The following is a 57671-nucleotide window of genomic DNA, read 5'->3' as shown; positions in this document are numbered from 1 at the left end:
CTTCCTCCGGCACTTCGATCTCGGTATGAACGCGCTCTTCAGGATGCAGACGGTACATCTCCAGAAAAGCTTCGGTCCTCTCACGGTCTTCCACTGACTGCAGAAGCTTGTCCATATCGAGCCTTGTACCGACTGAAAGCTGGAAAACGGGACTCACCACGCTGTTGAGATCAATCACAACATTCTGCTCGTCCAGCACAATAATACCGACAGACAGTGTATCGGCAACATCTTTTTGAGCGATATTCACGATATCGAACATACGGTGCTTTTGAATGGAGAATACAAAATAAATATCCGCAATTACAATTCCGAGCGACGTCAAGCCCGGGATGACGGGAAGCCATTTTGCAAGCACAACATTAAGCAATAGATCTAGCAGGGTAAAGCAGACAAAAACGCCAATACCGGTCAGGGCATTTGCAATCTGCGCACGGTCCGATGGCGGCGCGTCCGATTGGTAAGCACGGGTCAATAGCTTCATCGAGTACATAAAATAGGAAATCAGCATAACGATCATCAACCAGAATATCAAGCCGTACTGCCGGTCGTCATAACGTCCGTCAACGGCAGCAATGAACCAGTCATTTGGATTCCAGATAATCCCGACCACTACAAATACAGACGGAATCAGCATCATCAGAAGCACGTAGGGTCTGGGCGCGAATCCGTGATTCGTCAAATATTTGGTGAAGAGCAGCCATCCAAAGCCTAGCATGGACAAGCCGACAAACGAGACATTGATGCATATGAGCTGAAGATGAGGGTTGTCTGTCGTGTGGACTGCGATTTGGCCAAGCGGCCAAATCATCATGGAGAAGTGGAAAAACAAATATACTCTATGCAGTTGAGTGATAACGTTGTTGGCGATTACATAGACAAATAAGATGAAAAGCACGACAAAAAAAACAAAATCAAGCCATGTCATCAGTCCCACTATTATTCACCCAATCATAAGATTATTATGAAAAATGGCCCGGGACCTGCCACGCTCTCCCATTCTACCATAATCTACATTTATACGACAATAAATTAGTGCCCCAGTACGATGAGAGTCTATTTATGTCTCCAGCTCCTTATGAATCCGGGGCAATAGCGCCCTCTCCAGGTAGGGTGACAGCTGGAGCATGTCCCGGAATGTTTCATATTCGCGCCACTTCTTCGCAGAATCCGATTTGGGACCTGCAGCGGCACGAATTAACATGTTTTTGGGCGTATGCTCCGGATCAATGAATTCCAGCATCTGCACCTTGTATCCCAGAACCTCCAAAAGCTGGGCACGAACGGCATCTGTGGCAAGTGCTGTGAACCGTTCCTTCAGCAAGCCATGGGACAACAAGGGGGCCAGGGCATCATTCTTCACCTGTTTGAACAGCTCATGCTGGCAGCATGGGACGCTGAGAATAACCGAGGCTCCCCATTCCACGGCCTTGACAAGCGCCGCATCGGTAGCCGTATCGCAGGCATGCAGGGTAACCACCATATCAACCGCCGTCTGGTCGTTATACTCCGCGATATCGCCAACCTGAAAATGCAGCCGGTCATACCCGAGCTTGTGCGCAAGCCCGGAGCAGAAGGCGATTACATCCTCCTTCAAATCGAGCCCCACCACCGAAATCCGGCGCTGCTGCCGGATCGCCAGCAAGTGGTAGAGGGCGAACGTCAAATAGGATTTGCCGCAGCCAAAATCAACGATTTTGATCTCCCTATCCGCGGGCAAAGACGGCAAAACATCGCTCACCATCTCCAAAAACCGGTTGATTTGACGGAACTTGTCCTGCTTCTTCGGAATAACCTGCCCATCCCGGGTCATGATGCCCAGCTCCACGAGGAAAGGCGCGGCATCTCCCTCCCGGACAACCCGCTGCTTGGTCCGGTTATGGTCCATCCGTTCCTGACCGGCCTTGGCCGTCGGGGGCTTGACCAGCTTCGCCGCTTTCCCCTTCTTGTTGAACAGCACTTGAACATCGGCTCCGGCGGTCTTGAACAGCGCCTGGCGGTAATGCTGCTCCAGCCACTCGCCCATCCGCTTCGCAGCTTCCTCCCGGGGCACATTATCATGCGTGACCTTGGAAGGAAAGTGATATTCAAACTGATAAAAAAGCGCGCCTTTCAGTTCAATGGGACGCACTGTCGTCTTCTGCGGGGCAGTCCCGTCCTTGCGGCGCAGCTGGCTGTATGAAGCCTGTAGCAGCTCTCCGTTTTCTACCCATTTGACCAGATCTTCCTGCCAATTATCCATGACTTTCTATTCAGCTCCTAAACCAACTTCTCGATTCATGACCGATCTTTGTCCATCCTGTACCTCGTCACGCGGCAATCCGCCTGCCTCCAGCAGCTCATCCGGAAGCAGCAGCAGTCTTTGATAGAAAGACAAAGCTTCCTCCGCAGACAAAGCGCCATCCTCCAGCAGCTCATACATCATGTTCTCCGCCTGATCATATCGTTTGTCCGCATCATGCCACTCATATATCAGCGCTTTCGTTTCCTCCGGCAATTCGTAGGCGTCAAGCTTGGGAAGAAGCTCCAACGCTTCTTCAGAAGGCGTCCGCGGCATCGGAGGCGAGTCCAGCAGCGACAGGCGCATAAAGAGCTGCAGCGCTTTAAGCCTTACGGGATAGCTCTTCTCCGGAAGCCCCTGTTCGTCGTATATATCCGCTTCTTCCTTCATCAATAGAGCAATAGCATGCAGGTTCGCCGTCTCTACAACCCCGTTGGTCGTCATGATGCGGAGCAGATCCGAATCCGATAAGGATCGGATCAGCCTGCCGTTGAGCCGAAACTGCTTGTCGAGCATATCGTCGATGATCAGCAGCGCTTCCTCCGGCTTGCCTTCTCTGCGCAGACCCATCACCTGCCTGGCGACATCCGTCATTTGTTCAATCATCCGCATAAAAAAATCCCTTTGAAACATGGCTGGCCACTCTCCTCTATATTAAGGCTTACAGCGTAGATACAAAGCGGATAAAAGCGGAGATGCGGTCTCCCATCATATTCGGCTCTTCGATCATTCCCATATGACCGGAATTGCTCAGCAGAACCTGGGAGACACTCGGCCCTTCAGCCGTAAAAGTATTTTCAGTCGGAATGACGCCGTCTTCGGAGCCTGCGATCAGCAAACAGGGGATCGTCATCTGATCCAGCAATTCGCGTTTGTCTTCACGCACCTTCATCCCTCTTGCCGCAGCCGCAGCGCCTGCAGCGGAAGTCGCAGCGCCCACTTCAATCATCTGCAAAATACGGTCGGCCATGGATTCACGATGCTTCGGCGCAAACAGTTTGGGGACGAGTCCCTCAGCAAACGCTCTGATGCCCTCAGTCTGAATGGTTTGCACTGCCTTGTCACGGTTTTGCCTTGCAGCTTCTCCATCCGCCATGGCGGTAGAATGAACCAGGCTGAAGGATTGAAGCATCTCGGCGTGCCGCTCCGCAAAAGCCAAGGATATATAACCGCCCAGAGAGTGTCCGAACAGGCAGATCCGCTTGACCTCCAGTTGTTCCAGGAGCGAGTGCAGATCCCCGGCGAAGTCGTCCATCAGGTAGATGTCCCCGACCGGAGCCGGGCTTTTTCCGTGGCCCCGAAGATCAGGCGCGATAATCCGCCCAAGTCCCGCAAGCTTCGGAATGATAGGCTCCCAGTAGGCCGAGCTGCCGCAAAATCCGTGCAGCAATACGATAGCTGTATCCGCAGGCAGGAGATTCCCCGCTTCTCCTGTATCGTAATAGCCCAGCTTCACGTCTCCCGGCAGGTCAGCGGAATGATTTGCTAATGACAAAGACGCCATGGTAATCCATCCTCTCCGTTATATAGTTGAATGATTTATCTTCATCTGAAAAACTCAGACATAATCTGTCAAAACTGCAGTACCCGCCGATTCCCCGCTCCAGGCGGCATGGATGGCTTCCGCGACAGCGCGGGCCATTCCCATAACCTCGAAAAGCGAGGCCTGCTGAAGGCTCGAATACGGTTTTATACTCATCGGCGCCACAATGCAGCCCAGGCTGTAATCCCCAATGGGAGGCAGGCTTCTTCCGGCTGCCCTGCCGGGCAGCAGAGGACCGCGGGCGATCAAATAATGGCATCGCGGATCCATTGTCCCTAGACACGCATCGATTGCGACAACCGTCCGATGGCTGGGAATATCCGCTACAGCCGCCTCGTAGTGATTGGCGTCGCAGGGATTTTCCAGTGTTCCAATGACAAAAGGCCAGCCTTGTTCGCTCAGCATCGTGCCCACCCATGGACCAAAGGAGTCGCCTGTTGAGCGGTCTGTTCCAATACAGACAAAAACCATCTGGCTGCGAACGGGATGCCGCTTTGCGATGTCCGCAAAAAACTCGGCTGCTCCCCGAATGTCGACCTTGTCCCTGTGCGGCTGTTCCTCATTGAAAGTCTTACGTAATTTGGCACGCTTGACCACGAAAGCCACACCTTACCTTTCCTTGCTTTACCCGGTTTTTCCTGATTATGATCTGCCGCCAAGCTTGTCGAATACCGCGGCAGATACCGGTTCTCTAATTGTACCTAAATCCGGGCGATGCATCAAACGCCCTGTAGCGGTCATTCTGATCTCATGATACAATACGTACAGCCATTATGGTCTTCCGGGAGGAGAGTAGCAATGAGAAACTTGAACGAACCGACGCAAGAAAATGTTGAGTATATGATAGAAACGGTAAAAACGAAGCTGCGGATGGCGTCCGGAGCCGCTATGCAGGCATCCCATTTCAAAATAGACTACTATGAGGATATCAAGGACATTTATGATGTAGTTGCCAGCAAAGACAAGTTCAGCATCAGCGAAGTCGAGGCCCTTGTCTCGGAACTTGGCAGGCTGCGGGGTAAATAACGCAAAATAGAACCATAAAATTACAATTGTCGACATAGTTTTCCAAAAAATAAACCAAAGCCCCTACCTGGCTTCGGTTTATTTTTTATCTTTATTCCCCTCTGTCGAGCGTTTCCTCGTCCGGATGCCGGGAATCATTATCGGCTCTTGATGCTGCTTTTATCGATAAGCTGACCGTAATTTCCTTGTTCTCGCCCTTCAGAAAATGAGCCAGCCTCTCCAGCTTGTCGGCAAGCTCAGGACCGCTCAAGGTCACATTCAGCTCATACCCGAACTGATCCGCCGGCGCGGTTCTATCGATCACCGTATAGACGGGAGGGGCGTACATGTCAGACGGGGTACGCGAGTTCAGCATCTGCTCCGGTGAAAATTTGTCTGATTTGTTAACCACGCGCTCATAAATCCGCAGCTTCTTGAGAAGCATGTAATATTGAGCGGAATGCTTGAAGCCCCAGGCATCTCTGATATCCTTCAAGTTATAATCCAGCTTCCACTGCTTTAATTTCTCTACTTGCTCGTCTGTCGTCAAAGCTAAAAAGTCATCCAATGGCATTATGGATAAAGGCATAAAAAATTTCCCCCTTGTTCAGATAGATGTGCAACTAAATATATTTTCGCCATAAATATTAATTTTCCTTTAAAAATTATAAAAAAATACCATATATTTTTTTATTCTCGAACCTGATAAATATCATCGGTTTCCGGATGTCTCATATAACGAAGAATAACCCGCAAGCCTCAGTTTAGGGGGCTTGCGGGTTACTTTCGAATTTTCTTACCTGCAGGAGGCCGTTTTACCGGGCGGTCAATCCAAGCGACAGCAAAAATGCAGCGAATGCGCGCTGCCCATGATCCGTCCGTTTAAACACGCCCGCGTCAATCAGCACATCCTTGAATTTGCGTCCAACCTCATCGTGCAGGAGGCTCACTGCCTGATCATGGGTCAAGCTGGTGCCATGCTCAGCGATCAGCGCATCGACCCAATGGCTGTGCTTGTCGAGCGAGCCTGTTTCGACTGCAGCTTTATCGTATGAAACACTGCCAGTGAGCAGGCCTGTTATTTCTTCCAGCTCGGATTTGAGCCGGCCTGGAAGGATGGCGAGCCCCATAACCTCAATCAAGCCAATGTTTTCTTTCTTGATATGATGCAATTCCTGATGCGGGTGGAAAATCCCGTCGGGATACGCCTCGCTCGTTCTGTTGTTGCGCAGTACCAGATCCAGCTCATACTGGCCATTATCACGCAATCGCGCAATCGGGGTAATCGTGTTGTGCGGAATCTTCTCTCCGTTGATGTCCGAGAAAGCCAGCACATCCGCGTCCGGATCGCTGTACATTTTCCACGCATCCAATACTCGGCCGGCGGCCTGAAGAACATCCTTCTTGCTGCCGCCATGAATGCGCAGCACCGACATCGGCCAATTCACAATCCCGAAGCTCAGCCCCTCAGCCGAAGGGTCCGCAAACTCGGTCTCCACCTTCGCTGTCTCCATAGGGAATACATGCCTGCCCGCCTGAAAATGATCATGGTTCAAAATGGATCCTCCGACGATCGGCAGGTCGGCATTGGAGCCAATGAAGTAATGGGGAAACGAGTCAACAAAATCCAGCAGCCTTGCGAAGGTTTCACGCGTTATCCGCATCGGTACATGCTTGCTGTTGAAAACGATGCTGTGCTCATTGTAATAGACATATGGGGAATATTGAAAATACCATTCTTCTCCCGTGAGCTCAAGCGGGATAACCCGCAGATTCTGCCGTGCGGGATGGTCGGCGCGCCCGGCATAGCCGATATTCTCCGCGCAAAGCAGGCACTTCGGATATTTGCTTGGCGCTATGGCCTTGAGCATAGCAATTTCCTTCGGATCCTTCTCGGGCTTGGAGAGGTTGACCGTGATCTCGAGCTCGCCATATTCCGTAGTCTGCTTCCAGTATTGATTTTTGCGAATGCGGTCCATCCGGATGTAATTGGAATCGATATTCAACTGATAGAACGTATCGGTAGCCTTGAAGATGCCCTCGCTTTCCGCCTGCCGGCCGAAACGGCCAGCGGTCTCCGCCGGTCTCGACATCAGCAGTCCCATAATTCGCGCATCAAGAAGATCGCGGAATGTGGTCGTGTTATCCGCAATCAGGCCAATTGAAGCCCCGTAGCTGAGCAGCGGCTCCAGCAGCTCGAGCGCACTCTCCAGCTGTTCTTCAGGCACCTCTCCTTCATAGGCTTCGGAGAAGCCAAACAATTCAAGCAGGGCATTGCGTGAATAATAAACATCCAGAGGCTCAATAAGACCGCGCTGCCGGGCAAACTGCACCAATCGTTCAATAAGGAGAAGCGCTTCGCCGCCATCCGGCGTTTGATCATATTCTGTCATTGATAATGCTCCTTTAATCTCGGTATTTTCCAGTGTAAGAAGAAACGGCACCCGCCGTAATCCGGCGCTTGCAGATTACTTTCTTCCGAATCGGTAAGCAAAATATAGAAAAAAACGTTGGCATGCTTATAGTTGGAAATAAAGCACGCCCGTCGAAGGCGGGCTCCATTCCCATTTCTTCTTAATCCTGATAGCCATGCGGATTGGCCTTGTGCCAGGCCCACGCGCTGCCGATAATATCTTCAAGCTTATTGCGGGTCGGATTCCAGCCAAGCTCCCTGCGTGCGCGGTCGGACGAAGCGACAAGCACAGCGGGGTCGCCCGCACGACGCGCTTCCACTACGGCCGGTATTTCCTTGCCGGTCACCTGCCTGGCAATATCGATCACCTGTTTGACAGAGAAGCCCGTGCCATTGCCCAGGTTGTATACTGCGCTGTCTCCACCCTTGCGAAGCTTCTCCACTGCCAATACGTGGGCGTCCGCAAGATCGCTGACATGGATGTAATCCCGTACGCAGGTGCCGTCTTCTGTTGCATAGTCTTCGCCAAAAACAGAGATATGAGGACGCTGGCCCAGCGCAACCTGGAGCACAACAGGAATCAAATGCGTCTCGGGATCATGATCCTCGCCGATTTTGCCGCTGGCATGCGCGCCGGCCGCGTTGAAATAACGGAGCGAGACGAATTTGAGCCCATGGGCGATATCGAACCATTTCATCATTTTCTCCATCGCAAGCTTCGTCTCGCCGTATGCATTGGTGGGAAGCGTACGGTCATGCTCGTCAATCGGTACGTTCTCGGGCTCCCCGTAAGTGGCTGCTGTCGACGAGAAGACAATTTTCCTGACGCCGTATTGATTCATCTTCTCCAGCAGACACAAGGTGCCGTAGACATTATTATGATAGTATTTGCCCGGGTCCTTCATGCTTTCGCCGACAAGAGAATTGGCCGCAAAATGAATGACTGCATCGATCTGATTTTCCTTGAATACCGTATCCATAAAATCCGCATCGCGCAGGTCGCCTGCGTACAGCTTGCCGCCGAGCAAAGACTCCTTATGTCCCTGCTGCAGATTGTCCACAATTACAATTTCCTCGCCGCGTTCCTGCAGTGCCGCCACCGCATGGGAGCCGATGTAACCCGCTCCTCCTGTAACTAAAACTGCCATGATGTGCCCTCCTCTAAAAAATTTTGTGACGAAGGAGCTGGACTGCGCTTCTTCGCAAACATGCCTTTTGCTATGGGAAGGCCATGGGGGATCAGCTCAACTGCTCCACGCCATTGCCGATTTTGCACACATAGAAGTCCGCTTCCAGCCCGGTCGCAGCCGTATATTGGCGGCTAACCTCCGCCTTGAACCGCTCGATGCTGTCCTCGTGCACCAGGGAGACGGTGCAGCCTCCGAAGCCAGCGCCAGTCATCCGCGAGCCAAGAACGCCAGGAACAGTGCGCGCGGCAGCCACCATGGCGTCCAGTTCTTCGCCTGTCACTTCATACAGATCGCGAAGCGAATCATGCGATTGATTCATCAGCTGACCGAATGCTGCAAGGTCATTATTCTTCAGAACGGTAATGGAGCTGATAACGCGGTCGATCTCCTCCACGACATGCTGGGCCCTGCGCCGTACCGTGTCGTCCTCAATCAGATGCTTGGTGCGGTTGAAATCCTCAAGCGAAATTTGGCCGAGAAGCGTAAGTTCCGGAAAAGCGGTCCGTAAGTCCTGCACCGCCTGCTCGCACTGGCTGCGGCGCTCATTATATTTGGAATCGACCAGTCCCCGGCGTTTGTTCGTGTTGCCGATAACGAGCCGGTAGCTTCCGGAATCGAAAGGAACCAGATCATATTCAAGGGTGTCGCACATCAGCAGGATCGCATGATCCTTCTTCCCGTTGGCGACGGCGAACTGATCCATAATTCCGCATTGGACACCATTGAATTCATTTTCGGATTTTTGCGCCAGAAGGGCGATTTTCACCGTATCGACCGGGTAGCCTCCCATAGTCAACAGCGCAAACGCCGTCACGACTTCGATCGAGGCTGATGAGGACAAGCCTGCACCGTTCGGGATTTCACCATGGAACAGCAGGTCAAAGCCTGTCTCGAACGTCCTGCCCTGCTGCTGCAGCTCATGGACGATCCCCTTGGGATAATTCATCCAGTCGTCCGCCTCGTCATAGACAATCGGCTCGATCGGCAGATGCTTGTGGTCGGGAAAATTCGTTGTCGCAAGGCCGAGCAGCTTGTCGCTGCGCTTGCGGATCAGCAGCGTTGTGCCGAAGGTCAGCGCCGCCGGAAACACGTAGCCTCCATTATAGTCGGTATGCTCGCCAATCAGGTTAACCCGTCCCGGCGCATGAAAAATGTGAATGCTCTCAGCCGATTCCTTGTATAATTCCAGAAATCGTTGTGTCAGCTCTTGAAGGTCAGCCATTATCACACCACTTTCCTTTGCATGTTTGTTTTTAGGATTTGTATAGGAACAGTATAACGGAATGTGCCGTTGAACAAAATGGCTTGATGTGAAGTAAGCATGGAGAAATGTGACTTTGTTGCGGAATTGCCAAACACGGTATGTATTCCGGCGGTATCGGCGCCGGGCTTGACGAACCCTGCCTTTGTCACTCGAATCGCCTATCGCCTTCTATATTTATTCTCCCCCATCTATATTCCCTCTGCTGCCGCCAATCCCTTCGGAAATTGGTGCGTTAACGAATATTTTACTTGTCTTTGGGGGATTTTCGGTAAGGACCGTCGAATTAATCATCACCGCAATTATCGGTTGGAAGAAACACCGCTGAAGATATTCGCATTTTTAGCTTAATTATATCTGCTACAATCGGGAGGTTGCCATAAATGGCGCGACAAGTGAGTTACACCGTTGTCTCCAATCCGGTGCCAAGCGAGCAAAGTGAATTGTATGTGCTGTTTGCCGGGGAAAGCCAGACCAAGTCCGCTCACCGCATCGGGCCGAAGGTGTACAGCTTTTATCTTATGCATCATGTATTGTCAGGGTCGGGTACCTTTCATTGCGCAGGCGGCATATTTGAAATCAGGCAGGGACAAACCTTCCTCATTCCCCCGGAGCAGCTCATCAGCTATGAGGCAAGCGAGCAGGATCCATGGCGGTACCGGTGGATTGCCTTTAATGGCGGGCAGGCGGCGGAGCTTGCGGAGTCGGCAGGGCTGACCATTGCCCGGCCGGTTATCGATACGGGGGCAAACAAGCGCATTGGCGTACTGTTCCACAGCATGGACCGGACCTTCCGCCAGGGCGGGGGTGCGGCTCATTTGCGTTCTATCGGCTACCTGCATCTGTTATTCGCGGAATTCAGCACTGCCGCAGATCTGCTCCACGACCGGCAGGCAGGCTCCGCTCATGAGAGCGAATCGATTACCCAGCAGCTGATCCGTTATTTATCCGCACAATACGCCGAGCCGGTCTCGATCCAGCGGATGGCCGAGACGATGGGGTATAATCGGGCTTATCTGTCACGCGTATTCAAACAGCATACCGGCATGACCCCCGTTACGTTCCTGCTCAAGCTTCGGCTGGATAAAGCGCGCCAGCTGCTGCGAGAGCGGCAGGAGCTGACGACCCAGCAGATCGCCGCTTCCGTCGGCCTTCAGGACCCGCTTTATTTCTCCAAGCAGTTCCGCCGCTTCTACGGGCTCTCGCCCAGCGCATACCGCGAGGAGATGCGCCGGATTTAGGGCTGCCCGGACAATAATCAGGATTCAAGGAGCGGACCGGTTCTTGATCAGGAACTACCTCCGATATCCGGAGTCGGATTTGACTTTCATTGTGGAAGCAGCGGAGTTAACAGAGCCGGAGTTTATTTCCAGCAAGGAGAGACGACTGAGGGGAACAAGCCGGGAATCGGGTAAATTATTCCCTCTGCTACTCTACCAGCTCCTCGACTTTTTCCGCAAAAAACAGCCGGTAGACGCGCACCACAATGATTTTCACCACCATATACAGCGGGATAGCGAGAATGGCGCCAAGTATGCCTGATATTTCCACCGCCACGAGCAGGATCACAATGGTCGTTAACGGATGCATATCCAGCCTTCTTCCGTAAATATGCGGAGACAGGAGATTCCCTTCGACCTGCTGCGCGATCAGAACGACAATCAGCACCCAGACGACCATCATCGGCGAATCGGTTAGCGCAACCATCACGCAGGGGACAAGCCCGAGTATCGGTCCGATGTAGGGGATGATATTGAGAATGGTGGCGATGATCGCGATCAGCAGGGAATAGGGCAGCCCGATGAGCAGAAAGCCGATATACATCATAATGCCCAGCAGGAAGGTTATAATCATCCGTCCCACGATGAATCCGCTTAGTGCGGCATCTATTTCGTCAAGCACTTCTCTTCCGTCGCGGCTGTACCGTCCCGGCACCAGATGAAGAACCGATCGGGGTATCGCTTCGCTCTCCTTGAGCATGTAATACAAAATAATCGGAGCGGTCGCAACGACAACAACGAAATTGGTAATAAACGCGATGATGTCGGTCACATAGTTGGACGCCGTCGTAATCGCTTCGTTCAGATAATCCGAAATCCGGGTCGACATGTCGGTCTGGCTGTTCGAGCTGACCAGCAAGACGATGCGGTTCTGCTGCCACCGGGAGATCTGCTCCTTCAGCCCCTCGATGAGCCTGGGCGTACTCTCGATGAAAGTGTTGATCTGAAGCACGAGCGTCGGCCAAACGACCAGCCATACCAGGACCAGAACCACTGTCAACCCCAAGTAAACAAGCAAAATCGCCAGGATTTTACTCATCCGCCGATCCGCCAAATAATGAACGATTGGCCGGAGTATATAATAGAAGAAGCCGGCAAGCATGAAAGGGACTATCAGAATATTGACCATTTTAATCAAGGGTATGAAAATAAAGCTGTCCACCGCGATCAAATAAATGATGATCAGCAGCGCAATCGTACCCAAACAAAATCGAAAAAACCGGCTTTGCAGCATGCCGTCGCTTCCCCCCGTGTTCTTATTATGTATGAAAAAGTAGACCGTTCTCCTTGCGAACGGTCTACTGCAATTTGTATATCTCAAAAGCTATGAAGCTTGAAGTCAGATCAAGAGCGGCGGAAAATAAACGATATTGGGATCGTAATCATTATCGTCGTACTGGTTGCCGCCCCATGCGATAACCACAATCCGGTCGTTGTCCATCTCCTCTTCCAGCCGTTCCGCTTCTTCTTTGCTGATTCCCATAGACCGCAGCTTGGCCCGAAGCTCCGCTCCGCGCGAGCGAAAAATATTGGCAAAGGCTGTATCCAGCCCTTCCTCTGCAACGCCGATCTCGTCCGCATCGGTAGATGCCGCAATCCGTTTGTTCCGCTCCTTGTCATGAGTCAGCACGTAGAGATGATCCTTGTCGTAACCACGCGTTTTGTAGCGCTCCAATTGTTCCCTCGCCTGCTGGATATTGTCGACTGTATGAACGTTAGTCACTTGAATCTCCATCGTTCATTCCTCCTTTTTCAAAAATGACAAGTATTATACGGTTAAGCTCTTCTTCTTCCGAAAATAAGCGATACAACAAACAAAATCAGAAATACGATGAAAAGGACTTTAGCGATACTCGCAGCAGCTGCTGCCAGTGTAAAGAATCCAAGTATACCTGCGACAACAGCGATAATGAAGCAAAGAACTGCCCATCCTAACATTGACACTCACCCTTTCTATTCAAAGTGGAATTTGTTATCCCGTCTTCCTATCATGCTTATAAACCAATCCTTTCGGGCATGAAACTTGGCAAGAATATCCACACTGCCCCGAATAGACCGGGCAAATCCTGCTGCGGAATCATCGCTTTATGCATCTTCCCGGATCCCTTTAATGAAACTTCAGGCGCAGACTTGACTCCCGGTGTCCAATCAACTGACCTGCGTCATTATACAAATCTGCCGAAAAATGCTGGTTTATCCGCTCCGACAAATCCGCTCCCACATGGAGCTTCTCCAAAACAGAACAGATGATTCCAGGCTGCGAGGCCTCCCCTCCATCCGCCAGCTTCAGTGCTACCGCGATTCCTTGCTGGCGCATGCCGAATACGAATAAGCCCTGGGCACCGCTTTTGGCAATAACCGTCCCGTCGGCGAGCATAATGCTGGCAAGCCGCCCCTCTCCTTCAACCAGGTCGGGCCAGGCATTCATGGCAATCGTAATCCGGTCCGCCGCTGATTTGGTTTCATCGTCCGCCCCGTCCGGGGACAGGGCAGCGAGCCGTGTATACATAAGTGCAAGGCGCCATAGAGGCATAGCGAAGACGGGCAGGCCGCAGCCGTCAACTGCGCGTCCGATCTCTGCAGCCGGCAGATCGGCCATCGCTGCAATGGTCTGCAGCAGCTCCTGCTGCAGCGGATGCTCCGGATCCGTATAGGTTTCCATTGGCCAGCCCCGCAGCTTGCACAAGGCAAGCAGGCCGATATGCTTGCCGGCGCATACATGATACAGCTTCCGGGGCAGGCCGCCCTTCCTCGCCCATTCATCTCGGATTCGGGGATCTGCGGGTTTGGCTTCGTCAAATACCAGATCAGCTTCCTTGATCCCGGTAAGCTTCAGCATTTGTTCCAGGACGGCTATATGTTCGGGAGAACCGCGATGGGACGACGTCATCAGAGCAAGCGCTCTTGTGTCAAAGCCGAATTTCTCCATGACACCCGCCCGTACGGAAGGAATCGCCTGTATAGGCTTGGCGGTGGAGCGGATAAAGGTCCATATATCCGGATCCCCGGCATGCGCCATGATTTTGCCGTCCATGGATACGACAACGACATGTCCGCTGTAAATATCCTCTGCCCGGTCCCCCCGTATGGTTACCTCCAGCGGTTCGCCCAAACCCTGAATAGCCATCTGTTCCGTATTCGGTTTATCTGACATTCAATCTCGCACCATCCTTTTTTGCGGCTGTTTTTCATGATCTATAAGAACGTTCAGACGGTTGGATACAATGAAGCACATGCTGTCTATAGATACGTTCCCTTATTTTTGGAAAATTATTCATCATCAGGGCAATCGTTTCAAACATCAATCCGTGGTTTATAAGTAGACAAGAAGATAATGGGTGTTACTCACATCTATTAATTTATGTAAAACGAAGGAGTTGACTTCAAATGGAAAACACGGTTACGAAACAAACGGGTGGAAGTTTGGTCAAGGGCATACTCATCGGCGGTGCCGTTGGTGCCGCAGCTGCTGTGTTATTAACGCCTAAAACAGGTAAAGATATGCGTGAGACAATCCGCCGCAAGTCATCCGAGATTTCGGGCGCTGCCCGGGATCATGCAGTCAATATTGCCGGAGCTACCCGCGACACTGCAGTCAGTCTGGCAGAAGCTGCGCGTGACCGGGCAGCCGCCCTGGCAGACCAGGCGAAGGATAAGGCAACTGATGTGACCATGCGTGTGAATGAGCTTGGCAAAACCACTGCCGATAAAGTGGCGAATGCCGCCGAATCAACGGCTAATGTGTTTCAATCCATGAAAAAAGAAGAAGAGGGAGCGAAACCAAATGGAACATCAACCGGACCAAACGGAGCTGCCCAAGACCGGAGCCAGCCCTGACTCACCCCTTTCCGCCGGTCAGGCGGGCCGCAAATCGGAACCGATCGAGAATGCCCATAACGGGTCGATGGTTCAGGATGAGCAGGATATGAAGCGTCTGGGCAATGACATGAAGGGGATGAAGACGAACAGCCAGCTTGAAGAAGAGGGCCTCGTCCCCGATCCCATACAGGAATAGTCAAGAAGAAACGGCTGCCGCTGTCCTTTTGGCGGCGCAGCAAGTTTCTTCAGGAGGAGGGGATTCCCCTCCTTTTTTGCTGCGGACATCCGCTTCTCACCGTGCTCAATCTATGATACATGAACCCGAATTTGGACATAATAGACCTCAGGAGGAATGTGGATGAAAGACTTGTACAATGGCCGGCTTTATTGGCTTGAAACGATGAACGATATTCGCCGCTATCCGTCTCTGACGGCTAACAAACGCACCTCAGTCGCGATTGTTGGAGGCGGTATGTCTGGCAGTATTTGCGGCTATCTCCTAGCCCAAAGCGGAATTGACGTCTGCATCGTGGAGCGGGGAGAGATTGCCGGGGGCAGCACGGCAGCCAATACCGGCATACTGCAGTTCTGCAATGATGTGATGCTTTCGGAGCTCATCGGGCAGATCGGCCGGCAGGATGCCGTATTGTTCTACAAGGCTTGCCGCGATGCTGTTGTACATATCGGAGAAATCGCCGCCAAGCTTGGAAAGGAAGTGGGCTTTATTCCCCGCAGCAGTCTCTATTATGCCAGCACCGAGCAGGATGTTCCCAAGCTGCGCAAGGAATTTGAGGCGCTGCAAGGCAGCGGCTTCGATGTGGAATTCTGGACGGGCGAGGAAATCAGCACCCGTTACCCATTCCATAAACCCGCTGCGATCATCACCCGTGGCGATGCCGAAATCAACCCTTGCGGGTTCGTTCACGCCCTGGCCGACGCTGCCGCAGCCGCGGGGGCATCTATTCATGAACATACCGATATTGTGGATCATGCCACTGTCGGGGAAGGCATTCAGCGTCTGACAACCTCAACCGGCATTGTACTGGAGGCGGAGCATGTTATCTATGCGGTCGGCTATGAGCCCGAGGAACTGCGCGGCCAGCTTGTCAAAGCAGATGTTAACCGCACCTACGCTCTGGCAACGGAGCCTCAGCCCGACCTCTCGGCCTGGAAGGATAATATCTTGATCTGGGAAACAGCCCGCCCTTATTTCTATATGCGAACAACCGCCGACGGAAGAGTTATCGCCGGAGGCCAAGACGAGGATAACCCAAAACCGCTCAACAGCGAGAGCGAACGCCGCAAGCGCACGGACAAACTGTACGATCGGATCAAGGAGCATTTTCCGTTGTTTACAGGCAGACTGGAATATGACTGGACGGCTGTTTTTGGCGAATCAAGAGACAATCTGCCCTTTATCGGCGAGGATCCCAAATGGCCCGGGGTTTATTATTGTCTTGGCTATGGCGGCAACGGAACGGTCTACAGCATGATTGCCGCGAATCTGCTGCTGAATCTGATTCGTGGAGAAGAACATCCGATCAGCCATATTGTTCGTCTGGACCGCCCTTCGCTGGAAAGTGTCTGAGCACAACGTTTCTTTGCAAAAGCCGTTATGCTCAACCCCGCGGGGCTTGATCGGACGGCCTTTTCTTATAACAGCGGGGATAACATACGGGCTACCACCTCACTGCCCTTGCGCCACATGGAGCGCTGCTGGAAGTTTGAGAGATGGATCTCTTCGCTGTCTTTCATATCCGTCATATAATCCGATTCCAGACGTTTAATGATTTTCTCGTCAAACAGCAGGCCATTCAATTCAAAATTGCTGAAGAAGCTGCGCATGTCCATATTGGCCGATCCGACAGAAGCCATAAAGTCGTCTACAATCAGCACTTTGGCATGAATGAAGCCTTTCTTGTAGCGGTAAATCCGTACTCCGGCCGCCAGCATCTCGGACACATACGAGAGGGAAGCGAAGAGAACCAGCTTGGAATCACTGACACCCGGAATGATGATTCGCACGTCGACACCGCTGAGCGCCGCCGTCCGCAGTCCCATCAGCACGCTGTGATCCGGTATGAAATAGGGGGTCGTAATGTAAATCCGCGTCTTCGCTACCGATACGGCGGCAAAGACACATTCCAGAATAGCGTCTTCACTGCTGTCCGGACCGCTGGAGACGATCTGCACCTGCTCCGTCCCCTTGCAGTTATGCTCCGGCAAATAAGCGGAATCAGCCAGACGCTGCCTTGAAGTGAACCACCAATCCCGCATGAATACATCCTGAAGAAAATATACGGCATCGCCTCTGATCTGCATATGCGTATCGCGCCAAAATCCGAGCTTCAGATTGCCGCCCAAATATTCGTCCCCGATATTGATCCCGCCGAAGAAACCCGTAAGCCCGTCGACCACTACAATTTTGCGGTGATTGCGGTAATTCATCCGTTTCTCGAAGAACGCCAGCCGCGGTGTGAGAAAACAGCGGGTCTCTACCCCCGCCTGCTCAAGCTCCTGCAAATACCGCCCCCCGAGCTCAAGACTCCCCACGCCGTCATAGATGATCCTTACCTCTACGCCCTGCCTCGCCTTGCGGATCAGAATTTCCTTCAGGCGCCGGCCAATGCCATCATCGCGAATCGTATAAAATTCCACATGTATATGGTGACTGGCCTGCTCGATGGTTGCCATAATCGCTTCATAAGCAGCATCCGCATTCGTCAGAACCTGCGTTTCATTACAGCTTGTAATCGGGGACAAGCTCATGCTCTGCAGCAATCGGAACAGTCGCTCCTGATGCATGAACTCCTTATTCTGCATATCCCCGGGACGATGTACGATTTGGCAGCGCATTAATGCCTGCAGTCTTATTTCCTCCGCAATAACGCCTCTCTTGCGCACGGTCCGCCGCCGCTGATATTCTTTGGCTACAAAATAATACATAACAAACCCGATGATAGGCAAAATAAATAATATGAGCAGCCAGGCTATTGTTTTGGAAGGCCGGCGAAATTCCACGATCAGAATAGTCGCAATCTGGAAAATGAAAATAAGAAGTGCAACTACAACCCAAATCATAACTTTCCCCCTGATTTTCTGCTCTTGGCAGATATAGCTTTAGCTTACGCCGCTGGCTGTATACGTTCTTTACAGGCATGTTTTCATGCTTCCGGGAATAAATAAGCTATAGGAACGTTCTAGAAAGCATCATGAATCGACGCCATACTAGACGAAACCCCAGGCAAACGTTCAAATCAGCTGCATGGGGTGAGGGAGGATGGACCGACCATGTTTAAGGAAAACAAAAAGACGACCGCTACCGATACCCTGATCGGACAAGGAACCTTGATCGAAGGAACCTTGGCCAGCGAGGCCAGCATTCGCATCGAAGGCGAATACCGGGGTGACATCGAGTGCAAGGCCGACATCATTATCGGGGAATGCGGCGTAGCCAGATCGAATATCTCGGCAAAGGATGTTGTTGTAGCCGGCAAGGTGATAGGAGATGTCACAGCAGGAGGCCGGCTGACCATCACCTCTTCCGGTTCGGTGCAGGGAAGCATCCAAGCCTATGCGCTCCTTATCCAGGACGGCGGCATCTTCAGCGGAACCTGCCGCATGGAGCCGGAAAAGGAACGGTCAACACCGAACCAGGCGCTCCGTTCAGCTGAAGCTGATGCGGCCGCGGCCATCAAAGAACAAGCCAAGGAGAAGTCCCGTCAAGCCGGCTGACCTCTCCTGCAGGCGGCAAGAAGCCCCGCTTCCGGCAAGACGGACAGCGGGGCTTCTTATTAATGTTTTTGCCTCAATAGATCGGCTATAGGAGGCCTGTTTATGCAGCTACATCTCTTTTGTTGAATGTCAGCCAGGTGAGCGCCATAAACACGATATAGTAGATGGCCAGAACGCCCAGCGAGAAGCCCAGCGACATACCCTCGGCGTTGGGTCCGCTGTTGATATACTGCGTCAGATTCATATGCTGGAACAAAATATAATCGACCCATTTATAATCCAGCATACCCAGCAGCGCACTGATCGAAGCGCCTCCGAGAAGCACGAACAAGGAAAGGCCGATCGCAAGGCCCCCGCTGCGAAATACGGTGGAAATCATAAACGACAATGTGACGGTAATGATCAGTGATCCAAATTTGGCCACATAATACAACAGCATGTAAGCAAACGGTGAAATATCCCTGTTGATCCCGAAAAGCGCCTCAGAGGACTGCGAGGTGTCGTTGCCGAATAACAGAAGATTCAACACTAGCGACAGCACGAACAGGAAAACCGCCATAAACAAACCGAACAGCAGCAGGCTGATATACTTGGAGAGCAAAATTTTGGAACGGCTCCAGGGACGGATCAGCAGCAGCTTGATCGTACCGCTCGTAAATTCCCCCGCGACGCTATCCGCAGAAACAACGACCGTGAACAGTGTAACGAACATGAAAAGCACATCGGATTCAATCAGAGTCATCGACCAGTTGCCGGGATCACCGTCGCCAACGAATTTTGCGATCACCGATATGGCAATCAGCACGACCGCAATGATGCCGAACATGATCCATGTCCGCGTCCGGCGGTAAATTTTCATATTCTCGTTGCTGACCAGCTGTAAGAAGTTAAACAACGCTTTCGCCTCCTGTCATTTCGAGGAATTGCTCTTCCAGCGACTTGTTCAGGACACGAATTCCGTACACATTATGCCCCGCCGATACCAAAGCGGCATTGATCCGGGCAATGGATTCCCTGTCGGCATTTACAAGCACGGCACCCTGTTCAAGCATCGCACCGTTATCCGCAAGCAGTTTGACCGCCTCATCGGGGCGGTCCACGTCGAACAATACTCGATTCAAGTCGCTGGCCAGCGGCACCCCTTGGCGGATGCTTCGTACATCGATCAGCTTGCCCGCTTGAATAATGGCGACACGGTCGCACATCAATTCCATCTCGCTGAGCAGATGACTGGAGACGAATACCGTAATGCCCTCATCTTTGGCCAGCTTGCGCAAATAATCGCGAAGCTCGCGGATACCCGCAGGATCCAGACCGTTAGTAGGCTCGTCCAGAATCAGCAGGGACGGCTTATGCATAATCGCCTGGGCAACGCCCAGACGCTGGCGCATCCCAAGAGAGTAGGTTTTCACCTTATCGTTAATACGGGCTGTAAGGCCGACCAATTCTACAACCTCATCGATGCGCTGCCGGGTAATACCGGGAACCATGCGTGAATAATGCAGCAGGTTCTGGTAACCTGTCAAATATTTATACATCTCCGGGTTCTCTACAATGGCGCCGACATGGCGGATGGCCTTCTCGAAATCGGTCCGAACGCTATGACCGCGAATGATCACATCGCCGTCCGTCATCGCCATGAGTCCAACCATCATGCGGATGGTTGTTGTTTTACCGGAGCCGTTGGGCCCCAGAAAGCCAAAGACCTCCGCCGGAGGCAGATCAAGCGTCACATGATCGATTATGGTTCTGCGTCCAATGATCTTGGTTACATTCTTGAGTTGAACGACGGGATCGTTCGGTGTTGGGTTTACCATCTTTTTCCTCCTGTTCACATGAAGCACGAGCTGAAGATGCTTCACATCCATCTCATTATACTGAACGAAGGAAACGATTGGAAGTTAAGATTAAAGGAAAAAAATAAATGCCTTCCCCGTCAGCGGTTGCCCGCGCCCAGGAAAAGGCATGAAAGCTGCATTGAAATTATAAGGAGACCGCCCAGGAAAAAGGAACTTCCGGCGAGCCGACCGGCTTTTGAAACTCCGGTACATGCGCGTGAACGGGGATATGCAGGATAGAGGCAACCTCTTCTCCATGAATACAATGGGGGATTTCCACAAGTGCTGCTGCGTTTGAACTCTCTTCTTCCTTATAACAGGCTTTACAGCAGCCCAATGGATGCACATTCCGAAAGAATCCTGTCCGAAAGATCATATGTGCTTCTTCGCACGAGTACATAACCTCACAGCTTACACAACAAAATGTGTTCCTTGTTTGCATAAATCCATCTCCTTTTCAGACCCCTATATTATACTTTATGTAGCAAAAATCATTTCTATGTTACATAACGTATCTAATTTTTAGTTCAGATTATGACAAATTCTTCTTTTTGTCAATATTAGCAGCGTTTACTCTGACGGATATTGTCGTGTATGCGTTTTCAAAAAGAGAGAATCATGCCTGTCCAAATCGAGCCCAAAAGGGGAACGAAAAGCCATATGGCTTCCCGTTCCCTTCAGTCTAGCTTTTAAGATCTACCATTAAGCCCAGCTGCTCCTTATCCTCGCTCAAGCGGGTATACATTTCATATATCCGGCTTCCATGGGGATTGTGGTCGTTCAATTTCCAGGAAATCGCACGAATCAGCGCGCGGCGCATTTTGGGATCAGGCTGAAAGAAAGAACCATACATGTACTGATTCTCTTCCCGTCCTCTCCATACTACATTTCCATATATATTAAACTCCCATTCATTCAGCTTGATATTGAAACGGATCGTGTAGTCCCCGCTGACTGGAAAGCGAAGATGCGTTTGAAAACGCAGACCTGTAGGGCTGATATCCTTCAACATCACCGGGATGCCTCTTGATTCGAGCTTGTTTCCCTGTACGCCAGCAATGAATACGCTTACCTGAATCCCTTCACGAATCCGCATCCGCATATGCTGCCTATTCCGGGCAGCCGGTTTATTAACTGTTATCATCCTTTTCACCTTCCTGTTCGGGGGGATGGCGTTCTTATGATTACGATACATTATGTATCTAGGAAGTTAAAAATATGGGCTCTCTTTCCGGCAATTTGGATCGCTGGCGTTCCCTCTTTCCAATTGCCAAAAACAAAGCCCTCCCCCATAATTTATGATACATTAAGTATCAAGTCAATAGCTAATGTGAATTATTTGTGTCCATATCCTTCCGATACGACCACAACAAGGTCCATTGCCCCGAATGATAGGCGGCATAAGTCGGCTGAACGATTTGGAAATTGCCATAGGGACTGTGAAAAACCTCGGTAACGTCAATCTCGTATACCTCGGCAATTGGCTCCGCATCCTCGCTCATTCTCCAGTCTGTTATATGCGTCGGAGTGCCGGTATGAAACTCAAAGGTTTTCACGCCAAAATCCTGCAAAATGATATGCGCCCGTTTCTGGATGTACTCCGATTTGGCAAAGCGCTGCTGCATGAAAGGATGGAACAGCTCCCAAGCGCTCCCGAAGTCGCCTACCTGCTCATATTTATAGAACTGCTCCACCGCAGCAAGCGCTTTGCTCTCTTCGCTTGGCGAGAACATCCGGGCGCTGTTGATCCAGGTCATCCATGCCACGATAATGATCAAGCCGCCCAGCACCAGCTTGAATGCCAGTGGGCCGGTCTTGCGCTTTCCTCGCATTCTTCCATAACCCCCTGTCCCATAAAGCTTATACACTTTATGAGACAAGGACCGCTTTTATACATCATTTGGCCGCTGTCAGCGGAGCTGAAGCGGAACCCGCCTGCAGATGATCCTTGATGACCTGATGAATCCGGTTCTTCTCCGCATCCGAGATGATGTAATACCAGATGCCATCGATCGTTTCGCCCTTGCCCTTGATCTCGACAGAATCGATTTTATCAATATTGGGACGGTAATCCGTTATAAATGTTTTCATTTCCTCGAAGGTTATATTGCTCTTCACGCTGTCGCCCACTTCATTCAGCAAACCCTGCACCTTGACGATATTGGACAGGCTGAGCGAGCTTTTCATACCTTCGGTCAATATCTCCCGCTGCCTTGCATTCCTGCCCAGGTCGCCTTTGGGGTCATCATACCGCATCCTGGAGTAGAGCAGCGCTTCCTTGCCGTTCAGTGACAGCTGGCCTTTGGCAAACTCATGCCCCTGCATGTTGAAGGAATAGGGATTATTGACCGTTACTCCCCCCACCTGGTCAATCAATCTCTCGAACCCTTCCATATTCACCTTCATATAGTAATCGATCGGATAATCAAGAAAATTTTCCACCGTTTGAATGGCCATATCCACACCTCCGAAGGCGTAGGCATGATTGATCTTATCTACCGTCCCGTGTCCGACAATCTCCGTTCTCGTATCGCGGGGAATGTTGAACATGAGGATCGAGTGCTTCGACGGATTGACCGTAAGTACAATCATCGCATCTGAACGGCCCCTGTCATTCTCCCGCTGGTCGACACCCATTACGAGGACATTGAAAGCATCGAGATTTTCAAATACAGGCACGATATCGTTCTTGATGTCAGGATCCTTGCTGACATAGACCGGTTTGTTCGGTTTTTCATAGATCTTGTCAGCAACCTGATGAACGGAGTGATAGAGATACCAGACGAACCCCCCTCCAATTAACAAAATAGCAAGCACCGAGCTCCCGGTCCAAATCAACATTTTCCTGGTTCGACGTTTCATAGATACACCGCATTTCTCATGGATAAATGAATTCCCCTTGAAACCATAGTTCAAATGACTTAGAGGACTGTTCATCCTTATGTATTATGATACGAATTGTATCACATATGTTTCGCATTGTAAAAATCCTTTTTTAGTACCGGCATGGAACTTCAGGTCCGGGTCTTCTCTCTACTAAATGTATATTTTTACCATATAGACCTTGCATAAACAGCGGGATTACGTTACATTTAAACTATTAAGTATACAAATTGTATCATGAACAAAACCTTAATTATTCATTGTTGGAATTTCCGGCATAATCAGGAGGAATTAACGAGATGGAACCAAAAAGCAATCATATTACCTGGCATAATTCCAACCTGAACAGACAGGACCGCTACACCCGAAACGGGCATAAGAGCTGCGCATTATGGTTCACAGGCTTGTCGGGATCGGGCAAGTCCACATTGGCTTTCGCCCTGGAAAAGGCCTTGTTCACAGAAAATGTCAATTCCTATGTTCTGGACGGCGACAATATCCGACATGGCATTAACCGGGATCTGGGGTTCTCCCAGGAGGACCGCAAAGAGAATATCCGCAGAGTTGGCGAGGTGTCCAAGCTGTTCGTGGATGCCGGCATGTTCATCATAGCCGCATTTATTTCACCAAGCGAGAAGGACAGGCAGATGGTTCGGGAGATGTTTGAGCCGGAGGCTTTTCTGGAGATATATGTGAAGTGCTCCCTGGAGGAATGTGAGCGCAGGGATCCCAAAGGATTGTACCGAAAAGCAAGAGACGGCCAGATCCCCAACTTCACGGGTATAAGCGCCGCATATGATATTCCGGAAAACCCGCATATCGTTATTGACACCGAGCACTTAACGATCGAGGAATCGACCCGGCAGCTGGTGGAGCATCTCCGCGACAGAAACTACTTTACAACCGGGCAAGCAACGAACTCCCCGCAATAATTGCGGGGAGTTCTTGTTTTTTGCAGCTTTTGGCGCAGGCGCACTCCGGAAGCCCTGCGACTAACCGGCAAAGAACCGGACTTTATTGCCGGCTTTGTGATTTCCCTAAACTACTGGCCCGACGTCTGGTACGCCAGCAATCTGCCAAATGTGCCCTTCGTTTCATTCGACAGCTGCTGATAGGCTCCCTGCTGGATGATCCCGCCTTGCTCCAGTACAATCACCTGATCCGCGTTGCGGATGGTCGACAGCCGGTGCGCGATGACAATGATGGTCATGTTCCCCTTCAGCCGGTCCAATGCGCCCTGAATCTTCGCCTCGTTCTCATTGTCCAGTGCGCTTGTCGCTTCATCCAGCACCAGGATGGCCGGTCTGCGCAGTATGGCCCTTGCCAGGACAATACGCTGCCTCTCGCCGCCGGAGAGACGAATGCCGCGGTCGCCGATAACCGTATCCAGTCCCTGGGGCAGCCGGCTTACGAACTCGTCCGATGCCGAGAATCTCAAGGCATCCCAGATCCGCTCCTCGCTCGCATCAGGCTCCACCATGATCAAGTTCTCCCGGATGCTGGCATTGAACAGGAAAGGGTCCTGCGATACATAGCTTACCGAGCTTCTGTAAGAGAAGAGATTATCTGCCGTCAGCGGCACGCCGTCAATCACGACCTGACCCTTCTCCGGTTGAAACAGGCCGATCAAAATATCGATCAATGTGCTTTTTCCCGCACCGGATTTGCCTACAATGGCGGTTGTGCTGTTGGCTGGAATATGCAAATTAATATTTTCAAGCGCATAGTCCGAATGACTGGAATCGTACCGGAAATATACCTGACGGCAGCTTATTCCCTCTTTGATGGAAAATGGGCGTATCTGCGCGTCGCGTTCCGCAAGCGCCATCTCCTGGAACTCCCTGCATTCGCGCTGCAGATCCGTCAAGCCCTTGAAGGCCGGAAGGGTCGATACGATTTGCTCCAGATTCGCCTGGATTGTCGTGAACCTTGGCCATAAGCGGGAAAAAATCAGAATGATCAGCATCAGCTGCTCCGCTCTGACATGCAGAACTTCAAAGGAAAGAAAAATAAACAATACGATTAATACTGCCGATGACGCTCTATAGAGCAGCTGGCTGTTGGATTGCATCCGGACAAACTGCACAATATTTTGCTCCATCCGCTCGCATAACGCGCGAAACCAGTTCAAATTGGTTTTCTCCAGCATATTGCTCTTGATGTCCTTGATCCCGTTAAAATGATCGGCAACGCCGGCGAAGTAGCTTTGCGATAATTCCGATGTCCGGTCCCCCAGCACCTTCGCGCCTTTGACGAATCTCCGGGAAAACAGCACAAAGCCGATGCCGCAGATCATAACCAGAGCGGTCAGCTTCGCGGAGAGCCAGAAGGCAAAGGCAATTTGGATCACTGTAAAAATCAGCGAAGTCAGCAGCATCATCGTTTGTACCGTGCCCTGACTGACTCGCGCAAGCTCCGAGGTGAGCACATGGTTGAAGTCAGATCTTCTTTTCTTCACAAAAAAGCTCCATCTGGATTCAAGCAGGGCCTGATAAATATCCAGTCTCAGGAGACGAATGAAGCCCTGCTGAATCTCGCTGCTCCGAATGGATTGATATTTCTGCATAACAGCCTGGCCGATGATCAGCACCGCATAAACCGACAAAATAACAAGCAAATTCCACTTCTCCGGAATCCAGCGGATAAAGTCAAAAAAACCGGAAATAAACGGAATACTGCCGGTGCCGCCGCTAAATACGCCGATCAGGCTGAGCATGGGAATCAATAGATAGATGCCAACGCCTTCCAGGCAGCTGATAATGACCGAACTGATCAAATTGATGTACAGTTTTTTCCCGGCATAATCGCGAAGCCTTTTGACATAAAAAAGGAGCTCCTTCATTTAATCACCACCACTCCATATACGGCTTTGGCTATGCTCTGATTGCTGAAACTGTTTTCCAAATATAGCCACAACAGTATACTTCTTGATTTCATCCGCGCCTGTCAGATAAATCGCGCCGCTTCTGAGCCAGGCATGGGCGATCATTTTTCCGGAAGCATCCCTTGCTGTTCCCATGTAGAGCGTACTTTCAATCTGCCGCCGCCCCAGCATTTTCATCCCCGCTATAGCCATGACCAGGCATTTGCTCTCCCAGAAGGTGTGACGGCTGACCATATGGATCGCCCGGGCCACATCAGCCAGCAGCGGTTCGTTGGATCGTATGCGGGTGTAGGTTGTCTCCTCCATCTGCTTGCCGAGGGAGGGGGCAATTCTGGAAAAGGGCAGCGCCTTCAGAATGCGTGCCCAACCTAAATAAAAGAAAGCCTCCAGCAGCAGCATCCTCAGCTCCGGACGCATGGAAAGAAACTTCTTCGCTATTCTCCACAAGGTTGATGATCCTCTCCCATCAGATTTTGGCGCCAGACTCTTCCTCGACGCGAATCAAATCCTCTCCGCGCAGCTGCTCCAGAAAGGCAAGCACCTGTCTTTGACATTCCGATTCTTCAATATCGTATTCAGCCGTCAATATCGCAATGATGTCCGTACCTGCGGTCGGAGTCCCGATAATGTCCCAAATCCTTCCGCCTACTTGACCCAGATTATAATATTTGCCGGTTTTGACGCTCATCATCACTTTCTCTCCGTCCATATCGCTGGCCAGATTGCCTTCCACCTGGGAATAACGCTTATTCAAGATTGCGGTTGATTGATCCATGCTCATCTGCTCCTTTTTTCAATCATATTTGTAATGGAGGAAACCAGTTCCTGTGCGCTGAATCCGGCCGATGGCGATGCAGAGCGGTGCAGCCTGTACATCTCGGCCTGCCTGATGATGCCGCACGATACATCAAAATGCCACGGCATCAAGCCCAGCAAGGGAACAAGAAAATTCCGGTATGTATGCAAATTGAGAATGGCGTACCGTTCGAGCTTCACGACAGGCTGGATCGATGACCGCCCCTCGTCCACCGGCAGCAGTTCGAACACACCTGCAAGCGGAATGGAATCGGCACAAAACCGGGAAGAAACGGGAACGGCATATTTATCTGCTTCATAATGAAGCGAAGTGTATTTCCTGGCTTCCATGCCGAGGTTCTCGATGCTTTCCTGCCACAGCTTCTGCTGGGGATAGGAAGGAATGACTGAAGAAGTGCCCGTATCCTCCGATATGGATACCGCGATCACATCATCGCTCAGCAGCTCATACCCTTGGCTGACAAATGCCGCTGCCAGCGTCGATTTGCCCGCTCCCGATTCCCCTATAAAAGCATAGGCCTTCCCCTCGATAACGACGGCGCTGCCATGAAGCGGCAGAATATGACGCTGCATCAGCAGCGCCCCCATGCAGGTGCCGAGCAGATAAAGACGAATCATGTTAAAGGGCGCATCAGGAAAAGGGGATACAATAATCCGCTTTCCTTCCTGAACGGCAAAAATAACGGTATGGGGAATATGAAACAACACCTGTTTGTCCACAACGGCATAATAGCTGGTATGAGGTCCTGCCTGCTCCCAGTCCTTCGACAGATCCCCGATCACAATTTCAATCTCCGGCTGCTCCTGTCCGCTCAACGGTATTAATTCCGGCAGCGGAATTTCACTGGATATCGTCAGACCAAAAGCTTTGTAGACGGTTCTCTTCTCCGTAGTCGAAATCATTTAGCCTCACCTTTACTGGAAGATTCCTGATAATCAGAACTAATTGCTACTATACGTATCCATTATACACAAACAGATACATATTGTAACTAGATATTTTGTTCATCATGGTTTTCCTGATTTTCCCAAACTAAAAGAGACTCTCCTTGTACAGGAAAGTCTCTCCGAAATAAGCCGGGTGGAATAATCATTATTTTTTGTCGGCTTTAATAAATATATTGTCGATAAATTTGTTTTTATTAAATTCAAGATTATTTTTCAGCTGCAAGCCTCCCGGCATCAGCAGCGTTCCCTCATCAACCGTGTTTCCCTGAATCTGATGTCCGCTTCCCACCATAATGTAGATCCCCGCTGTGTTCGCTCCTTTACGGGAATTGGCAGCCACATTATTAATGATTTTGATATTATTGCTGATTGCCCGGCCATTCTCGCCCGGATCCCCGGCACGAATCGTAATATTGTATTGATTGTTGAATACGGTATTGCCTTCAATGGTCGTGGATTCCGATCCATTTTTGATATCAATTCCATAATAAAAGCCGGAAACATTATTATTTTTTATCAGACTGTTTTTTTCTTTTTCCAACGTAATCCCCTGCTGATTAAGAACATTTGGTCTGTCTTCTATGACGGTTGAGTTCATGACGGTATTATGGCTTCCCCCGCCAAACAAAGATAAATCCCCGTCGCCTGAATTTCTGATGTTGCAGGAATCGATCAAGGTATAATCGGAAGCGAGATTGATGATGCCCGAACCTCTGTTGAATTCTGTAGTGACATTATTTACTAAACTGTATTCAGATTTATACAAGTTAATACCCTGTGAGAAGTTTGTCAACGACATGTCCTCGATGGAGCAATGATCGCACCCTTGGGCCAATACGCCAACTCTGGATGTCAATATACCGTCAGTAGGCAGTGTATCCCCTTTTAGGATTCCGCCTTTCAGAGCAACATTTGCAGTGTTGTATATCCAGAAAACGCCGTACTCGCCTTTGGTGTTAGTCTGGAAAGTTGCGCCCTCCATAATAATCGTTACAGGCTTGGTTATTTTAAAAGCGGAGTAGCTTGTTCCATAATCGGTTACCGCTTTATTGGCGGCATTCTTGCTGATCTTGTAAATCCCCGGAGGAACGACGATGGTATCCCCATTATTGGCGCCGTCTATCGCGGACTGGATAGCATGGGTATCGTCTTGAATCCCGTCGCCTTTGGCATTATAATCGCTTTTGACATTCCATGTAACAGCATCATTTTGAAGGGTCTGATTGGCCGGATTCGACAGATACATGTAAACAGCAAGACTTAGCGTACTGATTATAATTAATGCTATGAACAGGCGCATTGACATTCCCTGCGGCTTATCACCCAAGACATCACCACCTCTTCCTCTGAACACAAGGCGTCTCTTAAACGTAAACTCCATTATCATAACCCCCAGTTAGTAGAATCTTGTTGTTTTTATAATCGACATGTTTCGCCTTATTTTTTACAGCGAAAATGAAAAAAACATGAAAATAATCAAAATAATGATTATCAGCATGTTTCATGCAGCCAATTATCGGTTAATATCGGGGTTATGATAAGGAGAAGGGGCTGTCTCCCACAAAGAGACATCCCCTTCTTGAACACCGGTAAAAAGTCCGGGCATGCATTCTGCCCGCTCTTCCAGCATATTATTTCAAATAAAAATGACCTCACGTTCCATTTCTATTCCAAGCTGACTCGCTACAGTATCTTTCATGATTGAAATCAAGTCCTTCACATCCCGTGATTTGGCATCGCCGAGATTGATGATCCAGTTTCCATGGACGGGGCTGATTTCAACATTACCAATCCGGTATCCCTTCAAACCTACTGCTTCGATGCATTTTCCGGGATGAGGGCCGTTTGCCGGGCTCTTGAACGTGCTTCCGACGGTCGCAACATTCATCGGGAATTTCTTTTTTCGCACATTGGCAATTTCTCTGGTGGCCAGCATCAAATTATTTTTATCCGCTTCGTATTCGACATTGAAGGTGGCGCTCAGGATAATGGCATCCGTTCCTGTGAAACCGCTGGAGCGAAACGACAAATTGCATTCCTCTGCCGTCTTGGTCACGCAGCTGCCCTCTTCGTCCAGGTAGGTGACCGACTGCAGTACATCCGACAGTTCCCTGCCCGAGCTGCCGGCATTCATCATGACGGCTCCGCCCACAGTGCCAGGGATACTGACCATGAACTCAAAACCCTTGACACCCTCCTTCGCCATCGTAAACGCCAGATTCGGGAGCGTAACGCCCGCCTCCGCATAGAGACGGTCCTGCTCCAGCCGCAGATTCCCCAGACGTTTGCCGATATGAAGGACAACTCCGTCGAACCCTTCGTCATCCACAATAATATTGGAGCCGTTGCCCATTACCAATAAGCGCATGCCGCGGTCCTTGCTTATCCTTGCAACGGTTTGAAGATCTTCAATGCTTTGGGGAACCACATAGTATTTGCAGGAACCGCCTACAGCCATCGTCGTAATTGCTTTCATGGAGAAATTCTCTTCCACTCTGCACTCCAGTTTTTCGAACATCATCTCATCCCCTTGCTCAAATTTAGTGATTGGACTCGCTTAACCGCATATTTCTTCGGGCTACTGCATAATTGATCATTTTAACCGGTATCAGCGCAAGCAGGCCGTATTTAAGTTTTAATCGTCCGCTTGCTTTGCTGCTGGCTATTTTCCTGAACGTTTGAGCGCGCTTGCCAAGCAGGATGAAGGTTTCCATTTCGGAAATGTCCTGGGCCTGCAGCACAATGTTTTGCTCGGCTTCATTCAAACTCCGGATATGCTTGGATATGACATCTCTGGTGCTGTAAAGCATCTTCAGGCTTCTTCCCCCGCTGATGTTCTGTGTCCCGTAATATCGTTTGACCAGAATAGGCGACTCGCAGAAGGAGGCGTCATAGAGATCTGCGATCCTCAGCCAATAATCATAATCTTCGGCAAGCCGCAGCTCCTGATTGAACAAGCCCACGCGGTCCAGAACTTCCCTTCTGATCATAACCGTCGAGGTTCCCATGAAATTGCACAAAAGCAGATCCTTCTTTATATCGCCTTTATAGAACTGCTTGATTACCGGGTATTCGGCATATTGATCCTTGTTTTTAAAAACCCGGTTAATAAACTGTCCGTATACGATGCCAACCCTGCTATCCAGCTCAAACTCCTTGACCTGCTTCTTCAGCTTATCTTCCAGCCACAGATCGTCTGCATCCAGAAACGCGATAAGATCCCCTGTCGCGCGAAGCATTCCCGCATTTCTGGCGGCCGAAGGGCCGCTGTTTTCCTGTTTTATATAGATAAGATTATCGGAATCCATAGTGGTCTGATAGGCTTGAATGACTTGTCCCGTGCGATCCTTGGAGCCGTCATCAACCACAATCACTTCATGCAGCTGATAACAGGAATCAGGGGTTTGATTATAAATACTCCGGATCGCTTCAACAATCAAATCCTCGCAATTATAGGCGGGTATTACTACTGAAACCTTCATGTTACACCTGCTTTGCTATGGTTTTCCTTAAAAAAACTTATTTGCTACAAATGGTATCTCGAATTCATTATATGTTACAATTAGTATCACGTCAATCTAGGACAATCTAGGTAAATAGATGTGATTTTACCGGACTTGTTCATTTATAAAGTACGGACGATTTACAAATAATGATACATATTGTATCGTTATCTGTGAGTTGTTATCTTTTCATACCGATTTAATTAAAAGGGGTTGATCCGGAAGAAGAGCATTGACGTCCATTTTATGGAGAAATCAATATATCACTTATGTAATGGACAAGACATTTAAATCATTGGAGGTTATGAAATTTGAAGAGAAATCGCTTCGCTACCGGTATATATCCGCTCTTTTTGTTTCCTGCGGCTGTCTCGGACAAGCTCTCTTATTCCATTTTGCCGAACAGTAAGCTGGCAGTAACAAAAACCAAAATAAATAGATTTTATTTTTATATTATTGCGATTCTATGCCTGCCTATTGCTTTTTTCTTAACCGGCCTCAACCAGAACTTCCCTCCATTACATCCAGATAATTTCAATTTCTCTTCTAACAGTAGATTGGCAGCAGCTCCTGCTCCCGCCATCAGGGATGATACTCCTGCTATTCAAAAAATGATCGATCAAGCGCCAAGCGGAGGCAAAATCGTCATCCCCCCGGGAGTTTACAATATTAATAAAAATCCGAAGAATATCGTTTATACGGATTATGGGAAAAGCTATTCCGCTTTAAAGATCGATAAGCCTATTACCATTGTTATGGACAACGTCACATTTGCAACCTCAACGGCATATGAATACGGGGTATTCTGGATATATAATACATCGAACGTGCATTTAAAAGGTGGAAATTTAATAGGCAACGCGATGCCAAAGGATGGTCATTACATGTCCAGAGTTGCCGTCCTCGTCCAGAAAAGCAAAGATTGTTTGATTGAGGATATGGCGATGAAGAATTTCTCGCAAGGCGTTAATTTATACAAGTCGGATAAGTGCACAGTCAAGCATATCGTTACAGAAAGCAACAGTGGCTCCGGTATTATCAGCATGCAATCCAAGAACTCCATCATCGATTCCAATATCATCCGCAATTCCGGCGACGGACATCTTTCACTGTATGGTGGAGGAGAATACAATACGGTTTCCAATAACACGGTTTCCGAGAATCGCGTAAACAAAAGCGATCAGCAGGGGATAACGGTGGAAGCGGAAAAGAACAGCTTGATAAAAGGCAACACGGTAACAGGCTTCTACTATGGCATCGATATTAAAAATGGTTCCAGGTATTGCAATATCACACAGAACACGGCCACAAATAACAGATATAACATCGCTCTGCGGACGGGTGATCCCAACAGTAAACTAGAGCCGAGTCACGGTATTATCATTTTCAAGAACAACGCGATCAATCCACGCAAAGGTAAACCGAACGCCGGCATCTACGTTTCCTATGCGGGAGGCGGACATATTATACAAGGCAATACAACCAACGAAGGGAAGCTTATTTATGGCAGTACAGTCGTAGAAGAAGATATGAGAAACAAATTTGTTAATTTTATAGCCAATATCCTGAAATAAGAATGAACAGCTGCACCGTCTCAGGGAAGCTGAAGCAGCTTTCCGCCCGCGAATAAAAAGCACAATAAAGAAGGCGCCCGATCAACAATCCGGCGCTCTTTTATTTGCGTACAGGCAAATAAGCATGAAAAAATGCCCCTATACACAATGGTATAGGGGACTTGGACTTGCAGTTAAGTACGAATTAAGAGACCGGAGGCGTATCGGTAATATCAAGGTCACTTGGAGATACGGAGTCGATGTACTTCGAACCTTTACCCTCGAGCGTTCTGCTCACTTGCAATGTTTCCAGGGTTGGTTGTTCCCAGACATTCTTCACTTGTTGTTCCATGTTATCACCTCCTTTCATTAGCGATTTATCCGTTTGCATGCGGCTGATGGTCGCTCTCTAATTGGGATGTGATTCTATAAGTGAAATCAGACTTTCCTCCACTCTTGGCTGGAGCGGCTTCTTGATAGGCCTTAATAAAGCCTGATTGATCTTCGAATGCTGCAATTCCAATTCAGGTTGGGTGAGCAGAGCAAGCCTCGCTTCTTATGGCGACGTCTGCTGTCTCATCCTTCGCCAGCACCACAGGAACGGCCGCAAGGGGAAGTAGAGCAGATGCAGCTGTTTGGGCAAAGGCAAGGTTTCAAGATCCCGATTGTTGGGATACATCAAACTGACAATCAAATACCATTTTTGCGGCATGGATCTTAAGGAGAACAAGTATTTCCGGTAATAAATATCCAGGTCTTTGGGGACCGGGGACAATGTAATCATATCCTTCATAAAAACAATCGCTCCCTGTGCGAGCCTGCTTGAATGCAGACCAGCCGTGAGGGGCTTCATCTCCATCGTAATCGGCGTGTGAAACAGCTCTGCAGCTAATAGAAGAGCCTGTCCTCCCACTTGTATGGAATCATGTCTCATCATAATACGGAGGACACTGGACCAATCCAGCTCTTGTCGGACCATATGATCGATGTCTGCCAGCCAGCGCAGTCGGAACCAGCCGTGACGCGCGCCATGCAGGGCAAGAAAGAAAAACAGATCTTCATTCCCTAATGTGTAAGCAAAGGGTCCGGCCTGAGAGCTGGCTCTTCTTCGTTCCCACAATTCATCAAAGGAAGGTTCCTTTCCCTTGTCGGGATTCAATCGCCAGTGCAGCTCGATCTGGATTTTGCTATCCGGATGGGTATAGGAGATATGATGAACTCTCCACTTCCAGTCACTGAGAACCCGCACTTCATCGCTGTCCAGAACGAACCCGCTTTGAAGCAAAAGCTGTTCGGCCTTCTCCACATCCTGCAGCGGCACAAGAATATCCAGATCCTTGCAGGTTCGAAGAGAGAGATCGCCATAAAGGATTTCCGATAAAACCGGTCCTTTCAGCATCAGGGAGCGGACATGCTCCTCATGGAGCAGGGCGCAAACCTTATTCATTTCAGCTGTCAAATGAAGCATTTTGAATACATTGCCGGTATAGTCATACTGCAGCGCATCCACAACCTCGGCAGGCAGCCACTCCCTATCCATCCTTTTGGTCTGAAGATAGACAGTCGGATACACACGATGATGCCTCACCAATTGGATGAATTTCTCCCAATCCACAGGTCCGGCATTTTGGAGCAGGCTTTCCTGCAGCTCCGGATCGGGATCAGCACCGGCGAATGAAAGCATAAGCATGAATTCCTTTGAAAATACACTTAAATCCAGCTTGGATGTTTTATTCATAACAAATGCTCCTTTGATCTTACGCCGCAGTCAGGTTAAATGTCATTGGCGAATTCCAACTTGCGGCTGACAAGCTGAATAATATGAGATGCCAATTCATGAGCGGTAAACCCGGCTGTAGGTCGGCGCAGCTGGAAGACTTCACAATGCTTGGCGATGCTTGCCGTGCCTGCAAAATGCCATTGCTCCAAATGCAGAAGCGAGATGAAATAACTGCGGTATGTATGAAGCAGCAGCAAGGGGAGGCGGTTCAGCATCTTAACGGGCTGAATATCCCAGGTTGCCCCTTCTGTCTTCACAAGTTCAAATACACCGCCCAATGGCACAGGCTCCGCATAAAATTTGGCGGCAACCGGTACCGCAAACTTGGTCACTTCCTCATAAAGCGGCACGAATCCGCTGGATTCCATTCCCAGCTGGTCGATGCTTTCCTGCCATAATTTCTGCTGCGGATAAGCCGGAATAACGGTCGGTCCGCTTGCCTCGGCCAACGAGACTGCTATGACATCATCTGTAAGCAGCGGATAACCTTGGCTGAGAAAGGCGGCAGCCAGCGTTGATTTGCCAGCTCCTGAATCGCCTACAAAAGCGTATGCTTTGCCTTCTATGACCACTGCGCTCCCATGCAGAGGCAGCAGATTCCGTTGGAACAGCAGCGCTCCCATGCAGGATCCCAGCAAATAGATACGTATCTTTTTCTGATCCGCATCAGGCATAGGAGATACAACCACTTTGCGGCCTTCTTGAATGCTGTAGACAGCCGTACCCGGAATGTAGAAAAGCACACGCCCATCCTCGAAGATACAGAAATGACGATCCATGGCTCGACCCTCATTCCATATAAAGGACAAATCGCCTTGTACAATTTCAACATCGATGTGTTCTGTCCGATTCGTGGAACGGATCAACTCAGGCAGCGGGATTTCACTGGTTAACCGCATACCGAAGGCTGTATAGATCGTCTTCTCGGCTGTAACCATGATCATCACCCTTCAAAGCTGGAATAAGTCCTATGCTTTCACGCGTATGTCAACAAGGGGCCCTTAGTCCATGGATGGCAAGAATAAGGGCCATGGGATGTTTCTCCTTAGGAAGGATCGTAGATGTCGCTGTCGGACGGGGTAACGATATCGATTACTTTTGTACCCTTGCCTTCCATCGTCAGCTTCACTTCAAGGACTTCAAGACTTGGTTCCTGCCATGATTTCTTCACATGGTTTTCCAATGCCATCACCCCCTCTCCCATCCCTTGCACAGCTACAGCCGGCTGAGAAACCGGTTGACAATCACGCTTCGCATCAGAAGCCGGATATCCGGATCGAAGGCTTCGTCCGGCCTGGGGCTGTCGCCAATCTTGGCAAGCGCCGTCCGGATCGCATCCACATTCAAAAATTCCGCTGCAAGAGGACTGCCGCACAGCTGCTGAACCTCTTCCTTGAAAGGCTTCCATACCGGGATCATACGGTGGACCCAATCCGCCCCCTGAACGCCCCGCACCCGCTGATTCAAGCGGACCTTATCCGGCAGAAGGCCTTTGGTCGCTCTGCGGATCAGCGCGCGGTCCATGCCGTTCTTGACATATTGGTCAATCGGCACCGACAGGCAGAAACGGACCACTCTCGGGTCGCAGGTCGGATCCTTCTCCCAGATTGAGTATTTCAGCGAAAGCTTGGTGCCTTTCGTCCCCCGCAAATTGGCAATCATCAGACTCTCCAGATGACTTCGACGCGCTTCATTATAGTCTCTTTTCAGGAAACCGCTGAGCGCTTCGTCGTGCTCCAGAAGCCTATCCACCACTTTCGTTTGCCGGGCAAATTCGGGATTGATCATGCGGGGGAGCTCGGACTCTCCCGTGGCAACCGATTGTTCCGCCACGAACGGCCTCGCCTGCTTCCCGATCAGTCGCATCAGATAGGAGCGTCCGATTCCCCTGCGCTGGCTGAACATATGCAGTTCCCGGTAGAACTGCAGCCATCGCATTCTTTTCAGCAGCATGGTGTAATACTGAATCGCAGGTCCCCAGGAGATGGTCTGGTTGCCTCTAGCCCCGGTCAGGAGCATTCGGACCCCCTGCTTCGCAGCAGATTCATAAATGCCTCTGATCCAGAAGGTGTTCTCGAAATATTTGTAGGGCATCTCGAGAAGCTCCAGCCAGTCGTCCACTTCCGAAATCGGACTTCTTCCGGGAAAATCCAGATAGTGGCTCTTAATATTTCCTACATGCTCCACCGTTGCCTGAATATATTCCCGCTCGTCTGCAACTCTGCCGCGAGTCGTCCAATCCTCAAAATCCGATACGGGCACGTAGCTGTACGTGTGCAAAGCTTTATTTTCCCTGGCGAGCGCGCTTGAAGCGAAGCTTGCGATCGTTCCCGAATCAAGGCCCCCGCTGAGCTTGGCGCCAACCTGGCCGTACGAGCGGATGCCCGATTGGATGGACGATTCGAACACTTCACGAAACGCTTCTTCGTATTCCTCATCCGATTTCAGGATAAGCGGCTCGGCGGGCATTACGCTTCCGTAACGCGACAGGGCAATCTGACCGTTCTTCACCGTAAGGGTATGGGCAGGCGGCAGCTGCCGGATTCCCTTATACAGGGTTGACGACGTGTCGGTTGATTCGATCATGACCGGAATGGACAAAAATTCGGCCAGCCACATCCGGTTCAATTCCTTCGACGTTCCCGGCAGCGTCTGCAGAGGGCCGATCGTCGTACAGAATGCGAACCGCTCCTGATTCTGATCAAAATAAAGCGTCCGGTTGCCGAATAAATCTCTTGCCCCGAACAGGAGCCGGTTCGCTTCATCCCAGATCATAAAGGTGAAATCGCCGATCAGATAGCCGGGAGCCTCCATTCCCCATTTGCGGTAAGCAAGCAAAATGAGATCGCTGTCGGTTAACAGCTCCTTATGGGAAATCCCGACACGCAGCCTGCTGAGCAGCTCATTGCGGTTATCCAGAACAGCGTCCGCCGTTATCGCCAGCCTGCTCTCCGGATCATAGAAGGGCAAGCGTTCATGCACGGATTCCGGCGTCACCCACTGGGCAAGGCAGCCAAGCGAAACAGCGCCTTCCTGCCAAATACGTGTATCATCAGCGGGATAGCGCTCAAGCGATTCCATGAGATGATGAATTTCATCTGCCTTGAAATGATCATTATTGTGAGACACAATCCCAGCAATTGCACTCATCTTTTTTTACCGCCGATCAAGTAGGTCGAGGCCAGATGAGACAATTGATTTCCGAATGGAATCATCGCTTTCACCCGTTTTATCTTTTGCTTGGTTGCTTCCAGCTGGGATTGCAGACGTCTTTGCTCCAGATAGCTTTTTTCCAATCGCCTTTCCAGGGAACGAAGAGTAATTTGCAGCTGCAGCTGCTGCGAATTGACACTCTGCTGCAGCTCCGGCAGGGTCATTTCACTTGCAGCACTGTCGGCGTCCGTGTAATCGCTTCTCAGCTGATACCCGTCCGACCAGCTGCAGCCGGACGCGTCAATGAGCTGCTTCCTGCGCAGCTGAAGCAGTGCCGTATCAGGTTCCGGTTGAAACGTTGCCCCGGTGATCCGCTGCGCTTCCTCCAGCTCCTCGGTATAGCCAAGATCGTGGAATATTTTCGCCCCGATCGCCCGGCAGTACATTTCAATTTCTTCTTTGTCCAAAATTTCTTTCCAGCTGTGCAGGGAATCCAGATGCGGCTCATTATGATGAGTGACGAATGGATCGCCTACCCCCATGCTGTAATACAGATCCGATTTGGCCGTGTCCTGAAAATCGCCATATTTCTCAAGGCCCTCTTCATACGACAAGCCGAGGAAGCTGCAAAGCTTTTGCAATTCCGCCTGCGGCCGCTTGACCATTTCTTCGTAACGTAAATGGTAGGCATATTTGCTTTTGACGGAGAAGTAATCCAAATACCGGAACAAACCCACAGTGATATCTGTCATTTTAATGTTGAAACCCGGATGCAGCAGATCTTCCTTCAGGTTGAAGCGGTCATTGACATGCTTATTCACTTTTTTATAGGAAGAGATAATGGACAATGGATTGCGGATCAGCCAGATTCTCTTGGATTGCGGGAACAACGAATCGATAAACTCAAGATTGTAATAATACCTTGGCGATTTATCGATCAGCATCTCTGCTCCGCTGCTTTGCAGCAATCCGTTATAGACTTGGAGAGAGAAAGCCCGGCTTGCATTCTCGAACGTCTGTTTCGGAAGAATGCCATGATAGAACTGCTTGATAATTCCATTGCCTCCATAGGGGCGATGCGCAGCCACCTGCAAATCGCTGAGTCCCATCAGGAACCACATCTCCTGGGTTGCAAATACCTTGCTGTGGTTTTGCAGCATCACGGTTGCCAGCGAGCTGCCGCTCCGGGGAGTACATAGTAAAAATATAAGATTATTACCACGATTGTTGATCAAGTTGATCCCCCCATAGAGCGTTTTGCTACTTAATGTTTCAATTATACACTAAATGATACATTTTGTAACTATGATTACAGCATAAATCCTCTTTTTACTAAAACTTTAGTCAAAAAGAAATTAAAAAACATTGGAATATTTCCGACGAACGGCAGCTATTAAAATGAAAGCTGCGGCGTTTGTTCTTTTACGCCGTTGTTCATGTTCGGCCGCCCTACAGAATAATAAACCAGCCCCGTATTCTCCAGTTCCTCTTCTGTATATATATTGCGGCCGTCGATCAGGTTCGGCCTTGCGAGCCATGCCTGAATCTCTGTCGGCGAGATATTGCGGAACTCTTTCCATTCCGTCAGAACACATAGTGCATCGGCATTTTGAGCTGCGTCTTTGGCTGAATGGCAGTACTTCACCTTGGCGTGCTCAAGATTCTGCCGGAAATTATCTGTCGCGATCGGATCATACGCCTTGACAACCGCACCGCGCTGCAGCAGAGAAGTGATAATCTCAAATGCCGGCGAGTCTCTTACGTCGTCTGTCTCCGGCTTGAACGCGAGGCCCCAAATGGCAATTGTCTTCCCGCTCAGATCATCCAGAATAGTTTCCAGTTTGCGGATGACATTAAACCGTTGGTCACGGTTCACCTCAACAACCGATTTCAACAATTTGAATTCATAGTCGACATGTCCGGCAATCTGGATCAGAGCCTGTGTATCTTTCGGGAAACAGGAGCCCCCGTAGCCGATGCCCGCTTTCAGGAACGAGGAGCCGATCCTTTTGTCATGTCCCATACCCTCGGCAACCAGCGTAACGTCGGCTCCGACCTTCTCGCAAATATTGGCGATCTCATTAATGAACGATATTTTGGTTGCCAGAAAGGCATTGGAGGCATATTTAATCATTTCCGCACTTCTGACATCCGTGAACAGGATTTGATCCGTCAGAGGCCTGTGCAGCTCCTCAATCATTTGACGCGCTTTATCGCTTGTTGTACCAATAATAATGCGGTCCGGATTCATCGTATCCCGTACAGCCGATCCTTCTCTGAGAAATTCGGGTACGGATGCGATGGAGACCGGATGAAGCGAGAACTGTCTGAACTCATTTTCAATCTTTTCATTGGTGCCCACAGGCACCGTACTTTTGGTCATGATGACCTTGGGGCCGTTAATGGATAGCGCAATTTCCCTGGCCGCTCCCATAATATAAGTCAGATTGGCTTCCCCGTTTGGAAGCGATGGCGTACCGACCGCCAGAATGACGATATCGGCATGTTGTACCGCTGCGGTCAGATCTGTCGTGAAGCGCAGCCTTCCTGCTTCGGTATTCTTCTCGATCAGCTCCTTGAGTCCCGGCTCATAAATCGGAACTTCTCCCCGCTGCAGCAGTTCGATCTTCTCGCTCAATTTGTCCACGCATGTAACATCATTGCCCAAATCCGAGAAACACACACCAGATACAAGCCCAACATAACCGGTACCAATAACAGCCAGTTTCATCTTTAGCACTCTCCCACTTTGTACTGCTTCTCTTTTACATCACCAAGCCGCCTATAAAATCGCTTATATCCTGCACCGCATCCTGCGGAAATTCACTGCTTGCTTGCGATTCACCCTGCTGACCAATGTATGCCGGAACAGGCTCCTTTATATCCGCATGCTTTAACTGGCCCCATCCCATCAGACGGTAGGGGTGCCGGCCATTCAATGCCTCAATCGTATTCCTGTCCTCGGCAAAAAGGCTGCGATCCAGCAAAATCAACGGTTTGTTCAGCATGACAGCTTCGCTTACCGTTCCCCAGCCGGGCTTGGTAATAACCATGTCCGACATGGCAACGTAATGCTGGGATTCCGTGTAACCCTCCGGTATCCGGATCACATTCGCACGGTCGACCGCCATATTGCTCGATACGATAAAACGGCAGCTCTCATCCTCCCACAGGGACAATTCGGAAAGATCATCGACCGTTATGCTCATTCCAAGTGCAAAGAAGACAATCATTCCGGAACGGTCAGGCTGTATCTCCTTGCGGAGCCTGTCTAGTTCCTTATCGTCGGACCGGCGGCAAAAGAAATCCGTTCTGATTCCGCCAAGGCGTCCCCAAGGGGGTTCATTCCCGGAGCCTGGCAGGGCAATAAAATAATCCATTTGCGAATATGCCTCGTATAGCGGTTCGAGAAGCGGTTCATTCAACATCTGTTTGTAAGCTGTAAACCAAGTAAAATTAGACAAGCCGACGGTTCTTACGTTTACTAGATTTGCAGCCAACAAAGGGATTGGTGAAATATCCGAAATGACCAGGCTCACCTTATTTTGCCGGAGAAATATGCATTCCCTGTCCACTTCCTCAGGGAATGCAGCGATGTATTTCGTATATTGCAGCTTCAGCAGCTCAAGATCAGGTTCAATGGAGCCCGCCTTCAGGCAGTAGCCGAGGTCGCTGGCGGCAGAGCGGTATTCAATCTCCGCTTCGCGGCAGTCCCTCAACGATTCCTTTATAAATCCAAGCGATCGGGAAGAGCAGACAATCAGTCTGAGCCTCGTTTGCGACTGCTTCGCCAGCCTGCGGATAACGGCTACGCTGCGCGCGGCATGGCCATACCCATAATCAGAAATATAGTAACAAATTGTAATCATAAAAGCCATGGACCTTTCCTTACAGCTTGATGCAGTGCTCCGTCACTTCGTCCCATGTCGTGTAGATCTCAACCACCTGATTGACATCCTGCTCAACGCCGCTCTGCACCACGATAATTTCCAACTCCGAGATGGCGCGGACACTATGCAGGGTCTTCATTGGGATGTGAAGCACGTTGCCCGCCTGAACCTGCATGAAATTGCCATTCTGGACGAATTCACCCTCGCCCTTGACAATCGTCCATACTTCCTCCCTGTTGGAATGAAGCTGATAGCTCAAGTTCTTGCCCGACTTGATGCAGACTCGCTTGGTCAGCACACAGCGGCCGTTCTCGTATTTCTGGTCATCCAGAATGCGGTGCCAGCCCCAGTGCCTTTCCTCGTACATCGGTCCTTGATCGTAATTGATGAAATCCTTAATGCGCGGGCTTGCGCTCTTGTCCGTAACCAGAATGCCGTCCGGACTGACAGCAACAACCACGTTGGACAAGCCGAGAATGGATACCGGGATATCAATTTCATTGATCAGATGCGTATTCTCGCAGTCATGACTGATCGTACCCCAGCCGATCTGATTGTTCTTCATCTCTTCCGTCAGTGTATTCCAGGTGCCCAGATCCTTCCAATATCCCTCATAAGGCAGGACGACGATATTGGCCGCTTTTTCCACCACTTCATAATCAAAGCTGATTTTCGGCATCGTATGGTACTGCTTCGCCAGCTCCTCATAATGAATGGAATGACCCCTCTGCTCCAGCAGCTGGATGACATAGCCAAGCTTGAAAGCAAACACGCCGCAGTTCCATAAGGCATGCTCCCTGATCAGCTCTTCCGCGTATTCCTCCGTAGGCTTCTCCAGGAAGCGGCTGACCGTGCGGTAGTCGGAAGTGTCCGTATCCTGCTCCTCAGGTATGATATAGCCGTATTTCGATGAGGGGTAGGTCGGCCGGACACCGATCAGCGCAAGATCGGCATCCGAAGTACGAAGCACCGTCTCCAGCTGTTTCACGGATTCGAAGAAATGATTCTCGACAAAAGGATCGACAGGCAAAATCGCGATGACCTCATCCAGACCGACGCCCTGAAATGAATAAAGATACGTGGCAGCCAAGGCAATGGCGGCGAACGTATCTCTTCGTTCAGGCTCTATGATCAAAGGCACGTCAGAGCTGATCTGACTTTGCATCATTTCGATCTGCGATTTGCTGGTGGCGATATAACTGGAGTCCCCCAGGCCATTGGCCTTGATCTGGCTCCAGACCCGCTGGACCATGGATACCATTTGATCATCGTCGTTTTCCAGCACCTTTAGAAATTGCTTCGACCTTGCATCATTGGATAAGGGCCACAAGCGTTTTCCGGAACCTCCGGACAACAGAACCAGTTTCATCCGCCTCTCCCCCTTCTCAATTTGTTAAGCCGTTTGTTTTTGCTGTTCGTTAGCATAAGGCGTTGTGCTCTTCCCTTTGTTCAATCTTTTGGCAGTTATACGCTGCAGCAGCTTGCTGCGGCTCAGGATCAGCAGCCCCACATGCGTGCATGCATTGTACATCGTCAATTTCTGATCCATGCTTTTCCTGTTGATGAACAGGGCCTCGGAAATTCCCTTCCGGTAAAGCGCTGTTACAGCGAAGCGCCATAGAATCTTGGCCAGCCGTCCCGTCCTGTTCCAGAAGAAAGCAGCCTGCGCTCCATATCTGTCAATAAGATCCGGCTTATTCTGCATTCTCAATTCTATGCATTGCAGACTCATTTCACAAAAATAAAGCTGCATCATCGTCTTGTCAATAGAGGCGCTGACACTGTCGGGAAGCCTGTATCTTCTGTACAGGGTTTCCGGCACAATGGCGAATTGTGTAATCAGGCTCATCCTTAACCATAGATCATGATCCTGAGCAAGTCGGAAAAACTCCCGGTATCCACCCGCCTCCACGTATACGCTTTTGCGGAACATCACTTCCCCATGAGAAAGGAAATTTGCCTGCATCAACTGTTTGGTCACCGTGGATGACGGGTCTATGACACGTTTGTCAATGAAAGAAGCCCTTGTCATTTCATTGACATTCTCAATATGGCAGCTGACTACTCCAACCTCAGGACGGGTATTCAATACCTCCAGCTGACGCTCAATGCGGGTTTCATACGATATGTCCCCGGAACCATGAATGGCCACAACATCGCCGGAGCACGAATCGACCGCCTTGATAATAGACTTGACGAAACCCATATTGGGATGAGTAATCACTTTCAGGCGGGAATCCTTGATGGACAGCAATTTGCTGAGAGTGGAATCGGTCGAACCGTCGTCAACGGCAATGACTTCAATGTCTGAGTAGGATTGATTCAATAAGCTTTGAATGGACTCGCTCACATAGTTCTCCCGATTGTAATACACCGTTACGATAGATACCATTCTCTCTCACCTCTAGCTTCTTGTTTGAACATTGCGGGCTTCATAATACGGCACATACCAATCCAGAAACTTCTCCAAACCCGTTTCAATCGACGTTGAGGGCTTAAATTCAATATCCCGGATCAAATCATCCACATTGGCGTAAGTCGCATGGACGTCTCCCGGCTGCATTGGCAGATATTCTTTAATTGCCGTTTTATTCAGCTTTTTCTCAATGACAGAGATGAAATGACTGAGTTCCACCGGATTGTTGTTTCCGATATTGTAGATTCGATAAGGTGCCGTGCTCGTGCTCGGATCCGGCTGATCGCTGTTCCAGTTTGGATTCGACTCTGCCTTCTTGCCGATGAGCTTCACAATCCCGTCAACGATATCGTCGATATAAGTAAAATCACGTTTCATATTGCCGTGGTTGAACACTTTGATCGGCTCATCGTTTAATATCGCTTTGGTAAAGGAGAAATACGCCATGTCCGGTCTGCCCCACGGCCCGTATACCGTAAAGAAACGAAGGCCGGTCGTCGGCAATTTATACAAATGGCTGTAGGTATGAGCCATAAGCTCATTCGCTTTTTTAGTCGCTGCGTACAAGCTTACCGGGTGGTCGACATTATGGGTTACCGAGAACGGCATTTGTGTATTCGCACCGTACACGGAGCTTGAGGAGGCATAGATCAGATGCTCCGCTTTATGGTGCCTGCATGCTTCCAGAATGTTCATAAAACCGGTAAGATTGGAATCGACATAGGCTCTGGGATTGGTAATGCTGTAGCGAACCCCTGCTTGCGCGGCCAAATGGATGACAACGGAAATGTCATGCTCTTTGAAAATATCCTCGATTTGCTCATAATTCTCCAGCTGGCATAAGTAGAATTTGAAATTGCTGTAACCATTTAATAACTCCAAACGGGAATGTTTCAAAGCAGGATCATAATAATCGTTGATATTATCAAGTCCGATCACTTCATTTCCTTCACCAAGGAGTTTGTTTGCGAGATGAAACCCAATAAAACCGGCTGCTCCGGTCACCAATATTTTGGCCATATGCCTGCACCTGCTTTCCGTTTTGCTAATGCCGCTTTAAATCGCTCCGCTTCATAATGAGCAGATCCTTGAATTTTACGCCGGTATTGCGAGAATAAATGATCAGGAACAACAGCCCCCCAATGACGTAACTGATGGAAGAGGCCATTGCCGTCCCATTGATATTGTATAACGGAATGAAAATCAAGTTCAAAACAATATTCAGTATAAGCGGAAGTATATAGGCTGCAAGAGCGAACAGAGGCTTTCCCCTGCCCGCGAGATCAGCGTTCAATACTTTAAAGAAAAACATAATAAAGATTCCCGGAAGAAGCAGCCTGATCACTTGAGAGGCATCGGCAAATTCTTTCCCGTACAGTATATTTACAATCACCGGGGAGAATAAGGCGACAAATAGACATACAGCCAAAGCAACCGGGAGCAGCATCCGCAGCATCTTGGCTGCCCTGTCAATCGCTTCCTTCTCTGTTTTGCTGTTGGCACTCTTGGCAAAGAGCACCATTCCGACCGCCGCAGGGAGCTGCCAGATCAATTCAGCCAGCACGGTTCCAATGGAAAAAATACCAATGGAGCTTACATCCGTATATTGTTCCAGCATGAGAATGTTGATTCTGTAATTGAGCTGCAGAACGAATAAAGCCAGTGCGTAGGCGATTCCTTTTTTTATGAATTGATACGGAAGGCCTTTGACATAGCCAATCCGAAACGGCGCAAGCTTCCTGACCATCAAATAGGATTGAGCGGCAACCATCAGAGCCAGCAGCAAGTTGACAAGGGTTGCACCCAGTACGTCAAGACGCAATAGTCCTACCAGAATAATAACAAATGCGATATTGAGGCCCATGTTCCATAATTCTAGATTGTTGATGTTGCCGATTCTTTCCTTCCCTTGCAGTATTCCGTTCGTGTATCGGGTGAACAGAGTAAACGGTACGCTTAGCAACGCGATAAGCAGCAGCGTCCCGCTGTATTTCCCGAAGTAGAATAAACCATAATATCCGGAAATGATCAGCAAGGAAAGGAGCGATGTTACTATCCAGATCAGGTACGTGGTCTTAACGACGTCATTTAAATCATGCTTCTTCTGCCCGACAAAGTATGCCGTTGCCTGGCGGACGCCAAGATCGGCTATCGTGAACATTAGCGTCGGGACCAGAAAAATGACAGTCACAATGCCTCTACCCTCTGCGCCCAAAAATCTGGCAAGCAAAACGGAAATTAGAAATCCGCCAAAAAGAGTGATTCCCCTGGTTAAGATCGTGGCGATAATATCCTTTGCCGTCTTTGACGGGATGCGGCGCGCTGTTGCGAGTTCAACCAATTTTATCAACTCTTTTTTCCATAATTTTTGCCGGCACTCCGGCCGCCACCGTATTAGGGGGAACGTCCCTGGTAACAACGGCATTCGCTCCGATTATTGCATTTCTTCCAATCGTGACATTGCCGATAATTTTAGCTCCGGCATAAATCGTCACATGGTCCTCGATAATCGGATAACTTCTGCTCAGTCCCGGTTTCCCGTGACTGCCAAGCGTCACCTGCTGGAAAATTGTAACGTTATCTCCGATTACCACGTCCTCCCCGATTACAACGCCTGTCGGGTGGGGCATTTTCAGATTCCTGCCGATGATCGACCGCTCGGAAATGTGGCATTGAAACACGACCTTGCAGTAATAAGAGAATACCAGCACCATCAGCTTGTGGAGCTTCGATAGATGCTGGAAATAATGAATATGACGATAAAGGAAGAGCACTTGGAAATTAATATTCAGGAAGAAAGTGATCAGCTTTGCCTTCCAGGATCCTGAATTCGCACAATCCTGCAAATCCTGCCTGACCCGGCTTCGGAGATCACGAAATGTATGTTTTCCGTTCACATGGATTCCTCGGTTCCGTATTAGGACTGTTGGCTCTCAATGTTCGCGCCCAGCTGCTGCAGCTTGCTCACAATGTTCTCATAGCCGCGCTCAATCTGGCTGACATTGCTGATCACCGTCGTGCCTTCGGACACCAGAGCCGTGAGGATGCAGGATGCGCCTCCCCGGAGATCAGTCGCCTTCACTTCCGCACCCTTAAGCGGACGGCCGCCTTCAACGATTGCCGTATTTCCGAAGGAGTGTACGCTTCCTCCGAACTTCTTCAACTCATCGATATATTTGAAGCGCTCCGTGAACCGCAGATCGGTGATGGTGCTTTTCCCGTCTACCACGAATGCGAGGGCCGCGAAGATCGGCTGCATATCGGAATTGATTCCCGGATAAGGGGCCGTGAACAAATCGAACGAGCGCTTTGCTTTCTTGCCGGAAGCATATACCGAGCCGCCCCACTCGAATACGTCAATGCCGATTTCCTTCAGGAGCCTGGCGTCTTCTTTGATGAAATCCAGCGAGAAGTCGGGAATGCAGATTTCGCCTCCCGTCATCGTCGAAGCGATGATGTAGGTGACCGCCTCATCCCAGCCGGGCATGACCGAATAGCGGATACCGCCTTTGATGGATTTGGCGCCTTTGATCTGAACGACCCGGTTGGAGCATTCCACATCCGCCCCCATCAGGTTGAGCAGCTTGGCAAGCTCCATAATTTCTGGCCGCGTGTTGGCATTGAGAATGGTTGTTTCGCCATCTGCGATAGCAGCAGCGATCATGATGTTCTCCGTACCCGAAGTCGTTGGCAGATAGAATTCAATTTCAGCCCCGATATTCCCTGATGAGGCGATATGGATTCCCTCATCCGTTTCCTCCACGGCGGAGCCAAGCTTGCTGAGCCCCAGAAGATGCAGATCATATTTGCGGTCACCGATTTTGCAGCCGCCCGGCATCGGCAGCAGCAGTTCGGACTTCAGCGCCGACGCCAGCCCGAGAAGCAGCAGCGAGTAACGGATCTCGCTTGCGATGGGGTTAATGCTGCCGCTTGGAAAGGCGCCTCTCGCACATGATACCGTTGTGCCGTCGACTTGAATCTCCGCCCCGGCTTCCTTGAGAACCTGAATCAAAATCTTCACGTCCCGCAGCTCTACCGGAACGTTGTCCAGTATGGTAGGCTCTTCGCCCAGGCAAGCCGCTGCGATCATCGGAAGCGCCGCATTCTTGGCACCCGACAGCTTTACCGTTCCCGACAGCACATTCCCTCCTGTCACTGCAAAGGTTTTGGTTTGAGTCATTGTCGTTATCATGTCTGAACACTCCCTATCCAAGGTTTTTTATATATAGGCAAACCATTAAAACACGACTTATACATGTTCAATAACAGACTTTTTGTCAAGCGCTATTACATCGACAGAAGCAGCTTCCTGTATTTCTCCAACGACAGATCCCTTCGCAAATGCTGCTCCAGGTAGGCTCTGCCGCGTGCGCCGGTCGCTTCCAGCTCGCGCCGGTCGAGATGATACAGGACATTCAGCTGCCTGATCGTCTCCTCGTAATCCTGCGGCTCGGCCACTACGCCACAACCGCTTTTTTCAATCAGCCGGTGAGCCTCGCTGCCGCTCTCCAGAACACCCAGCACAGATTTCCCAGCAGCCATGACGCCATAGATTTTACTTGGAACGGATACGCCTTTTATTCCCTTTTGATTCACGACCATATGAACGTCAGCTGCGTTAAGCGAATATTTCAAATTTTCTATCGGCTGATAGGGGAGAAAATAGACCTGCTCCAGGCTGTTCTCCTGTACGAACTGCTGCATCTGCTTCTTGACTGCCCCTTCACCGATAAAGACAAAAATAAGATCCTTCTTGTCCTTGAACTCCTTGGTGATCTTGATCACATTCTCCAGGTCGTAATAGAGGCCCAAATTTCCCGAATACATCACAATAAACTTATCCTGCCAGCCGTTCTCCGCAATAAACTCGGCGACCTTGGGATGCTTCTTGGACAGCGGGATAATTTCCTGTTCGTTCGTCCAGTTGTTGATCACTGTATTCTCTGTGACCTTCTGGTCGGCGAAACGCCTCATCAGCGTCTCCTGCATATCCTGGCCTACAGTAATGATGTGATCCGCATATTTGCAATTCAGCGTATCCATCCACCTTGCCGCCTTGAACAACTGCTTGCTCTTGGAGAACCCTACTGCCTCAGCCTGTTCAGGATTGAAATCCTGAATGTTATAAATATGCTTCGCTCTTTTGAAAAATTTTCCGAGCGATCCAATCAATCCGCCCAGTATCGGCGGCTGGGAGATGGTATAAATAAAATCAAGTTTCTTCTGGCGCAGAACCAGAATATTGGCATAAAAAAAGTAGGTTGTAATAAAGCGCAGCCTACTTAACTTGTTTTGTTTATCAACCTTGGGGAGCTTGATCCGAATGATGCTGATATTCTCCAGCTTGTCATGGGTGATCCGCTTGCTTTCCTCATTCTTCTCCCCCGCATACCCGGGCTGCGCGGCAATAACAGTTATGTTGAAGTCATGCTGGACGTGCAGGCATAATTCCGTCAGCAGTTGACCGGTTGAAGCGTAATCCGGATAGAAATAATTAATGACAAACACAATATTACGCTTCATGCCATAACCTCTTTCATTATTCGTTCTTTCAAGTATTTCGCAGGGTACCCGACATGAATCTCGCCTGCCGGTATATCCTTCATCACCGTGCTCCGCGCTCCCGCCACCCCGAGCTCATAGACCGTTACCCCGGGGCAAACGAACACATCGCTCGCAATCCATGCTCCATCCTTGATCACAATGGGCTTCACGATCAGTCCGAAAGCAGGATCATTAAGCTTATGGCTCCCGGTGCACAAGTACGAATGCTGCGAGATCACGCAGTTGCTGCCGACGATGATCTCGTCAAGGCTGTAGAACTCGACGTCATCGCCGATCCAGGAATGATCGCCAATGCTCACTTTCCAGGGATAGGTGAATTTGGCCGTCGGCCTGACTCTTACGTCGACACCAATCTTCGCCCCGAACAAACGCAAGAGGCGGTTTCTGAACCCGTACATATTGTGCAGCGAGAATCTGAACACCGTGCCCTGCACGAACCACCATAGAAGCACAACAACGCCGCTGCGTCCCCGTGAATACCACGATTGATCATATTTTGACAAGTCCACATTCATCGGTTCAGACCTCATCCATTATGACTTCCAGCCGGTTGATATAATCAATTTCCTTGAAGTTCTTCAGCGTCTTGCTTCTGTTCTCGCGGGCAAAAGCAGTAAGCTGGCTCCGGTCCGCAAGCAGGCCGGTTATGGCGGAAGCAAGCGCGTCGGGATTTTGCGGTTGTACCAGAAAACCATTATGGGAAGTTACGATATCAGGAATGCCTGCATGCTTGGTCGAAATAATGGTCAGTCCGTTTCCCATCGCCTCGATAATGGAAATCGGCTGCCCCTCGTTCGGGTAATAAGTAGGTAGTGCAAACACGTCACATCGAGCGAGCAGTTCTTTCTTGCTTTCCCCTGCCACGATTCCGTAATATCGAACCGAATTTTCTAATTGATGTTGTTTTACAAAATCAAAGAATTCCTTCTCATCCTGTGCGTTATAAAATTTTCCGGCAAAATGAAAATGGACCGGATTGTCCTTGAGCTGCCTGGCTGCAAGCAGCAAATCGAAATATCCCTTGCTCTTGATAAAATTGCTCAAATAAAGGACGTCCAGCTGCTCTTTGCCTGCTGACAGCTGATTCAGCTTAGCTCCAAACTCCGTCTCGCTCAGCAAAACATCATCCTCAATGCAATTCTCGCAAACCCTGATCTGCTCCGGACTAAGCAGCCCTGCGAACAAATCCCGGAGACCGTCGCTCAGAACGATCATAATATCGATCCGCGACAGCAGTTTCCGGTTCATCATTCTTTGAACGGGATTGAACTGCTTGTACAGCTCCTTGTAGTAGCCGCCGTGGTAATGGATAACCACTCTTTTCTTCTTGCGCAGCAGCCGCCATAATATGAACATATCGCGAAGATTGCCCATCTTGGTTTGGGAGATGGTGAAATAATAAATATCAACATCGATGCTCTCCACCTTGTTGATATGCGCTGCGATTTTTTTATTATCCTTGATATCAACATACGAGAGATCATACTTCTCATTGAACAGCTTGGAATTAATAATGGTTTGCAGCGCCTTGGACAACCCATGCACCGGCGGTGGAAGCTGGCCAACCAAGCAAATTCTTTTCATCATTTTCACCCTGCATCATCTTAAAATTAATTAAGGGCCTGCGTGAATGCTCCACTGCAAGCCCTTAACGGTCCGCACGACTTGCTAATTTAGGAGGAAGCCCGATAACACTCTTGTTGGTTTTCCCCACTATGGTGTGAAGCTGATTAAAGCAAAAGAAAAATACGACTCCATAGGATGTAAGCTTGAACAGTGTAATGGGATCATAGGCGAACCATCTTGGAATGGTGCAAAGAACCATCACGAGATAAAATTGCACATACTGATTTTTGGCCCGATACAACCGACTGAATAGAATAGCCAGAAAGATAGCAATCAGAATTGTTCCAGCGTAGGAAAGCCATACATAAAAATACGTGCTGATCAACCCGCCACCTCCAGATTGTGCATATAGCCGGGAAAGGGAAGACAAATTCGCTTCGCCGGTTGCAAATTTGGAGGGTAGAAATATACGTTCCACGAAACCAATCAAAGAGCGGAAACGTACCATCTCTGTAAATATCTGTTCTTTGATCAATCCAACATAAACGGCAGAGTTGTAAAATACATCTCCCTGATTGCTTTGCAGAAATCTCGTTCCATCCTGACCGACCTTGAACATAGAGACCGTTCCGGAACTCATTCTAATATCGGCGAAAAGCGTCATGACCAAATAACCGAAAATAGAACCCGACAAAAATAACAGATTGGATATTTTCTTGTGGTCGACATATAAAACAAACAACAAGAGAATCATCTGGAGGGACTCAATCCGCCCCTCCGCGACCGTATTTTTGACAATGTACAAGATGGACAGCACAATGATCAGCAGGTTCCTTACCCTTACCTTGCCTGAGAATAAATAGGCCAAGGCTGTAAAGATAAGAAAATATTCATTAATCGCCAAGCCCTCTGTCAATTGGGGCCCTTGCCCAGCAGCCCTGGAGCCGTTATGTCCCGTTTGTCCGATAAGCAGCACGATTGACATAGCAGCTATTCCAAGACCATACACGAGAACATTATTTTTATTCGGAAGACGGTTAATAAAAATTTCCTTATTCTTATTTACGTCCTTTTTCATGAACAGGTATAAAACCAGCAGGAACAGAACATGAAGAAACATGGCAAATCCGAATACGTCTTCCTTCTGAAACCGCTCATAGTACGTTATATTAATGCCGAAAGAAAAATAGGGAAGCAGATTCAACGTGTAAGTCAGAACAAACAAAAAGATGATTTGCAGAATTTTGCTGCTTCTCACCCGGTAAATTAATGCTACATTCACCAGAATCCCGTAATAAAGAAAGATTTCCGCCGATTTAAAGTAATACCAGGCGCTTAAGCAGATGACGCCTATCCCGAATATGAAATATTTCGTGATAAAGTCCTTGCTTATTGCTTGGGCCTTTAGATCCATTGAAGTGCTTTCCCTTGGCTTTGTATGGCTTCCATTCGCTTCAGGTCCGATTCAACCATCATCTTCACCAGTTCCTCAAAGCTTACTTTCAATTCCCAGCCCAGCTCTTCCTTGGCTTTGGTGCAATCGCCAAGCAGCAGATCCACTTCTGCCGGACGCATAAACTGCTCATCCATGACCACATAATCTCTCCAATTAAGACCGACGGAAGAGAAAGCAATCTCGACGAATTCCTGCACCGTATGGGTTTCTCCAGTTGAGATCACATAATCATCCGGGCTGTCCTGCTGCAGCATCAGCCACATCGCGGCGACATAGTCGCCAGCGAATCCCCAATCCCGCTGTGCGTCCAGATTTCCCAGCCTCAGCTCATTGGCAAGACCAAGCTTGATTCTGGCCACGCCGTCAGTTACTTTTCTCGTCACAAACTCCAGCCCTCGTCTTGGCGACTCATGATTGAACAAAATGCCGGAGCAAGCGAACATATTATAGCTTTCCCGGTAGTTCACCGTAATCCAGTGGCCGTATAATTTTGCTACGCCGTAAGGGCTGCGCGGATAGAAAGGCGTGCTTTCCTTCTGCGGAGTCTCGATCACCTTGCCGAACATCTCACTGCTGGAAGCCTGATAGAATTTGGCCATCGGCTTCATAATACGAACCGCTTCAAGCATATTCGTGACTGCAATAGCCGTCATCTGGCCCGTTGCGATAGGCTGCGGCCAAGAGGCTGCCACGAAGGATTGTGCGGCAAGATTATAGACCTCATCCGGATCAGAGACCCTGACCGCTTCAATGAGTGAAGCCAGATCGTTCAAATCTCCCGAAACCCAGTTGATTTGATCCTTGATATGGATAACATTCTCATAGTTAGGCGTGCTTGTGCGTCTGCGCATGCCGTATACCTGATAGCCTTTTGATAGTAACAATTCAGCCAAATAGGAACCATCCTGACCGGTTACGCCGGTGATCAATGCTCTTTTCATAATATTCCTCCATTTAATCGGATTTTAAGCCTGGATGAGAGTGTCCTGATTAAAGGCGCTGTACACCGAACGAAGTCCTTCATCAAGCGGAATTCTCGCTTTCCAGCCCAATGAGTTAATCTTGGTGACATCAACCAGCTTGCGCGGCGTACCATCTGGAATCGAAGCATTGAAGGAAATATCACCCTCATAGCCGACAATGGATTTGATCAGACCGGCCAATTCTTTAATCTCGATATCTTCCCCGACGCCAATATTGATAATTTCATTGTCCTCATAATGCTTCATCAGGAACAGACAAGCCTCAGCGAGATCGTCCGAATGCAGAAACTCGCGTTTGGGAGTACCGGTACCCCACACCTCTACAGCCGGTACGCCGTTTTGCTTGGCTTCATGAAATTTCCGGATTAATGCCGGAAGCACGTGAGAGGATTTCAAATCGAAATTATCATTGGGCCCGTACATATTCGTAGGCATCGCCGATATGAATCTTGTGCCGTATTGTCGGTTGTATGACTTGCACATATTGATACCGGCAATTTTGGCGATGGCGTATGGCTCGTTGGTAGGCTCGAGTTCACCTGTGAGCAAATACTCTTCCTTGAGGGGCTGAGGCGCAAACTTTGGATAGATACAGGTTGAACCGAGGAATAACAGCTTCTTCACATTGTACTGATAAGCAGCATCGATAACGTTGGTTTGAATAAACAGATTATCGCGGATAAAGTCCGCCGGATAATCATTATTCGCCGCTATGCCGCCGACCTTGGCCGCCGCGAGAAACACGTAATCGATTTGCTCTTCCGCGAAAAACCGGAGCACAGCTTCGCGCTCCCTCAAATCCAGTTCCTTGCTTGTGCGGCAGACAAGATTCGTATAGCCCTCTGCCTCCAATTTTCGGAGAATGGCGGATCCAACCAGGCCTTTATGTCCGGCAATATATATTTTTGCGTTTAAATCCATGCTTCTCACCTCACTCTTTGGCTTATCTCTATATGTTCTAGAAAGCGTCTTTGGAACCAAGCAGCACTTTGACGGTTTTCAAAATAATCTTGATATCAAACAAGATGCTTCTTTGCTTGATATATAGAAGATCGAGCTGAACCATTTCATGAAAGCTGAGGTCGTTGCGGCCGCCGACCTGCCATAAGCCCGTGCAGCCGGGTATGACTCTCAGTCGCAATTTGTCATAATTCGTATATTCCGCGACTTCCCTTGGGAGCGCAGGCCTGGGACCAACCAGCGACATGTCGCCGCGGATAACGTTCCACAGCTGCGGCAGCTCGTCGATGCTGGTTTTACGGATAAATTTGCCGATTCTTGTAATCCGCGGATCATCCTTCATCTTGAACATCGCACCGCTGATCTCGTTCTGCTCGAGAAGATTCGTCAGCAGCTCCTCGGCATTGGAGACCATGGAACGGAACTTGAACATCTTGAAGGTCTTCTCATGCTTGCCGACTCTCACCTGTTGAAAGAAGACAGATCCCTTGGGGTCCTCAAGCTTGATCATGATGGCGACAACAATAAATGCCGGACTGATTACGACCAGACCGATGAAAGCGAGGATGATATCCATTGCACGCTTCATCATCAAATAAGAACGTTTATTACTCTTCCGCTCCAGGCCATAGCTGCCATAGATGGAGCCGCTCTCCAGCGCAACCTCGGCTTCTTTATTTTGTGATGTAGGAGCCAATTGAAATCACCTCATCTTGAAATAATCTTATTTTTGGAATGTTCGCGCTCAAGAATGCCTTCCAGGGCCTCCAGCAGAGGTAATCTCAACTCATCTTTGCGAAGCGCAAAATCCAGGGTTGTCGTAATGAATCCCAATTTCTCTCCTACATCATAACGGGTGCCTTCAAAATCATAGGCGAATACGCCCTGCACCTCATTCAACCGCTGAATCGCATCGGTCAATTGAATCTCTCCGCCTGCCCCTTTTTCCTGCTTCTCCAGGAAGTAGAAGATTTCCGGCGTCAGTACATAACGTCCCATAATCGCCAGATTGGATGGTGCGCTCCCAAGCTTCGGTTTCTCCACAAAACGGTTGACCATATGCAGCTTGCCGTTGGAATCCACCGGATCGACAATGCCATAACGCTCTGTCTGCTCGTAAGAGACGGCTTGGACACCGATTACGGAACGGTTCGTTTTCTCATATTGATGAATCAGCTGCTTGGTGCAGGGTTCTTCCGAAACGACAATATCATCGCCCAGCAGAACAGCAAATGGTTCATCGCCGATAAAATTGCGCGCACACCAGACGGCATGACCGAGCCCTTTCGGTTCCTTCTGGCGTATGTAATGTATATCAACATTGGAGGATTTCTGAACTTCCTCCAGGATGCTCAATTTTCCTTTTTCCATCAAGCTTTGCTCCAGCTCCAGGGCGATGTCAAAATGATCCTCAATCGCACGCTTGCCGCGGCCGGTAACAATAATAATATCCTCAATACCAGAAGCGATGGCTTCCTCAACAATATACTGGATGGTTGGCTTGTCGACGATGGGCAGCATTTCCTTGGGCATCGCTTTGGTGGCTGGGAGGAATCTTGTCCCCATGCCTGCGGCTGGAATAATAGCTTTTCTCACTTTTTTCATTCAACTTCACCCTATCCTGTTATATTTTTTTATATGTTAAGTCTAGGTTGCTAAAAATGCGAGCTATCGATTTTATCTACAGAAAAATCGATAGCTCGAATTTTTAGAAAACGGGCATCAAACCCGACCTCTCATCACACCCTTGACAATCATGTCTAAGGTTTCATAACCCACAGCGTGACCGAGTGCCTACAGTGATAAAGGTGCAGTAGACATTACCTATACACGCGCCATATTTAGTTACTCAGCAGTACCATAAACATTTTTGAAGCTCGATTTGACGTCTTTGCGGTTCAGGTTATTCAGAACAGCGCCGATAATCCGCGCATTGACATGCTCTAGGCTGGCTTTGGCCTTTTTGACCATTTCCTTCTCCGCCTTGCCCGCAGCCACAACCATAATGACCCCGTCGCAAAGCGAGCTGACGATCAGACTGTCGGTTACGGCAAGAACGGGAGGCGTATCAATCAGCACGATGTCAAAATGCTCCTTGAGATCCTTAATCAACGTGTTCATCCGATGGTTGCCCAGCATCTCGGAAGGATTGGGGGGAATAGGTCCCGAGACAATTAAAGACAGATTATCAACACCTGTCGTTTTAAGAGCCTCCTGCCACTTGATCTGGTCTGTCAGTATGTTAGTCAAACCGTTTCGATTATTTTGGGAAAGAACATGATGCAGAGATGGCTTTCGAAGATCAGCGTCCAGCAGCAGAACCTTCTTGCCCTCCTGGGCATAAGCTACAGCCAGATTGCTGATGGTAGTTGTTTTCCCTTCATCTACTTGAGCGGAAGCAACCATAAGAACTTTCATGGGCGTATCAAGGAAAGAAAACTGGATATTTGTACGCAATTTGCGGTAAGCTTCTGAAATAGGCGACTTGGGATTCAATAATGTGATCAAATTACTCTCATTGGTTGATTGAGGCATAAGCACCTTCACCTACTTTCTTCTTTTTAGAAAGCGATGCTTTGCGCGGGCTGAGATCCTCTTTCGTTATATTCATAACAAGGGCCAGAGTGGGAAGGCCAAGCTCACTTTCCAATTCGTATTCATTCTTGAAGGTATTGTCGAGATAATCAAGCAGAAAAACGATACCAAGGCCGATCACTAATGAAAGGATGATAGCCACAAGGAAATTCATCACCGGACTCGTATTAATAGGAACCGGGGAGCCCACCTCGCTTGCTTCACTGAGTATTGTTACATTATCGATGTTCATGATGGAGGGGATTTGCTCCTTGAACACAAGCGATAGCGCATTTACACTCTTGGCTGCACGTTCGTAGGAAACATCACTATAAACCAGATTCATAATTTGTGAATTGCTGGCCGAAACCACCGA

General features: G+C 49.5%; 58 protein-coding genes (2 of these 58 running past the window's edge). 8 read left to right on the top strand and 50 right to left on the bottom strand.

Translation table 11 applies throughout. The features are described 5' to 3' along the window. From AC0YOA_RS28765 to yyaC, 5 genes are all read right to left on the bottom strand, one after another. On the bottom strand, positions 1-928 hold the 5' portion of the coding sequence (locus tag AC0YOA_RS28765; RefSeq protein WP_475789563.1) for a histidine kinase N-terminal 7TM domain-containing diguanylate cyclase. The gene continues 728 nt to the left of window position 1, outside the view; the window shows 928 of its 1656 coding nt (coding positions 1-928); the start codon lies at positions 926-928; its stop codon lies off the left edge, out of view. A gap of 132 nt (positions 929-1060) precedes the next feature. Beyond that, positions 1061-2242, bottom strand: a complete 1182-nt coding sequence (locus AC0YOA_RS28760) for a class I SAM-dependent methyltransferase (RefSeq protein WP_475789546.1) — start codon at positions 2240-2242, stop codon at positions 1061-1063. 6 nt (positions 2243-2248) lie between these two features. Further along, positions 2249-2914 carry a DUF6483 family protein gene (locus AC0YOA_RS28755; RefSeq protein WP_475789545.1) on the bottom strand — a complete coding sequence of 222 codons (666 nt, stop codon included), beginning with the start codon at positions 2912-2914 and terminating at the stop codon, positions 2249-2251. Between the two features lie 28 nt (positions 2915-2942). Next, positions 2943-3785 (bottom strand): alpha/beta fold hydrolase, encoded by an 843-nt coding sequence (locus AC0YOA_RS28750; RefSeq protein WP_475789544.1) that lies wholly within the window; start codon positions 3783-3785, stop codon positions 2943-2945. 54 nt (positions 3786-3839) lie between these two features. After that, entirely contained in the window at positions 3840-4430 is a 591-nt protein-coding gene (gene yyaC / locus AC0YOA_RS28745) for a spore protease YyaC (RefSeq protein WP_475789543.1), read from the bottom strand. A 192-nt stretch (positions 4431-4622) separates the two neighbouring features. On the opposite strand from yyaC, the gene AC0YOA_RS28740 reads away from it, so the two are divergent. Continuing rightward, positions 4623-4850, top strand: a complete 228-nt coding sequence (locus AC0YOA_RS28740; protein ID WP_475789542.1) for a DUF1128 domain-containing protein — start codon at positions 4623-4625, stop codon at positions 4848-4850. A 91-nt stretch (positions 4851-4941) separates the two neighbouring features. On the opposite strand, the gene AC0YOA_RS28735 is transcribed toward AC0YOA_RS28740, so the two are convergent. The 4 genes from AC0YOA_RS28735 to AC0YOA_RS28720 form a co-directional block, all read right to left on the bottom strand. Then, positions 4942-5418, bottom strand: coding sequence for a hypothetical protein (locus tag AC0YOA_RS28735; protein ID WP_210038297.1), 477 nt, complete (start codon positions 5416-5418; stop codon positions 4942-4944). A gap of 226 nt (positions 5419-5644) precedes the next feature. Next, positions 5645-7222, bottom strand: a complete 1578-nt coding sequence (locus AC0YOA_RS28730) for a UDP-glucose--hexose-1-phosphate uridylyltransferase (RefSeq protein WP_475789541.1) — start codon at positions 7220-7222, stop codon at positions 5645-5647. 181 nt (positions 7223-7403) lie between these two features. After that, positions 7404-8390, bottom strand: coding sequence for a UDP-glucose 4-epimerase GalE (gene galE, locus AC0YOA_RS28725; protein WP_475789540.1), 987 nt, complete (start codon positions 8388-8390; stop codon positions 7404-7406). 91 nt (positions 8391-8481) lie between these two features. Next, positions 8482-9654 (bottom strand): galactokinase, encoded by a 1173-nt coding sequence (locus AC0YOA_RS28720; RefSeq protein WP_475789539.1) that lies wholly within the window; start codon positions 9652-9654, stop codon positions 8482-8484. Positions 9655-10076: 422 nt separating this feature from the next. Between AC0YOA_RS28720 and AC0YOA_RS28715 the strand changes: the two genes are divergently transcribed. Then, the gene (locus tag AC0YOA_RS28715; protein ID WP_475789538.1) at positions 10077-10934 is read left to right on the top strand and encodes an AraC family transcriptional regulator; all 858 of its coding nucleotides are present in this window, start codon (positions 10077-10079) and stop codon (positions 10932-10934) included. A gap of 187 nt (positions 10935-11121) precedes the next feature. Here AC0YOA_RS28715 and AC0YOA_RS28710 read toward each other — a convergent pair whose 3' ends face one another. The 4 genes from AC0YOA_RS28710 to AC0YOA_RS28695 form a co-directional block, all read right to left on the bottom strand. Then, positions 11122-12207: an AI-2E family transporter gene (locus AC0YOA_RS28710; protein ID WP_475789537.1), complete on the bottom strand. Its 1086-nt coding sequence runs from the start codon at positions 12205-12207 to the stop codon at positions 11122-11124. A gap of 105 nt (positions 12208-12312) precedes the next feature. Further along, a complete protein-coding gene (locus AC0YOA_RS28705) occupies positions 12313-12708 on the bottom strand; it encodes a YflT domain-containing protein (RefSeq protein ID WP_210038291.1) in 396 nt (131 codons plus the stop codon). 41 nt (positions 12709-12749) lie between these two features. Then, the gene (locus AC0YOA_RS28700) at positions 12750-12911 is read right to left on the bottom strand and encodes a DUF1328 domain-containing protein (protein ID WP_210038290.1); all 162 of its coding nucleotides are present in this window, start codon (positions 12909-12911) and stop codon (positions 12750-12752) included. A gap of 169 nt (positions 12912-13080) precedes the next feature. After that, positions 13081-14127: an asparaginase gene (locus AC0YOA_RS28695; protein WP_475789536.1), complete on the bottom strand. Its 1047-nt coding sequence runs from the start codon at positions 14125-14127 to the stop codon at positions 13081-13083. 233 nt (positions 14128-14360) lie between these two features. On the opposite strand from AC0YOA_RS28695, the gene AC0YOA_RS28690 reads away from it, so the two are divergent. The 3 genes from AC0YOA_RS28690 (at position 14361) to AC0YOA_RS28680 (ending at position 16380) form a co-directional block, all read left to right on the top strand. Beyond that, the gene (locus AC0YOA_RS28690) at positions 14361-14810 is read left to right on the top strand and encodes a YtxH domain-containing protein (protein WP_475789535.1); all 450 of its coding nucleotides are present in this window, start codon (positions 14361-14363) and stop codon (positions 14808-14810) included. Then, positions 14758-14988 carry a hypothetical protein gene (locus AC0YOA_RS28685; protein ID WP_475768586.1) on the top strand — a complete coding sequence of 77 codons (231 nt, stop codon included), beginning with the start codon at positions 14758-14760 and terminating at the stop codon, positions 14986-14988. The genes AC0YOA_RS28690 and AC0YOA_RS28685 overlap by 53 nt, the downstream gene beginning before the upstream one ends. 162 nt (positions 14989-15150) lie before the next feature. Further along, the gene (locus AC0YOA_RS28680) at positions 15151-16380 is read left to right on the top strand and encodes an NAD(P)/FAD-dependent oxidoreductase (protein ID WP_475789534.1); all 1230 of its coding nucleotides are present in this window, start codon (positions 15151-15153) and stop codon (positions 16378-16380) included. Positions 16381-16445: 65 nt separating this feature from the next. Here the strand turns inward: AC0YOA_RS28680 and cls are convergent, their stop codons facing one another. Then, positions 16446-17873: a cardiolipin synthase gene (gene cls / locus AC0YOA_RS28675; protein WP_475789533.1), complete on the bottom strand. Its 1428-nt coding sequence runs from the start codon at positions 17871-17873 to the stop codon at positions 16446-16448. 210 nt (positions 17874-18083) lie between these two features. On the opposite strand from cls, the gene AC0YOA_RS28670 reads away from it, so the two are divergent. Beyond that, the gene (locus AC0YOA_RS28670) at positions 18084-18527 is read left to right on the top strand and encodes a bactofilin family protein (RefSeq protein WP_475789532.1); all 444 of its coding nucleotides are present in this window, start codon (positions 18084-18086) and stop codon (positions 18525-18527) included. 100 nt (positions 18528-18627) lie between these two features. On the opposite strand, the gene AC0YOA_RS28665 is transcribed toward AC0YOA_RS28670, so the two are convergent. The 5 genes from AC0YOA_RS28665 to AC0YOA_RS28645 form a co-directional block, all read right to left on the bottom strand. Further along, a complete protein-coding gene (locus AC0YOA_RS28665) occupies positions 18628-19422 on the bottom strand; it encodes an ABC transporter permease (protein WP_475789531.1) in 795 nt (264 codons plus the stop codon). After that, positions 19415-20344 (bottom strand): ABC transporter ATP-binding protein, encoded by a 930-nt coding sequence (locus tag AC0YOA_RS28660; protein ID WP_475789530.1) that lies wholly within the window; start codon positions 20342-20344, stop codon positions 19415-19417. Before AC0YOA_RS28660 ends, AC0YOA_RS28665 begins: the two co-directional genes overlap by 8 nt. Positions 20345-21047: 703 nt before the next feature. Further along, entirely contained in the window at positions 21048-21509 is a 462-nt protein-coding gene (locus AC0YOA_RS28655) for a PilZ domain-containing protein (RefSeq protein ID WP_210038281.1), read from the bottom strand. 181 nt (positions 21510-21690) lie between these two features. Next, positions 21691-22197: a hypothetical protein gene (locus tag AC0YOA_RS28650; protein WP_475789529.1), complete on the bottom strand. Its 507-nt coding sequence runs from the start codon at positions 22195-22197 to the stop codon at positions 21691-21693. A gap of 64 nt (positions 22198-22261) precedes the next feature. Next, entirely contained in the window at positions 22262-23227 is a 966-nt protein-coding gene (locus tag AC0YOA_RS28645) for an LCP family glycopolymer transferase (RefSeq protein WP_475789528.1), read from the bottom strand. A 320-nt stretch (positions 23228-23547) separates the two neighbouring features. On the opposite strand from AC0YOA_RS28645, the gene cysC reads away from it, so the two are divergent. Next, positions 23548-24180 carry an adenylyl-sulfate kinase gene (gene cysC / locus AC0YOA_RS28640; protein ID WP_475789527.1) on the top strand — a complete coding sequence of 211 codons (633 nt, stop codon included), beginning with the start codon at positions 23548-23550 and terminating at the stop codon, positions 24178-24180. 110 nt (positions 24181-24290) lie between these two features. Here the strand turns inward: cysC and AC0YOA_RS28635 are convergent, their stop codons facing one another. The 7 genes from AC0YOA_RS28635 to AC0YOA_RS28605 all read right to left on the bottom strand — a co-directional run bounded on the left by AC0YOA_RS28635 (position 24291) and on the right by AC0YOA_RS28605 (position 31378). Then, positions 24291-26090, bottom strand: a complete 1800-nt coding sequence (locus tag AC0YOA_RS28635) for an ABC transporter ATP-binding protein (RefSeq protein WP_475789526.1) — start codon at positions 26088-26090, stop codon at positions 24291-24293. Beyond that, complete coding sequence (locus tag AC0YOA_RS28630; protein ID WP_475768923.1) at positions 26091-26549, bottom strand: lasso peptide biosynthesis B2 protein; 459 nt, start codon at positions 26547-26549, stop codon at positions 26091-26093. A 49-nt stretch (positions 26550-26598) separates the two neighbouring features. Then, the gene (locus AC0YOA_RS28625) at positions 26599-26907 is read right to left on the bottom strand and encodes a lasso peptide biosynthesis PqqD family chaperone (RefSeq protein ID WP_210038276.1); all 309 of its coding nucleotides are present in this window, start codon (positions 26905-26907) and stop codon (positions 26599-26601) included. A 2-nt stretch (positions 26908-26909) separates the two neighbouring features. Next, on the bottom strand, positions 26910-27851 hold the full coding sequence (locus AC0YOA_RS28620) for an aldolase (protein WP_475789525.1): 942 nt from the start codon (positions 27849-27851) through the stop codon (positions 26910-26912). A gap of 190 nt (positions 27852-28041) precedes the next feature. Continuing rightward, on the bottom strand, positions 28042-29223 hold the full coding sequence (locus AC0YOA_RS28615) for a right-handed parallel beta-helix repeat-containing protein (protein WP_475789524.1): 1182 nt from the start codon (positions 29221-29223) through the stop codon (positions 28042-28044). A 309-nt stretch (positions 29224-29532) separates the two neighbouring features. Then, positions 29533-30417, bottom strand: coding sequence for a UDP-N-acetylmuramate dehydrogenase (gene murB, locus AC0YOA_RS28610; protein WP_475789523.1), 885 nt, complete (start codon positions 30415-30417; stop codon positions 29533-29535). 19 nt (positions 30418-30436) lie between these two features. Further along, positions 30437-31378 carry a glycosyltransferase family 2 protein gene (locus AC0YOA_RS28605; RefSeq protein WP_475789522.1) on the bottom strand — a complete coding sequence of 314 codons (942 nt, stop codon included), beginning with the start codon at positions 31376-31378 and terminating at the stop codon, positions 30437-30439. A 632-nt stretch (positions 31379-32010) separates the two neighbouring features. Here AC0YOA_RS28605 and AC0YOA_RS28600 point away from each other — a divergent pair. Further along, a complete protein-coding gene (locus AC0YOA_RS28600; protein ID WP_475789562.1) occupies positions 32011-32973 on the top strand; it encodes a NosD domain-containing protein in 963 nt (320 codons plus the stop codon). A gap of 184 nt (positions 32974-33157) precedes the next feature. Here the strand turns inward: AC0YOA_RS28600 and AC0YOA_RS28595 are convergent, their stop codons facing one another. From AC0YOA_RS28595 to AC0YOA_RS28480, 24 genes are all read right to left on the bottom strand, one after another. After that, the gene (locus tag AC0YOA_RS28595) at positions 33158-33304 is read right to left on the bottom strand and encodes a paeninodin family lasso peptide (RefSeq protein ID WP_210038272.1); all 147 of its coding nucleotides are present in this window, start codon (positions 33302-33304) and stop codon (positions 33158-33160) included. A gap of 204 nt (positions 33305-33508) precedes the next feature. Then, positions 33509-34690 carry a nucleotidyltransferase domain-containing protein gene (locus AC0YOA_RS28590; protein WP_475789521.1) on the bottom strand — a complete coding sequence of 394 codons (1182 nt, stop codon included), beginning with the start codon at positions 34688-34690 and terminating at the stop codon, positions 33509-33511. A gap of 35 nt (positions 34691-34725) precedes the next feature. Further along, positions 34726-35673 carry an aldolase gene (locus AC0YOA_RS28585; RefSeq protein WP_475789561.1) on the bottom strand — a complete coding sequence of 316 codons (948 nt, stop codon included), beginning with the start codon at positions 35671-35673 and terminating at the stop codon, positions 34726-34728. Positions 35674-35777: 104 nt separating this feature from the next. Beyond that, positions 35778-35921 carry a paeninodin family lasso peptide gene (locus tag AC0YOA_RS28580; RefSeq protein ID WP_475789520.1) on the bottom strand — a complete coding sequence of 48 codons (144 nt, stop codon included), beginning with the start codon at positions 35919-35921 and terminating at the stop codon, positions 35778-35780. Positions 35922-35947: 26 nt separating this feature from the next. Next, the gene (locus AC0YOA_RS28575; RefSeq protein ID WP_210038269.1) at positions 35948-37882 is read right to left on the bottom strand and encodes an asparagine synthase-related protein; all 1935 of its coding nucleotides are present in this window, start codon (positions 37880-37882) and stop codon (positions 35948-35950) included. Beyond that, positions 37879-39120 (bottom strand): sulfotransferase family protein, encoded by a 1242-nt coding sequence (locus AC0YOA_RS28570; protein ID WP_475789519.1) that lies wholly within the window; start codon positions 39118-39120, stop codon positions 37879-37881. The genes AC0YOA_RS28575 and AC0YOA_RS28570 overlap by 4 nt, the downstream gene beginning before the upstream one ends. A gap of 158 nt (positions 39121-39278) precedes the next feature. After that, entirely contained in the window at positions 39279-40616 is a 1338-nt protein-coding gene (locus tag AC0YOA_RS28565; protein WP_210038267.1) for a UDP-glucose dehydrogenase family protein, read from the bottom strand. A 34-nt stretch (positions 40617-40650) separates the two neighbouring features. Next, positions 40651-41763, bottom strand: a complete 1113-nt coding sequence (locus AC0YOA_RS28560; protein WP_475789518.1) for a hypothetical protein — start codon at positions 41761-41763, stop codon at positions 40651-40653. 10 nt (positions 41764-41773) lie between these two features. After that, the gene (locus tag AC0YOA_RS28555; protein WP_475789517.1) at positions 41774-43144 is read right to left on the bottom strand and encodes a sugar phosphate nucleotidyltransferase; all 1371 of its coding nucleotides are present in this window, start codon (positions 43142-43144) and stop codon (positions 41774-41776) included. Between the two features lie 24 nt (positions 43145-43168). Further along, the gene (locus AC0YOA_RS28550; RefSeq protein WP_475789516.1) at positions 43169-44167 is read right to left on the bottom strand and encodes a glycosyltransferase; all 999 of its coding nucleotides are present in this window, start codon (positions 44165-44167) and stop codon (positions 43169-43171) included. A gap of 12 nt (positions 44168-44179) precedes the next feature. Continuing rightward, positions 44180-45211 carry an NAD-dependent epimerase gene (locus AC0YOA_RS28545; RefSeq protein ID WP_475789515.1) on the bottom strand — a complete coding sequence of 344 codons (1032 nt, stop codon included), beginning with the start codon at positions 45209-45211 and terminating at the stop codon, positions 44180-44182. A gap of 25 nt (positions 45212-45236) precedes the next feature. Further along, positions 45237-46532, bottom strand: a complete 1296-nt coding sequence (locus AC0YOA_RS28540; RefSeq protein WP_475789514.1) for a flippase — start codon at positions 46530-46532, stop codon at positions 45237-45239. Next, positions 46525-47088 (bottom strand): serine O-acetyltransferase, encoded by a 564-nt coding sequence (locus AC0YOA_RS28535; RefSeq protein ID WP_475789513.1) that lies wholly within the window; start codon positions 47086-47088, stop codon positions 46525-46527. Before AC0YOA_RS28535 ends, AC0YOA_RS28540 begins: the two co-directional genes overlap by 8 nt. A gap of 20 nt (positions 47089-47108) precedes the next feature. Beyond that, positions 47109-48383, bottom strand: a complete 1275-nt coding sequence (locus AC0YOA_RS28530) for a UDP-N-acetylglucosamine 1-carboxyvinyltransferase (RefSeq protein ID WP_210038260.1) — start codon at positions 48381-48383, stop codon at positions 47109-47111. 95 nt (positions 48384-48478) lie between these two features. After that, a complete protein-coding gene (locus AC0YOA_RS28525; protein ID WP_475789512.1) occupies positions 48479-49714 on the bottom strand; it encodes a glycosyltransferase family 4 protein in 1236 nt (411 codons plus the stop codon). Beyond that, positions 49711-50271 carry a putative colanic acid biosynthesis acetyltransferase gene (locus tag AC0YOA_RS28520; RefSeq protein WP_210038258.1) on the bottom strand — a complete coding sequence of 187 codons (561 nt, stop codon included), beginning with the start codon at positions 50269-50271 and terminating at the stop codon, positions 49711-49713. Before AC0YOA_RS28520 ends, AC0YOA_RS28525 begins: the two co-directional genes overlap by 4 nt. 4 nt (positions 50272-50275) lie before the next feature. Then, entirely contained in the window at positions 50276-51343 is a 1068-nt protein-coding gene (locus AC0YOA_RS28515) for a glycosyltransferase family 4 protein (RefSeq protein WP_475789511.1), read from the bottom strand. Between the two features lie 61 nt (positions 51344-51404). Next, positions 51405-52736, bottom strand: a complete 1332-nt coding sequence (locus AC0YOA_RS28510) for a hypothetical protein (RefSeq protein ID WP_475789510.1) — start codon at positions 52734-52736, stop codon at positions 51405-51407. Further along, a complete protein-coding gene (gene gmd, locus AC0YOA_RS28505; protein ID WP_475789509.1) occupies positions 52727-53719 on the bottom strand; it encodes a GDP-mannose 4,6-dehydratase in 993 nt (330 codons plus the stop codon). The genes AC0YOA_RS28510 and gmd overlap by 10 nt, the downstream gene beginning before the upstream one ends. A gap of 24 nt (positions 53720-53743) precedes the next feature. Then, complete coding sequence (locus AC0YOA_RS28500) at positions 53744-54682, bottom strand: GDP-L-fucose synthase family protein (RefSeq protein ID WP_475789508.1); 939 nt, start codon at positions 54680-54682, stop codon at positions 53744-53746. 37 nt (positions 54683-54719) lie between these two features. Further along, positions 54720-55418 (bottom strand): sugar transferase, encoded by a 699-nt coding sequence (locus AC0YOA_RS28495; protein WP_475789507.1) that lies wholly within the window; start codon positions 55416-55418, stop codon positions 54720-54722. A gap of 11 nt (positions 55419-55429) precedes the next feature. Beyond that, entirely contained in the window at positions 55430-56326 is an 897-nt protein-coding gene (gene galU, locus AC0YOA_RS28490) for a UTP--glucose-1-phosphate uridylyltransferase GalU (protein ID WP_210038252.1), read from the bottom strand. Positions 56327-56566: 240 nt separating this feature from the next. Continuing rightward, positions 56567-57256: a CpsD/CapB family tyrosine-protein kinase gene (locus AC0YOA_RS28485; RefSeq protein WP_475789506.1), complete on the bottom strand. Its 690-nt coding sequence runs from the start codon at positions 57254-57256 to the stop codon at positions 56567-56569. After that, positions 57237-57671, bottom strand: the 3' portion of a protein-coding gene (locus tag AC0YOA_RS28480) for a YveK family protein (protein ID WP_475789505.1). Its footprint extends 300 nt past the window's final position; the window shows 435 of its 735 coding nt (coding positions 301-735); its start codon lies off the right edge, out of view; its stop codon occupies positions 57237-57239. Before AC0YOA_RS28480 ends, AC0YOA_RS28485 begins: the two co-directional genes overlap by 20 nt.

The organism is Paenibacillus sp. JT22N12, assembly GCF_056269365.1.
This window is presented reverse-complemented; position numbering and strand designations above follow the sequence as displayed.

Coding starts and splice junctions, on each gene's coding strand:
- AC0YOA_RS28680 (WP_475789534.1), top strand. CDS start 15,151: ATGAAAGACTTGTACAATGGCCGGCTTTATTGGCTTGAAACGATGAAC.
- AC0YOA_RS28720 (WP_475789539.1), bottom strand. CDS start 9,654: ATGGCTGACCTTCAAGAGCTGACACAACGATTTCTGGAATTATACAAG.
- AC0YOA_RS28545 (WP_475789515.1), bottom strand. CDS start 45,211: ATGGCCAAAATATTGGTGACCGGAGCAGCCGGTTTTATTGGGTTTCAT.
- murB (WP_475789523.1), bottom strand. CDS start 30,417: ATGATGTTCGAAAAACTGGAGTGCAGAGTGGAAGAGAATTTCTCCATG.
- AC0YOA_RS28755 (WP_475789545.1), bottom strand. CDS start 2,914: ATGTTTCAAAGGGATTTTTTTATGCGGATGATTGAACAAATGACGGAT.
- AC0YOA_RS28620 (WP_475789525.1), bottom strand. CDS start 27,851: ATGATTTCGACTACGGAGAAGAGAACCGTCTACAAAGCTTTTGGTCTG.
- AC0YOA_RS28605 (WP_475789522.1), bottom strand. CDS start 31,378: ATGAAGGTTTCAGTAGTAATACCCGCCTATAATTGCGAGGATTTGATT.
- AC0YOA_RS28565 (WP_210038267.1), bottom strand. CDS start 40,616: ATGAAACTGGCTGTTATTGGTACCGGTTATGTTGGGCTTGTATCTGGT.
- galU (WP_210038252.1), bottom strand. CDS start 56,326: ATGAAAAAAGTGAGAAAAGCTATTATTCCAGCCGCAGGCATGGGGACA.
- AC0YOA_RS28735 (WP_210038297.1), bottom strand. CDS start 5,418: ATGCCTTTATCCATAATGCCATTGGATGACTTTTTAGCTTTGACGACA.
- AC0YOA_RS28740 (WP_475789542.1), top strand. CDS start 4,623: ATGAGAAACTTGAACGAACCGACGCAAGAAAATGTTGAGTATATGATA.
- gmd (WP_475789509.1), bottom strand. CDS start 53,719: ATGAAAAGAGCATTGATCACCGGCGTAACCGGTCAGGATGGTTCCTAT.
- AC0YOA_RS28685 (WP_475768586.1), top strand. CDS start 14,758: ATGGAACATCAACCGGACCAAACGGAGCTGCCCAAGACCGGAGCCAGC.
- AC0YOA_RS28500 (WP_475789508.1), bottom strand. CDS start 54,682: ATGGATTTAAACGCAAAAATATATATTGCCGGACATAAAGGCCTGGTT.
- AC0YOA_RS28575 (WP_210038269.1), bottom strand. CDS start 37,882: ATGAGTGCAATTGCTGGGATTGTGTCTCACAATAATGATCATTTCAAG.
- AC0YOA_RS28690 (WP_475789535.1), top strand. CDS start 14,361: ATGGAAAACACGGTTACGAAACAAACGGGTGGAAGTTTGGTCAAGGGC.
- AC0YOA_RS28760 (WP_475789546.1), bottom strand. CDS start 2,242: ATGGATAATTGGCAGGAAGATCTGGTCAAATGGGTAGAAAACGGAGAG.
- AC0YOA_RS28715 (WP_475789538.1), top strand. CDS start 10,077: ATGGCGCGACAAGTGAGTTACACCGTTGTCTCCAATCCGGTGCCAAGC.
- AC0YOA_RS28645 (WP_475789528.1), bottom strand. CDS start 23,227: ATGAAACGTCGAACCAGGAAAATGTTGATTTGGACCGGGAGCTCGGTG.
- AC0YOA_RS28555 (WP_475789517.1), bottom strand. CDS start 43,144: ATGAAACTGGTTCTGTTGTCCGGAGGTTCCGGAAAACGCTTGTGGCCC.
- AC0YOA_RS28750 (WP_475789544.1), bottom strand. CDS start 3,785: ATGGCGTCTTTGTCATTAGCAAATCATTCCGCTGACCTGCCGGGAGAC.
- AC0YOA_RS28625 (WP_210038276.1), bottom strand. CDS start 26,907: ATGGATCAATCAACCGCAATCTTGAATAAGCGTTATTCCCAGGTGGAA.
- AC0YOA_RS28590 (WP_475789521.1), bottom strand. CDS start 34,690: ATGAATAAAACATCCAAGCTGGATTTAAGTGTATTTTCAAAGGAATTC.
- AC0YOA_RS28635 (WP_475789526.1), bottom strand. CDS start 26,090: ATGAAGGAGCTCCTTTTTTATGTCAAAAGGCTTCGCGATTATGCCGGG.
- AC0YOA_RS28510 (WP_475789510.1), bottom strand. CDS start 52,736: ATGGATCTAAAGGCCCAAGCAATAAGCAAGGACTTTATCACGAAATAT.
- AC0YOA_RS28730 (WP_475789541.1), bottom strand. CDS start 7,222: ATGACAGAATATGATCAAACGCCGGATGGCGGCGAAGCGCTTCTCCTT.
- AC0YOA_RS28710 (WP_475789537.1), bottom strand. CDS start 12,207: ATGCTGCAAAGCCGGTTTTTTCGATTTTGTTTGGGTACGATTGCGCTG.
- cls (WP_475789533.1), bottom strand. CDS start 17,873: ATGATTTGGGTTGTAGTTGCACTTCTTATTTTCATTTTCCAGATTGCG.
- AC0YOA_RS28700 (WP_210038290.1), bottom strand. CDS start 12,911: ATGTTAGGATGGGCAGTTCTTTGCTTCATTATCGCTGTTGTCGCAGGT.
- AC0YOA_RS28525 (WP_475789512.1), bottom strand. CDS start 49,714: ATGAAGCGTAATATTGTGTTTGTCATTAATTATTTCTATCCGGATTAC.
- AC0YOA_RS28650 (WP_475789529.1), bottom strand. CDS start 22,197: ATGCGAGGAAAGCGCAAGACCGGCCCACTGGCATTCAAGCTGGTGCTG.
- AC0YOA_RS28550 (WP_475789516.1), bottom strand. CDS start 44,167: ATGGTATCTATCGTAACGGTGTATTACAATCGGGAGAACTATGTGAGC.
- AC0YOA_RS28660 (WP_475789530.1), bottom strand. CDS start 20,344: ATGGTAAACCCAACACCGAACGATCCCGTCGTTCAACTCAAGAATGTA.
- AC0YOA_RS28520 (WP_210038258.1), bottom strand. CDS start 50,271: ATGAATGTGGACTTGTCAAAATATGATCAATCGTGGTATTCACGGGGA.
- AC0YOA_RS28655 (WP_210038281.1), bottom strand. CDS start 21,509: ATGATAACAGTTAATAAACCGGCTGCCCGGAATAGGCAGCATATGCGG.
- AC0YOA_RS28515 (WP_475789511.1), bottom strand. CDS start 51,343: ATGATGAAAAGAATTTGCTTGGTTGGCCAGCTTCCACCGCCGGTGCAT.
- AC0YOA_RS28630 (WP_475768923.1), bottom strand. CDS start 26,549: ATGCGTCCGGAGCTGAGGATGCTGCTGCTGGAGGCTTTCTTTTATTTA.
- AC0YOA_RS28670 (WP_475789532.1), top strand. CDS start 18,084: ATGTTTAAGGAAAACAAAAAGACGACCGCTACCGATACCCTGATCGGA.
- galE (WP_475789540.1), bottom strand. CDS start 8,390: ATGGCAGTTTTAGTTACAGGAGGAGCGGGTTACATCGGCTCCCATGCG.
- AC0YOA_RS28695 (WP_475789536.1), bottom strand. CDS start 14,127: ATGTCAGATAAACCGAATACGGAACAGATGGCTATTCAGGGTTTGGGC.
- AC0YOA_RS28485 (WP_475789506.1), bottom strand. CDS start 57,256: ATGCCTCAATCAACCAATGAGAGTAATTTGATCACATTATTGAATCCC.
- AC0YOA_RS28705 (WP_210038291.1), bottom strand. CDS start 12,708: ATGGAGATTCAAGTGACTAACGTTCATACAGTCGACAATATCCAGCAG.
- cysC (WP_475789527.1), top strand. CDS start 23,548: ATGGAACCAAAAAGCAATCATATTACCTGGCATAATTCCAACCTGAAC.
- AC0YOA_RS28560 (WP_475789518.1), bottom strand. CDS start 41,763: ATGGCTTTTATGATTACAATTTGTTACTATATTTCTGATTATGGGTAT.
- AC0YOA_RS28595 (WP_210038272.1), bottom strand. CDS start 33,304: ATGGAACAACAAGTGAAGAATGTCTGGGAACAACCAACCCTGGAAACA.
- AC0YOA_RS28580 (WP_475789520.1), bottom strand. CDS start 35,921: ATGGCATTGGAAAACCATGTGAAGAAATCATGGCAGGAACCAAGTCTT.
- AC0YOA_RS28600 (WP_475789562.1), top strand. CDS start 32,011: ATGATCGATCAAGCGCCAAGCGGAGGCAAAATCGTCATCCCCCCGGGA.
- AC0YOA_RS28530 (WP_210038260.1), bottom strand. CDS start 48,383: ATGATAACGACAATGACTCAAACCAAAACCTTTGCAGTGACAGGAGGG.